The organism is Streptosporangium carneum (genome assembly GCF_027922005.1).
In the GTDB taxonomy this organism is placed as follows: Bacteria; Actinomycetota; Actinomycetes; order Streptosporangiales; family Streptosporangiaceae; genus Streptosporangium; species Streptosporangium carneum.
On the sequence record NZ_BSEV01000027.1, the window covers coordinates 57672 to 110912 of the forward strand.

52 protein-coding genes and 1 pseudogene (1 of these 53 cut by a window edge) are annotated in these 53241 nt (G+C 70.5%); 24 read left to right on the forward strand and 29 right to left on the reverse strand.

Annotation, left to right across the window (positions count from 1 at the left end; all coding sequences use genetic code 11):
• On the forward strand, positions 1-477 hold the 3' portion of the coding sequence (locus PKF00_RS36200; RefSeq protein ID WP_271222236.1) for a response regulator. The gene continues 186 nt to the left of window position 1, outside the view; 477 of the gene's 663 nt are visible here — the last part of the coding sequence; its start codon lies beyond the left edge, outside the window; its stop codon occupies positions 475-477.
• 99 nt (positions 478-576) lie between these two features.
• Here PKF00_RS36200 and PKF00_RS36205 read toward each other — a convergent pair whose 3' ends face one another.
• Positions 577-1446, reverse strand: coding sequence for a TIGR03619 family F420-dependent LLM class oxidoreductase (locus PKF00_RS36205; protein ID WP_271222237.1), 870 nt, complete (start codon positions 1444-1446; stop codon positions 577-579).
• Between the two features lie 220 nt (positions 1447-1666).
• On the opposite strand from PKF00_RS36205, the gene PKF00_RS36210 reads away from it, so the two are divergent.
• Complete coding sequence (locus PKF00_RS36210) at positions 1667-2494, forward strand: MerR family transcriptional regulator (RefSeq protein WP_271222238.1); 828 nt, start codon at positions 1667-1669, stop codon at positions 2492-2494.
• 60 nt (positions 2495-2554) lie between these two features.
• Here the strand turns inward: PKF00_RS36210 and map are convergent, their stop codons facing one another.
• Entirely contained in the window at positions 2555-3322 is a 768-nt protein-coding gene (gene map, locus PKF00_RS36215) for a type I methionyl aminopeptidase (RefSeq protein WP_271222239.1), read from the reverse strand.
• Positions 3323-3387: 65 nt separating this feature from the next.
• Between map and PKF00_RS36220 the strand changes: the two genes are divergently transcribed.
• The gene (locus PKF00_RS36220) at positions 3388-3642 is read left to right on the forward strand and encodes a helix-turn-helix domain-containing protein (protein ID WP_271222240.1); all 255 of its coding nucleotides are present in this window, start codon (positions 3388-3390) and stop codon (positions 3640-3642) included.
• Between the two features lie 270 nt (positions 3643-3912).
• Here the strand turns inward: PKF00_RS36220 and PKF00_RS36225 are convergent, their stop codons facing one another.
• A complete protein-coding gene (locus PKF00_RS36225) occupies positions 3913-4986 on the reverse strand; it encodes a tyrosine-type recombinase/integrase (RefSeq protein ID WP_425582208.1) in 1074 nt (357 codons plus the stop codon).
• 103 nt (positions 4987-5089) lie between these two features.
• The gene (locus PKF00_RS36230; protein ID WP_271222242.1) at positions 5090-5998 is read right to left on the reverse strand and encodes an AraC family transcriptional regulator; all 909 of its coding nucleotides are present in this window, start codon (positions 5996-5998) and stop codon (positions 5090-5092) included.
• An 81-nt stretch (positions 5999-6079) separates the two neighbouring features.
• On the opposite strand from PKF00_RS36230, the gene PKF00_RS36235 reads away from it, so the two are divergent.
• Positions 6080-6883 carry a Rossmann-fold NAD(P)-binding domain-containing protein gene (locus tag PKF00_RS36235; protein WP_271222243.1) on the forward strand — a complete coding sequence of 268 codons (804 nt, stop codon included), beginning with the start codon at positions 6080-6082 and terminating at the stop codon, positions 6881-6883.
• A gap of 117 nt (positions 6884-7000) precedes the next feature.
• Here PKF00_RS36235 and PKF00_RS36240 read toward each other — a convergent pair whose 3' ends face one another.
• A complete protein-coding gene (locus PKF00_RS36240; RefSeq protein ID WP_271222284.1) occupies positions 7001-7471 on the reverse strand; it encodes a hypothetical protein in 471 nt (156 codons plus the stop codon).
• 1301 nt (positions 7472-8772) lie between these two features.
• Between PKF00_RS36240 and PKF00_RS36245 the strand changes: the two genes are divergently transcribed.
• Complete coding sequence (locus PKF00_RS36245; protein WP_271222244.1) at positions 8773-9801, forward strand: tyrosine-type recombinase/integrase; 1029 nt, start codon at positions 8773-8775, stop codon at positions 9799-9801.
• Positions 9802-9824: 23 nt separating this feature from the next.
• Here PKF00_RS36245 and PKF00_RS36250 read toward each other — a convergent pair whose 3' ends face one another.
• On the reverse strand, positions 9825-10103 hold the full coding sequence (locus PKF00_RS36250) for a hypothetical protein (RefSeq protein ID WP_271222245.1): 279 nt from the start codon (positions 10101-10103) through the stop codon (positions 9825-9827).
• Between the two features lie 249 nt (positions 10104-10352).
• On the opposite strand from PKF00_RS36250, the gene PKF00_RS36255 reads away from it, so the two are divergent.
• Genes PKF00_RS36255 through PKF00_RS36265 form a run of 3 tightly spaced genes read left to right on the forward strand, consistent with a single transcriptional unit; the run spans position 10353 to position 12840 of the window.
• Positions 10353-11273, forward strand: a complete 921-nt coding sequence (locus PKF00_RS36255) for an ABC transporter ATP-binding protein (protein WP_271222246.1) — start codon at positions 10353-10355, stop codon at positions 11271-11273.
• A 13-nt stretch (positions 11274-11286) separates the two neighbouring features.
• Positions 11287-12033, forward strand: coding sequence for an ABC transporter permease (locus PKF00_RS36260; protein WP_271222247.1), 747 nt, complete (start codon positions 11287-11289; stop codon positions 12031-12033).
• Between the two features lie 3 nt (positions 12034-12036).
• Positions 12037-12840 (forward strand): ABC transporter permease, encoded by an 804-nt coding sequence (locus PKF00_RS36265; protein WP_271222248.1) that lies wholly within the window; start codon positions 12037-12039, stop codon positions 12838-12840.
• Between the two features lie 42 nt (positions 12841-12882).
• Here PKF00_RS36265 and PKF00_RS36270 read toward each other — a convergent pair whose 3' ends face one another.
• From PKF00_RS36270 to PKF00_RS36280, 3 genes are all read right to left on the reverse strand, one after another.
• Positions 12883-13200 (reverse strand): DUF952 domain-containing protein, encoded by a 318-nt coding sequence (locus PKF00_RS36270; protein ID WP_271222249.1) that lies wholly within the window; start codon positions 13198-13200, stop codon positions 12883-12885.
• A 421-nt stretch (positions 13201-13621) separates the two neighbouring features.
• Positions 13622-14071, reverse strand: a complete 450-nt coding sequence (locus PKF00_RS36275; protein WP_271222250.1) for a hypothetical protein — start codon at positions 14069-14071, stop codon at positions 13622-13624.
• Between the two features lie 42 nt (positions 14072-14113).
• Positions 14114-14911, reverse strand: a complete 798-nt coding sequence (locus PKF00_RS36280) for a DUF6461 domain-containing protein (protein WP_271222251.1) — start codon at positions 14909-14911, stop codon at positions 14114-14116.
• A 463-nt stretch (positions 14912-15374) separates the two neighbouring features.
• On the opposite strand from PKF00_RS36280, the gene PKF00_RS36285 reads away from it, so the two are divergent.
• Entirely contained in the window at positions 15375-16337 is a 963-nt protein-coding gene (locus PKF00_RS36285) for a radical SAM protein (protein WP_271222252.1), read from the forward strand.
• Between the two features lie 99 nt (positions 16338-16436).
• Here the strand turns inward: PKF00_RS36285 and PKF00_RS36290 are convergent, their stop codons facing one another.
• Positions 16437-17630: a L,D-transpeptidase gene (locus tag PKF00_RS36290; RefSeq protein ID WP_271222253.1), complete on the reverse strand. Its 1194-nt coding sequence runs from the start codon at positions 17628-17630 to the stop codon at positions 16437-16439.
• A gap of 421 nt (positions 17631-18051) precedes the next feature.
• Between PKF00_RS36290 and PKF00_RS36295 the strand changes: the two genes are divergently transcribed.
• The 3 genes from PKF00_RS36295 to PKF00_RS36305 are packed head-to-tail and all read left to right on the forward strand — an operon-like array spanning position 18052 to position 21131.
• Entirely contained in the window at positions 18052-19731 is a 1680-nt protein-coding gene (locus tag PKF00_RS36295; RefSeq protein ID WP_271222254.1) for a SpoIIE family protein phosphatase, read from the forward strand.
• The gene (locus PKF00_RS36300; protein WP_271222255.1) at positions 19728-20786 is read left to right on the forward strand and encodes a cobalamin B12-binding domain-containing protein; all 1059 of its coding nucleotides are present in this window, start codon (positions 19728-19730) and stop codon (positions 20784-20786) included. The genes PKF00_RS36295 and PKF00_RS36300 overlap by 4 nt, the downstream gene beginning before the upstream one ends.
• Positions 20787-20792: 6 nt before the next feature.
• Positions 20793-21131: an STAS domain-containing protein gene (locus PKF00_RS36305; RefSeq protein WP_271222256.1), complete on the forward strand. Its 339-nt coding sequence runs from the start codon at positions 20793-20795 to the stop codon at positions 21129-21131.
• 220 nt (positions 21132-21351) lie between these two features.
• On the opposite strand, the gene PKF00_RS36310 is transcribed toward PKF00_RS36305, so the two are convergent.
• Entirely contained in the window at positions 21352-21708 is a 357-nt protein-coding gene (locus PKF00_RS36310) for an ArsR/SmtB family transcription factor (RefSeq protein ID WP_271222257.1), read from the reverse strand.
• A gap of 50 nt (positions 21709-21758) precedes the next feature.
• Between PKF00_RS36310 and PKF00_RS36315 the strand changes: the two genes are divergently transcribed.
• Positions 21759-22817, forward strand: coding sequence for a cation diffusion facilitator family transporter (locus tag PKF00_RS36315; RefSeq protein WP_271222258.1), 1059 nt, complete (start codon positions 21759-21761; stop codon positions 22815-22817).
• A gap of 267 nt (positions 22818-23084) precedes the next feature.
• Here the strand turns inward: PKF00_RS36315 and PKF00_RS36320 are convergent, their stop codons facing one another.
• Together PKF00_RS36320 and PKF00_RS36325 are read right to left on the reverse strand one after the other, a co-directional pair.
• Complete coding sequence (locus PKF00_RS36320; RefSeq protein WP_271222259.1) at positions 23085-23828, reverse strand: hypothetical protein; 744 nt, start codon at positions 23826-23828, stop codon at positions 23085-23087.
• Complete coding sequence (locus PKF00_RS36325) at positions 23825-24709, reverse strand: ABC transporter ATP-binding protein (RefSeq protein ID WP_271222260.1); 885 nt, start codon at positions 24707-24709, stop codon at positions 23825-23827. Before PKF00_RS36325 ends, PKF00_RS36320 begins: the two co-directional genes overlap by 4 nt.
• 172 nt (positions 24710-24881) lie before the next feature.
• Here PKF00_RS36325 and PKF00_RS36330 point away from each other — a divergent pair, with 172 nt between their 5' ends.
• Positions 24882-26459, forward strand: coding sequence for a sensor histidine kinase (locus tag PKF00_RS36330; RefSeq protein ID WP_271222261.1), 1578 nt, complete (start codon positions 24882-24884; stop codon positions 26457-26459).
• Positions 26460-26615: 156 nt separating this feature from the next.
• On the opposite strand, the gene PKF00_RS36335 is transcribed toward PKF00_RS36330, so the two are convergent.
• The 5 genes from PKF00_RS36335 to PKF00_RS36355 all read right to left on the reverse strand — a co-directional run bounded on the left by PKF00_RS36335 (position 26616) and on the right by PKF00_RS36355 (position 29027).
• A complete protein-coding gene (locus PKF00_RS36335; RefSeq protein ID WP_271222262.1) occupies positions 26616-27086 on the reverse strand; it encodes a serine hydrolase in 471 nt (156 codons plus the stop codon).
• 484 nt (positions 27087-27570) lie between these two features.
• Entirely contained in the window at positions 27571-27843 is a 273-nt protein-coding gene (locus tag PKF00_RS36340; protein ID WP_271222263.1) for a DUF1048 domain-containing protein, read from the reverse strand.
• Between the two features lies 1 nt (position 27844).
• Positions 27845-28201 carry a DUF1048 domain-containing protein gene (locus tag PKF00_RS36345; RefSeq protein ID WP_271222264.1) on the reverse strand — a complete coding sequence of 119 codons (357 nt, stop codon included), beginning with the start codon at positions 28199-28201 and terminating at the stop codon, positions 27845-27847.
• Positions 28198-28524 carry a PadR family transcriptional regulator gene (locus tag PKF00_RS36350; RefSeq protein WP_271222265.1) on the reverse strand — a complete coding sequence of 109 codons (327 nt, stop codon included), beginning with the start codon at positions 28522-28524 and terminating at the stop codon, positions 28198-28200. The genes PKF00_RS36345 and PKF00_RS36350 overlap by 4 nt, the downstream gene beginning before the upstream one ends.
• Before the next feature lie 224 nt (positions 28525-28748).
• A complete protein-coding gene (locus tag PKF00_RS36355; RefSeq protein ID WP_271222266.1) occupies positions 28749-29027 on the reverse strand; it encodes a hypothetical protein in 279 nt (92 codons plus the stop codon).
• A gap of 161 nt (positions 29028-29188) precedes the next feature.
• Between PKF00_RS36355 and PKF00_RS36360 the strand changes: the two genes are divergently transcribed.
• A complete protein-coding gene (locus PKF00_RS36360) occupies positions 29189-30166 on the forward strand; it encodes a tyrosine-type recombinase/integrase (RefSeq protein WP_271222267.1) in 978 nt (325 codons plus the stop codon).
• A gap of 3 nt (positions 30167-30169) precedes the next feature.
• Here the strand turns inward: PKF00_RS36360 and PKF00_RS36365 are convergent, their stop codons facing one another.
• The 4 genes from PKF00_RS36365 to PKF00_RS36380 form a co-directional block, all read right to left on the reverse strand.
• A complete protein-coding gene (locus tag PKF00_RS36365; protein ID WP_271222268.1) occupies positions 30170-31522 on the reverse strand; it encodes a serine hydrolase domain-containing protein in 1353 nt (450 codons plus the stop codon).
• A 265-nt stretch (positions 31523-31787) separates the two neighbouring features.
• Entirely contained in the window at positions 31788-32762 is a 975-nt protein-coding gene (locus PKF00_RS36370; protein ID WP_271222269.1) for an aldo/keto reductase, read from the reverse strand.
• Between the two features lie 47 nt (positions 32763-32809).
• A complete protein-coding gene (locus tag PKF00_RS36375) occupies positions 32810-33082 on the reverse strand; it encodes a hypothetical protein (RefSeq protein WP_271222270.1) in 273 nt (90 codons plus the stop codon).
• Positions 33083-33096: 14 nt separating this feature from the next.
• Positions 33097-33900, reverse strand: coding sequence for an alcohol dehydrogenase catalytic domain-containing protein (locus PKF00_RS36380; RefSeq protein WP_309298466.1), 804 nt, complete (start codon positions 33898-33900; stop codon positions 33097-33099).
• Positions 33901-34089: 189 nt separating this feature from the next.
• Here PKF00_RS36380 and PKF00_RS36385 point away from each other — a divergent pair, with 189 nt between their 5' ends.
• Complete coding sequence (locus tag PKF00_RS36385) at positions 34090-34998, forward strand: helix-turn-helix domain-containing protein (RefSeq protein WP_271222271.1); 909 nt, start codon at positions 34090-34092, stop codon at positions 34996-34998.
• Here PKF00_RS36385 and PKF00_RS45265 read toward each other — a convergent pair.
• A pseudogene (locus PKF00_RS45265) lies at positions 34986-35111 on the reverse strand (NADP-dependent oxidoreductase); the annotation flags it as partial. The gene PKF00_RS36385 and the pseudogene PKF00_RS45265 overlap by 13 nt on opposite strands.
• 187 nt (positions 35112-35298) lie before the next feature.
• Between PKF00_RS45265 and PKF00_RS36390 the strand changes: the two are divergent.
• A complete protein-coding gene (locus PKF00_RS36390; protein WP_271222272.1) occupies positions 35299-35760 on the forward strand; it encodes a hypothetical protein in 462 nt (153 codons plus the stop codon).
• Here the strand turns inward: PKF00_RS36390 and PKF00_RS44770 are convergent.
• Positions 35679-36143 carry a Tn3 family transposase gene (locus PKF00_RS44770; protein WP_369011194.1) on the reverse strand — a complete coding sequence of 155 codons (465 nt, stop codon included), beginning with the start codon at positions 36141-36143 and terminating at the stop codon, positions 35679-35681. The two genes, PKF00_RS36390 and PKF00_RS44770, sit on opposite strands and share 82 nt — an antisense overlap.
• 862 nt (positions 36144-37005) lie before the next feature.
• The gene (locus PKF00_RS36395; protein WP_271222273.1) at positions 37006-37566 is read right to left on the reverse strand and encodes a GNAT family N-acetyltransferase; all 561 of its coding nucleotides are present in this window, start codon (positions 37564-37566) and stop codon (positions 37006-37008) included.
• Positions 37567-38057: 491 nt separating this feature from the next.
• On the opposite strand from PKF00_RS36395, the gene PKF00_RS36400 reads away from it, so the two are divergent.
• Positions 38058-38708, forward strand: a complete 651-nt coding sequence (locus tag PKF00_RS36400; protein WP_271222274.1) for a lysophospholipid acyltransferase family protein — start codon at positions 38058-38060, stop codon at positions 38706-38708.
• Between the two features lie 91 nt (positions 38709-38799).
• The gene (locus tag PKF00_RS36405; RefSeq protein WP_271222275.1) at positions 38800-40431 is read left to right on the forward strand and encodes a penicillin-binding transpeptidase domain-containing protein; all 1632 of its coding nucleotides are present in this window, start codon (positions 38800-38802) and stop codon (positions 40429-40431) included.
• A 25-nt stretch (positions 40432-40456) separates the two neighbouring features.
• Here the strand turns inward: PKF00_RS36405 and PKF00_RS36410 are convergent, their stop codons facing one another.
• Positions 40457-40738, reverse strand: a complete 282-nt coding sequence (locus tag PKF00_RS36410; RefSeq protein WP_271222276.1) for a DUF3040 domain-containing protein — start codon at positions 40736-40738, stop codon at positions 40457-40459.
• 296 nt (positions 40739-41034) lie between these two features.
• Here PKF00_RS36410 and PKF00_RS36415 point away from each other — a divergent pair, with 296 nt between their 5' ends.
• From PKF00_RS36415 to PKF00_RS36425, 3 genes are all read left to right on the forward strand, one after another.
• Positions 41035-44199, forward strand: a complete 3165-nt coding sequence (locus PKF00_RS36415; RefSeq protein ID WP_271222285.1) for a S41 family peptidase — start codon at positions 41035-41037, stop codon at positions 44197-44199.
• A gap of 69 nt (positions 44200-44268) precedes the next feature.
• A complete protein-coding gene (locus PKF00_RS36420; RefSeq protein ID WP_271222277.1) occupies positions 44269-44748 on the forward strand; it encodes a MarR family winged helix-turn-helix transcriptional regulator in 480 nt (159 codons plus the stop codon).
• 11 nt (positions 44749-44759) lie between these two features.
• Positions 44760-45989, forward strand: coding sequence for an epoxide hydrolase family protein (locus PKF00_RS36425; protein ID WP_271222278.1), 1230 nt, complete (start codon positions 44760-44762; stop codon positions 45987-45989).
• Between the two features lie 50 nt (positions 45990-46039).
• On the opposite strand, the gene PKF00_RS36430 is transcribed toward PKF00_RS36425, so the two are convergent.
• A complete protein-coding gene (locus PKF00_RS36430) occupies positions 46040-48058 on the reverse strand; it encodes an elongation factor G (RefSeq protein ID WP_271222279.1) in 2019 nt (672 codons plus the stop codon).
• 173 nt (positions 48059-48231) lie between these two features.
• Positions 48232-49188, reverse strand: a complete 957-nt coding sequence (locus PKF00_RS36435; protein ID WP_271222280.1) for a helix-turn-helix transcriptional regulator — start codon at positions 49186-49188, stop codon at positions 48232-48234.
• A gap of 79 nt (positions 49189-49267) precedes the next feature.
• Between PKF00_RS36435 and PKF00_RS36440 the strand changes: the two genes are divergently transcribed.
• Positions 49268-50008: an alpha/beta fold hydrolase gene (locus tag PKF00_RS36440; protein WP_271222281.1), complete on the forward strand. Its 741-nt coding sequence runs from the start codon at positions 49268-49270 to the stop codon at positions 50006-50008.
• A gap of 230 nt (positions 50009-50238) precedes the next feature.
• Positions 50239-50931: an aspartate/glutamate racemase family protein gene (locus PKF00_RS36445; RefSeq protein WP_271222282.1), complete on the forward strand. Its 693-nt coding sequence runs from the start codon at positions 50239-50241 to the stop codon at positions 50929-50931.
• 49 nt (positions 50932-50980) lie between these two features.
• On the opposite strand, the gene PKF00_RS36450 is transcribed toward PKF00_RS36445, so the two are convergent.
• Positions 50981-53029: an ATP-binding protein gene (locus PKF00_RS36450; RefSeq protein ID WP_271222283.1), complete on the reverse strand. Its 2049-nt coding sequence runs from the start codon at positions 53027-53029 to the stop codon at positions 50981-50983.
• Between the last annotated feature and the right edge of the window lie 212 nt (positions 53030-53241).

The following is a 53241-nucleotide window of genomic DNA, read 5'->3' on the forward strand; positions in this document are numbered from 1 at the left end:
GGGATCGAGGCGACCCGGCAGGTCGTCCGGATCTCCCCGCGGAGCAGAGTGCTGATCCTCACCACCTTCGACCTGGATGAATACGCCTTCGCCGGGCTCAACGCCGGAGCCTCGGGCTTCCTGCTGAAGAACACCAGGCCCGAGGAACTGCTCACCGCGATACGCAGCGTGGCCGCGGGCGACGCGGTGGTCTCCCCGCGGATCACCCGCCGCCTGCTGGAGAACCTCCGCCCGCACATCTCCGACGGCGGCGGCGCCGACCACGACGAGCGGCTGAGCCGGCTCAGCGCCCGTGAACGCGAGGTGCTCGTCAAGGTGGGCTGCGGCCTGTCCAACACCGAGATCGCGGCCACCCTGTACCTCGCGGAGGCGACCGTGAAGGCCCATCTGGGGCGAATCCTGCAAAAGCTCGAACTCCGCGACCGGATACAGGCCGTGATCTTCGCCTACGAAAGCCGCCTCATCCACCCGGAATGACGCCGCCCCCCGCTGCCTGTCTTGACCGGCCACCAGGTTCTCCGCGCCGGCGCTGTCACCCACCGGCCACCCGCCCGCCGATCACCGCGCCAGGAGCTTTCAGCGGGGGAGAGCCTCAAGGAGGCCGAATCGCCGGGCGAACGCCGACAGCTCCTCGCGTTGCCGGTCAGGCTCAGCGGCGGCGGCGTTCACGACGACGCGGGTCACCCCCTGCGCGGCGAGTTCCTCCACCCGTCCGGCGGACATGTCGATCGACCCGAAGCGGGTGTACTCCAGAGCCTGCGGGTCCCGGCCGGCCTCGGCGGCGCTGGAGCGCACGAGCTCCCACTGAACGGCCCGCTCGTCCGGCCGGAGCGCGCCGCCGGGGAAGTAGCCGTCGCCGCGCCGCCCGGCCCTGCGCGCGGCCGCCCGGCTCGACCCCCCGATGTGGATCGGCAGCCGCGTGACCCCGTGGGGCTTGGGGAAGCTGCACAGATCGTCGAAGGAGAAGAACTCCCCGGCGAAGCTGACGCCGTCCTCGCCGCCGGCCCACAGCAGCCGCATCACGTCGATCGCCTCGTCGGCGCGGCGGCCGCGGGTGGCGAAGTCGACCCCCACCGCCACGGCCTCGCCCGGCAGCGAGCCGAGCCCCGCGGTCAACAGCCGCATCCTGCCCCTGGACAGCACGTCGACGGTGGCCAGGCGCTTGGCGAGGATCACCGGATGGTGGTACGGCAGCAGCAGCACACCGGTGCCGAGCAGGATCCGCTCCGTGGCCGCGGCGACGAAACTCAGGCAGTCGAGCGGATCGACGTACGGCAGCGACGGCGGCATCTCGTAAGGCCCCACCCTGGCCCCCGGATACAGCACGATGTGCTCGGGCAGGTACAGCGACTCGAAGCCGCACTCCTCCGCAAGCCGCGCAAAGGCCACGATCCTGTCAGGGTCGACCCCGTAATAGGGCGTGCTGTAGCTGATTCCGAACTTCATCGCCATTCCCTCAACCCGCTGACGCCGTACGTCCACGGCGTGGGACGTCCGGACCGCAGAGCCTGTCCCAGCCCGCCGATCGGCTGCCGGCCCACCCGGCGCCGCCATGCTAGAACCTTGTCATCGGCGTCAAGGCAACACGCGTTCGATCACACCGGCAGATGACCCCCGGCGCGGCCCACGGCCCTACGCGAACGCGACGGCGGCCATGCTGGAAGACGTGAAAGACGACCTGCTGCCCATCGGGCAGTTCGCGCGCCTGTGCCGGCTCAGCGTCAAACAGCTGCGCCACTACGCCGACCTGGGACTGCTGCCCCCCGCGTGGGTCGACCCCGCCAGCGGTTACCGCTACTACCGGGCGGACCAGGCACGCCAGGCGCTGTCGATCGGGCTGCTGCGCTCCCTGGACGTGCCGCTCAGCGCGATCGGCGAGGTCCTGTCGGGCACGACCGCCGTTCAGGCGCTGGAGCGGATCCGCGACGAGCTGGAGGCCGAGCTCGCGCGGCGCCGCCGCACCCTGGCCACACTGGAGCGGCTGCTGTCGCAGGGGCTGCCCTCGGCGCGGGTGCGCCTGGCCCGCGAGCGGCCCCAGCGGGTCGTGACGACACGCGAGACGGCCGCCTCCCCGCAGGACATCGGCCGGGCCACCACGGCGTGCGTGGCCCGGCTGCTGGAGCACGCGCACGCCCCCCGCGCGGGCGGCGGCCAAGATGAGGGGCCGCGGACGGCCGACGTCAGGCTGGTCGGGCTGTTCCCGGTCGAGATGGACGAGCCGATCCCCGTCACCGTCGCCCTCCGGACCGACGGCCCCGCACCACGGGGAACCAGGCAGGACGTGCTGCCCGGCGGCCTGTTCGCCCGCGCCACCCACATCGGCCCCTACGACCAGATCAACCTCACCGCCCACGCGCTGCTGGCCTGGTGCGCCGAACGCGGCCACGCACCGCACGGCCCGATCCGGGAGGTCTACCTGTCCGATCCGGCCCGCACCCCGCCGGAGCGGCTGGCCACCCGGCTGATGGTCCGGCTGGGGGAGGCGGCGCCGTGACCGCGCACCCCGCGGTGAGCGCTCCGTGCCCTTCGCCGCGCACCGGCCACAGGGCGGAACTCACGGCAGGGTGAGCACGCGCGGCCCGTCCTCGGTGATCGCCACGGTGTGCTCGACGTGAACCGCGCGGCTGCCGTCGGCGCTCGACAGGGCCCATCCGTCCGGCGCGGTCAGATAGGCGTCCCGGCCTCCGGCGAGGAACATCGGCTCGATCGCCAGCACCAGGCCGGGACGCAGTGCCAGTCCCCGCCCGGGACGTCCCTGGTTGGCGACGTGCGGGTCCTCGTGCATGGCGCGGCCGATGCCGTGCCCGCCGAAGTCCGCGGGGATGCCGTACCCCGCCCCCCGGCCCACCCGCGCCACCGCGTGACCGACGTCGCCCAGTCTCCCGCCCGGCACGCACGCGGCGACGGCCGCCTCGAGCGCGGCCTCACCCGTGGCGATCAGCTCCAGGTCCCGGGGGTCGGCCGGGCCGACGACGAAGCTGACCGCCGAGTCCCCGGCCCAGCCGTCCAGATAGGCGCCGCAGTCGACGCTCAGCAGGTCGCCCGGGCGCAGCCGGTAGCCGTCGGGGATGCCGTGCACGATCACGTCGTTCACCGAGGCGCAGATCACCGCGGGAAACGGCGTCGGCGCGAAGTGCGGCTTGTAGTGGAGGAACGCCGACTTCGCGCCGGCCTCGGAGATCACCGACGCCGCGACCTCGTCCAGCTCGAGCAGGCTGACCCCCACGGCCGCGTGCGCGCGCACCGCCTCCAGCGCCCGCGCCACAACCCGCCCCGCCTCGCGCATCGCCTCCAGCTCCGCAGCCGTCTTGATCTCGACCATGTGCCACCCTCCCGGGATCCAATACTTATACCGGTATTGTTATCACGTTTGCTAGGCTCCTGCGCATGGTGCGTCCTCCACTGACCGAACTCGACCACGAACGCGGCCACCGCCTGGGCGCGCTCCTGCGCCAGGCACGCGGCGAGCGCAGCATGACCGAGGTGGCCGCCGCCGCGGGACTGTCCGCCGAGACCCTCCGCAAGATAGAGACCGGCAGGATCCCCACCCCCGCCTTCTTCACCATCGCCGCCCTCGCCCACGCACTGGGCATCTCCCTGGACGTCCTGGCGGAGGTCTGCGCCGCCGAACGCGCCGCCTGACCCCCACAGCCCCCACGAACGAGCGACGCCGCCGCCGCGGTCGTCCACCCGGAGGGCGGGACGGGCGACGACCGCCTGAAGACGCCGGGAGACTCAGCCCAGCCACCTGAGAAGCAGGCCGACCGGTTCCTGGGCCGCGATGCCGCCGGTCTCGGCCGCGGCGGAGGGGCCTTCGCGGTGTGCGGGACGGCGGCGACGGTCAGGTTCTGGACCACGCTCTACCAGGCCGTCGACGACTGACACCGAACCCACACCCGGCAGGCCCGCCCCTCACCCCCCGGCGGGCCTGCGCAGCAACGGATGAGCCCGCATCGCCACCTCCAGCTCACCCGGCAACTCATCCCGGTAACGCCCCAACGTCGCCAGATCACTGTGCCCCAGCACCCGCCGCACCGCGTCCATGTCCACCGCGTCGGCCAGCAGATGCGTCGCAGTGGTGTGACGCAGACCATGCGGAGTGACAGAACGCCGCCGATCAGGATCCACCCCCCGCTGCACCCGGTCGATCACCGCCTGCACATCCCCCCGCGCCAGACGCCTGCCCCGCCACGACAACAACAACGCCCTGTCCGGCGGCACCTCCGTCCCCCCGGCCCGCCCCTGCGACAGATACGCCTCCAGCACCCGCGCCACATCACCCGGCAACGGCACGTCACGCGTCTTGCCGCCCTTGCCGAAAATCCGCCAGTAACGCACCCCGTCATTGGTGTAGAAATCCTCTACATCGGCCCGCACCAACTCGGAAACCCTCGGCCCCACCGTCGACAACAACAACACGATCAGCGCATCCCGCAACTCCATCCGCTGATCACGCCTACGCGCCCTCCCCGCCGCAGCCCCCTCCACCGCGGCCCCGCCCTCCGCCGCGACCTCACCACGGCCACCGCTCAGATCACGCGCCGCCCCGATCAACCCCTGAGCCTGCTCACGGGTCAGCGCCCGCCGCTGCGCACGCAGCCCCCCACGCTCCTTGGCCGTCACCGTCGCCAACGCCATCGGATTGACCTGCACCCACCCCGTCAACGTCGCATGCTTGAACAACGCCGAGACCGACCGGCGAAACCGCGCCTGCGACGACGCCGACTGCACCCCGCCGTCAGGCTCCGAACGCCGCCCGTCAGGCTTGCGCGCGAACGCCAGCAAGATCGCGTCAACATCCTCCCCGGTCAGGTCGTCGAGAACCGTCTCCTCACCCGCCAGCCCCACGAACGTGGCCACATCCCGCGCGTAGACCTCCGCCGTCGCCGGGGACAACGCCCCCGTCAGAGTCTTCGCCCGCACCAACTCCACGTAACGATCGGCCGACTCCCGCACGCTGAGACGATTCAGATCCGCTGGCCGCATGATTGCTCAGGACACCCTTCCTCGAAGATCAACCCGACCGTACCGGCAGGCACCGACACCCCGAAACCACACCCAACGACAGCCCGCCCGGCGACACCCCGCCTCACCCGCCTGCCCGCACCGCGCTCGGACTCACCCCCCGCACCCGCTTGAACGCCGCACTGAACCCGAACGCGTCGGCATACCCCACATGCCGTGCCACCGCCGCCACCGTCGTCTCCGGCCGCGCCAGCAGATCCGCCGCCAACGCCATCCGCCACTCCGTCAGATACGCCAAAGGCGGCTGCCCCACCAACGCGGCGAACCTGCGCGCGAACGCCGCCCGCGACATCCCCACCTCCCCGGCCAGCGACACCACCGTCCACCCCCGCGCCGGAGCGTCGTGGATCAACCGCAACGCCCGCCCGACCTGCGGATCGGCAAGCGCCGCATACCACCGCGGCGCATCCGCCTCCTCCCGGGCGAACCACGCCCGCAGCGCCACCACCAGCAGCACATCCAGCAACCGGTCGACCACCACCTGCCGTCCAGGCGCCAGACCTGCGATCTCCGCCCTGATCAACTCCAGCGTCGGCCCCAGCCGGGCGTCGTCACCCGGCACCACCAGCAACTCCGGCAACACCGTGAACAACCGCCTGCACAGATCCCCGCCCACCTGATAACTGCCGGTGACCGCCACCGAATCACCGTCTGGCCGGCCATAGGTCCCCGGCCCCAGCTCGTCGACCTCGCCCACGCACTCCTCACCGTAGACGAACACCATCGGCGAGGTCCCCGGCGAATCAGCGATCACGAACGGCCGCTCACCATGCGTCAACGCCACATCACCCGGACGCAACAGACGCGCCCGCCCGCCGTCCGGCACCACCCACGCCTCACCACGCACCATCGTCACCAAAACCAGGGGAGGGGGCACCACAAACCGGATCGACCACGGGGGAGACGACAGCGCCTGACAGAACATCCCGCCCCGGGCCCGCACACCGTGCAACAGATCACCGATCACGTCCACGCACCCAAGGTAGACGATCACACATGCCCGCAGGCGTAACACCTATAGAACAGTCTCAGTCACCTTGATTGGCTAACCCCCATGACCACCGACAAGCACACCCTCGTCATCGGCGGCACCGGCAAGACCGGCCGCCGGATCGTCACCCGCCTGCGCGCCCTCGGCCACCACGTCCGCCCCGCCTCCCGGACGACCCCCACCCCCTTCGACTGGGAGAACCCCGCAACCTGGGACACCGCCCTCCACGGCGCCCACGCGATCTACCTCACCCCGCACCCGTACAACCTCAACCCCGCCCCACAGATCACCAACCTGCTCTCACGCACCACCGCCCGCGTCGTCCTGCTCTCAGCACGAGACGTCCCCGACGACTTCGGCGCCGAAAAAGCCGTCAAAGCCACCACCGACGACTGGACCATCCTGCGCCCGACCTGGTTCAACCAGAACTTCAGCGAGGACTACTTCAAGGACTCCATCACCGCCGGAAACCTCACCCTGCCCGCAGGCCACGGCCTGCAACCCTTCATCGACGCCGACGACATCGCCGACGTCGCCGTCACCGCCCTCACCACCGACGGCCACACCGGCCGAACCTACGACCTGTCCGGCCCCGAACTCCTCACCTTCGCCGACGCCGTCACCCACATCTCCACCGCCACCGCACGACCCATCACCTACACCCCCGTCCCCGCGGCCGACTACCTCACCACCCTCACCGCAGCCGGCATAAACCACGACTACGCCACCCTGATCACCGGCCTGCTCCACCGCATCGCCGAAGGCGGCGACGCCTACCTCAGTGACGGCGTCCAACACGTCCTCGGCCGCCCCGCACGCACCTTCGCCGACTACGTCGCCACCACCTGGCCGCAGAAAACCCCATAACCCCGCGAACCCCAACCGCCAGCACGGCCGATCCGCCGGACCCACCTCACGAACGCAAAACCGCGGGCCGACCCCCCACGGCCCCCAGCCCCACCAGCGCCGAAACCCCAGAAACCCTCACATATAAGGACGAGTGACCGTCACCAACTCCGGAACAGCATCAGCCGTCCTGACGAAAACCGCCGACGGGGGAGTGCGCTCCCGCACATCCTCAGTCCGAATGGCCATCACCGCAGGAGGACTGCCCAGATCGCCATACCGAGCACCGACCGCCTCCGTGATCACCCTGCCCACATCACCCACCACGTCCTTGACCGAACCGTGCGCCCCGCACACGGACAGATAACCGATCAACGCCGCGAACCGCAGCTCCTCACCCGCCCCCGAACGCCCCTCGGAACCCACCAGCGGGGGAGTGCGCGGCGAATCCAACCAGAACACCCCGCCATACAGAAACCCCGCATACGACACCTCGCCCCGCCCCGGCGCCCGCACCGCGTCGGCCAGCACCCGCCCGAACCCGGCCAGGTCGGCATCCGGCGGCAGATCAGTGGTCACCAGCAACGGCACTATGAGCGAATCCAGCATCGGCAAGCACCCCTCCATGAGTCGGCTCATCGTAGGGCCCGCCACCGACAATCCCAGGAGTTCACCACCACCCGGCGCGTCGAACACACCACAGAACCGGGGGAGAGGAGAACAACACCACCCCAAAACCCCGGACACCCGCACCCCAGGAAACGCCCCCCTCCGCCGTGCCGTACCCCCGAAAGCGAAACCCCCGACCCCGCAGACGCACCCCGAGCACCCCACCCCGAACCAGCCCGCAACCAGCGCCCCTGGACGACGACCAGCCGCAACACACCACCAGCGGCACGGGGAACGAACATCCGGCGCCCATCGCCACACCGGACCGTTCACCGGCGCCGGCGACCTTCACGCCTCACGACGCCAATCGGCGACAGCATCGGAAGACCCTTCCGAAAACACCAGGACGCGGCTTTTCGGAAATTCGTCCTCGAGACCACATGAATGAGGACGCCGTCGCGCCCAGCGGGAAACCCCGCCAGAGGAAACCCCGCCGGTCAGGTCCTCGCCGTGAACCTCTCGACTGTTTTCCGTCGCGCGATTTCCCGTCGGCGCCGAGCCTCCAGAACGCGTCACAGCCGAGAGGACAGACAGATAAAGCACCCTTTCAGCTCACTTGCAGTGTTAAATCCTATACCGGACAGAATGAGGTTTCTGTCCGGTATAGGATTTAAAGGGATAAATCGACAGCCGTCGTCCCGCGAATCACATGGATCCTCGTAGGGCCCCCAACGACATCCGGCGGCACAGGAGGCGAGCGGCCGGGCACACCGGCCCGCCTGGACCCCACAGGACGACTCCGCCGCGATCACGACCCGCCCCGGACGGAGCCGGTCCCGGGTGCACCGGTCGCGCCAGCCATGATCGCTTGAGTCGGTCACGTCAGCCGGTCACGTCCTCGCCGTCCGTCCGTGTCCGGGCCGAGGACGCGGACAGCCGGACCGACGCCTACGGGAGTTCTCTGCTGGCCGGCGGCGCGGCGGTTCCCGGACGGGCGCCTGTCGTGTGGCCGCGTGGCGGGTGTCTGCAGCGTGGCGGTTCGTCTTGGGGCACCTGTGTGCTGCGGCGGTCCGGCTTCTGGGGCGTTCGGGTTTTTCCGTGATCGGCGGGGTGCGGTGCGGGTGGTGTCGCGGACTGGTCGCGGGTGCGGTGCGGGTTTTGGGTGTGGCGGGTTCGCCGGAGCCGGGCGTCTGGCCCCTTCTTCCCGGTGTTTGATGCATAATTTTACTTATGCATCATTTGGGGTCCGCTCCTCCGTCGCGTGGGTTCACGGGTTTTTCCTCCGGGTACGGGAGATCGTGATGGACGATCGTGAGCCGCTGGTTCTCATGCGGGTGCCGGAGGCGGCCGCGGAGTTCCTGTCGTCGCTGCGCACCAAGAAGCTCTCCCCCAACACGGTGGCCGGATACGACAGTGATCTGCGGATCGTCGCGGAGCTCGCCGCGGGGCGGGACGGGGTGGCGGTGGCCGACCTTGAGGTGCGGCGGCTGACGGGGCGTCTGATCAGGGGGGCGTTCGCCGAGTTCGCCGACGCTCGTTCGGCGGCCAGTGTCAATCGGGCGTGGAGCGCGTGGAATCAGTTCCTCACTTTCTGTGTGGCTGAGGGGTTGCTGGAGGGTAATCCGATGGCGGCGGTCCCCCGGCCGCGGCAGCCGGCCAAGGCGCCCAAGCCGTTGCTGGGTGACGGGACGGCGTCGGCGACGTTGCTGGAGCGGGTGGCGGCGGGGGCTCGCAGGGCGCGTGATCCGTGGGTGGAGCGTGACCTGGTGGTCCTGGCGCTCGCGTTGGTCACGGGTATGCGTTCGGCGGAGTTGCTGGGGTTGACGCTGGGTTCGATCGGCGGCTCCCCCGGTGATCGGCGGGTGCAGGTGGTCGGCAAGGGGGGCAAGACGCGGTCGTTGCCGATCGAGCCGCCTGTCGAGCGGTTGGTGGAGCGGTATTTGGAGAGTCGTCTTGCCCGTTTCGGGTTGGCGGTGCTCCCCCGTTCGGCGGCGTTGCTCGTCGACACCGGTAACGAGCCGTTGCGCCGGGGTGGGCTGCAGTATTTGGTGCGGCAGTGTTATCGCTACGCGGGGGTTCATGATCGGGTGCAGAAGGGCACTTTGGTGCATGCGTTGCGGCATGAGTTCGCGACGAGGCTGGCTGAGCGGGGGGCTTCGGCGCATGAGCTGATGGAGTTGCTGGGGCACTCCTCCATCGTGACGGGGCAGGCGTATGTGGCTTCGACGGCGCGTGAGGTGCGTCAGGCCGCGCGGGGTAATCCGGCTTATGGGGTGCTTGACCGGTTGCTGGGGGGTGAGGAGTCGTCGGCGTCCGGCGGGGTGTTGTGAGGCGGGTTTCGCCGGTGGGGGTTTCAGGCGGGGGGTTGTGGCGGGGGTGTGCGGAGTTTTCTGACCAGGCGTGAGGCGGCGCGGTGGCTCATGCCTGTTTCGCCGCGGACCAGGAAGACGGCTTGGTCGAACTGGTTGTCGGCTTTGAGGGCGAGGACTTGTTCGATGAGTTCGGGGCCGAGGCCGCCGCCGATGAGGGCGTTGCGGGGGCGTTGGGTGAGTCGTACGGCGAGCAGGATCAGGCCGACGACCGCCACCACGAGGATCGCCGTCAGGAGGATGGTGACGATCAGGTTGGGCATGGGGTGAGCGTACCCCGGTGAGGGTGTGGCCGCTCCCCCTCTTGGCCCGCTCCCCCTCTTGGCCCGCTCCCCCGGGCGGGCCGGGTGTGGGGGGCGGGGTTCGCTGGTTTGCCGGGTTCGGGCGGTCTTTGGGGCGCGGCAGAGGTGGCGCCGGGGCGTGCGGCGGCTGGGTCGGCCGAGCCCGCGCCGGTGGCGGTGGCGGTGGCGGTGGTTCGTGGAAGTGTCGTAGGTCTCTGTTACGGTCCGGGCGTGTCTGAACAACCTCTCGTCCGTGCGCGTGGTCTGGTCAAGCGGTTCGGCGATTTCGTCGCGGTCGACGGGATCGACCTGGAGGTGGCGCGGGGCGAGGCTTTCGGGTTCCTGGGGCCGAACGGCGCGGGCAAGTCCTCCACGATGCGCATGATCGGTTGTGTGTCGATGCCGACCTCGGGTGAGTTGCGCGTTCTGGGGATGGATCCGGTGCGTGAGGGGCCGAGGATCAGGGCGCGGCTGGGGGTGTGCCCGCAGTTGGACAACCTTGACCCGGATCTGAACGTGCGGGAGAACCTGACGACCTACGCCAGGTATTTCGGGTTGTCGAGGGCGCGGGCGCGGGCGCGGGCCGAGGAGTTGCTGGAGTTCGCGCAGTTGCAGGACAGGGCCGCCAGCAGGGTGGAGCCGTTGTCGGGTGGTATGAAGCGGCGGCTGACGATCGCGCGGGCGATGGTGAACGAGCCTGATCTGGTGTTGCTGGACGAGCCGACGACGGGGTTGGATCCGCAGGCGCGGCATCTGTTGTGGGAGCGGTTGTTCCGGTTGAAACAGGGGGGCACGACGCTGGTCTTGACGACTCATTACATGGACGAGGCCGAGCAGTTGTGTGATCGGCTGGTGGTGATGGACGGCGGGCGGATCGTGGCGGAGGGGTCGCCGCGTTCGCTGATCGAGACGTATTCCACTCCTGAGGTGGTGGAGTTGCGTTTCGCGGACGAGGCGGATCACAGTGGCAAGCTGGCGGGGATCGGGCGGGTCGATCCGTTGCCCGACCGGGTTCTGCTGTATGCCGATGACGGGGACGCGGCGGTCGCGGAGGTGCATCGGCGTGGGTTGGCGCCTTCGAGTGTGCTGGTGCGTCGTTCGTCGCTGGAGGATGTGTTCTTGCAGCTGACGGGCCGGACGTTGGTGGACTGAGATGGTTCGTCCGGTGGTGGCGGTGCTGGAGCGGCATCTTTTGCTGTATCGGAGGTTGTGGCGGGCGTCGGTGTTCTCCGCCGTGGTGCTGCCGGTGTTGTTCCTGGTCAGCATCGGGGTCGGGGTGGGCCGGCATGTGGGTGAGGTCGGCGGGGTGGGTTATCTGGCGTGGATCGCGCCGGGGGTGATGGCGTCGACGGCGTTTCAGGTGGCGGTCGGTGAGTCGACGTACACGGTGCTGGGGGGTTTCAAGTGGGGGCGTGGTTATCACGCGATGCGGGCGGCTCCGGTCGAGGTGCGGGACATGGTGGCCGGGTGGCTGCTGTACGTCTTGTTCCGGGTGGAGGTCGCGGTGGTGGTGTTCCTGGGGGTGACGGGGGCGTTCGGCGCGTTGCGCTCGCCGTGGGCGGTGGCGGCGCCGGTGGTCGCGGCGCTGGTCGCGTTGGCGGCCGCGGCTCCGGTGACGGCGTTCGCGGCGAGCATTGATCACGACAGTTATTTCGCGTTGTTGTTTCGGTTCGTGATGATTCCCTCGACGTTGTTCGCGGGGGTGTTCTTCCCGGTGGAGCAGTTGCCTCAGGTGGTGCGGCCGCTGGCTTACGCGTCGCCGTTGTGGCATGGGGTCGAGTTGAGCAGGGCGGCGACGCTGGGGGTGGCTCCGCCGTGGCCGGTGTGGGCGCATGTGGGGTGCCTGCTGGTGTTCTTCGTGGCCGGTGTGGTGTGGGCGGTTGCCGCCTTCGGTAAGCGACTTCAGGACTGAGGCATGGTTTCTGCGATGTTGGCCGCCCGGTTGTCTCCTTCGCGGGTGGGGGCGGTGGTCGGCCGTAACGTGGGGGCGTTGCGGTCGGGGCCGTCGTACTGGCTGGTGCTGGTTTCGGGTTTCTTCGAGCCGGTGCTGTATTTGCTGTCGATCGGTGTGGGTGTGGGGGCGCTGGTCGGTGATCTGAGGTTGCCGGGTGGCCGGGTGGTGGAGTACGCCGTGTTCGTCGCTCCGGCGATGCTCGCGGTCTCGGCGATGTCGGGGGCGTTGGCGGAGACCACGTTCAATCTGTTCTTCAAGATGCGCTATGCCAAGACTTTCGAGGCGGTTCTGGCGACGCCGGTGCGGCCGTTGGAGATCGCGGTGGGTGAGCTGGTGTGGGCGATGGTGCGTGGTTCGCTCTACACGGCTGCGTTCTTGGTGGTGATGGTGGCGTTGGGGCTGACGCGGGTGGGGTGGGCGCTGGCGGCTTTTCCCGCGACGTTGCTGGTGGGGTTGGCGTTCGGCGGGGCCGGGATGGCGGTCAGCACGTTGATGCGGGGCTGGCAGGATTTCGATCTGCTGAGCACGGGGCAGTTCGCGTTGTTCCTGTTTTCCGGGACGTTCTCTCCGGTGGGCGAGTATCCGCCGATGGTGGAGGTGCTGGTGGGGTTGACTCCGCTGTATCACGCGGTGGAGCTGGTGCGGGGGCTGGCGATCGGTGAGCTGGGGTGGGGGTTGCTGGGCGATGTGGCCTATCTGCTGGTGATGACGGTCGCGGGGCTGGCGTTCGCGGCGCGGCGCATCCATCGGACGCTGTGCGTGTAGGTCGTCGGGCGGGTCGTTCTCGCGGGTTCTTCTCGCCGGGGGTCAGGGGGTGGTGTAGGGGGTGGCGGTGATGACGGCGGTGACGGGGAGCGGGCCGTAGATGTGGGGGAAGGCCTCGTCGGAGTCTGCGGGGGTTTCCAGGCGGACGTCGAGGTCCCGGGGGTCGATGGTGAGGAGCACCAGTGGTTCGGTGACGTCGCGGTAGAAACGCTGGACGACTCCGTTGAGCTGGGTGTGGTCGGCGCAGGCGTGGATGAATCCTTCCTGTTCCAGGGTGCGGCCGAGGGTGGAGACGCGGTACTCCCCCGCTTGCCGGGCGGCGTCCCAGTCGGCGCTGAGCGCCAGGTGCAGGATGGTCATGGGGCGGGTTTCTCCTCGGGAGGGGGTTGCGCGGTCCGAGGCCAAGCTACTGAAACGGTGTGAGAGGCGTCCAGATCATGGTGGTGCGCAGGGGTGGGGTTCGGCCGCGCTGAGTGCCGAACGGCCGGTCAGCCGGTTTCAGGGGTGCCGGGGGCCGTTCGCATCGCCGTGAGGCCGAGGCGCGCGTGGGCGGGCTGTTCGGTCATGACCATCGTGGTGCTCGCCGAGGACGAGGTCCTTCTTCGTGGGGCGTCGGCGCCGCCGCTCCCCCTGGAGGGTGAGACGGCCGTGCTCGCCGAACCCGTGTCCGGACGCGGCGAAGATGGCATCGGGATCTGTTCCCGACGTGGGCGCTGCCGCTTCGGTGGGTGTTGAGATGCCGGTGCTCGCGTCATCGAAGTCGGCGGTACCCGGTCGGAGATCAAGTTTCGTCGGGTGGAGGGTATGACTCCCACGTTCGAGGTTGTTTCGGCCCAGGGTTGCCGGCGGAGCCTTCGGGGGGTCGGACACCGTGCGCTTGGAGCCGGGAGAGGATCAGCTTTCGGAGCTCGCGTTCTTGCGTGGCTGTGTCGTGACACCCTGTGCGGTCGGCGGCCGCGGCCCAGCGGTCGAGGACGTCGATCGCGAGAAGCCATTGAGTGATCGTAAGTTTGGGTTTGACGATCTCGTCCGGTGGCGGCCATGAGCCGGAGCCGGGAACGCCGGGCGTCCAGTGGGCGATCTGATCCCAACCGGCCCTGCGGACGCTGCGCGCGAGATCGGCTCGCCGGCGATTGCCGTCCACTGTCTCGACGCCGGCGTCATTGTCCATGCACGCGTCGATGAGCCCCCACTGGCGGAGAGACATCGTGATGATCAGGCCGACACTCATGTCGGGCATGGTGCCGAGATCGCGAAGGGTGGTCAAGGCGGATCAGAAGGAGGCGCCGGGTATGGCGGCCCCGAGGATGGGGCGGCGAAGGTGTTCTGGGGTGATCATGACGCCGGTGATCCTGCCGGCAAGCGTCAGGGCCGCCGGGATGGGATTGTCGATGTGGTCGTCGGCGGCCGGATCGATGCCCAGCTCGCGGAGGTGACGATTGAGCCGGTCGGGATCCGCGCCATGCCTGTCGACGGGAAACCGCGGGTTGATGCCGGTGACGAGTTCGCCGTCGACGGCATAGGCGACGAGGTGCTGGGCGTAGTCATGCCGCTGCACCGCCACGGCCTCTCCGCCGTCGCGCGACAGGGCGTCCAGAGCCTCTCGTTGCGCGCCGCGCCAGCCGCAGTCCTCGATCGCGACAGTCCAGTCCCCGACCCGTCTCACGGTGATGATCTCTGGTCCTTCCGGATAGGAGTACTCCCCGTCCTCGATCAGCCGGATGTCCTCGTCCGCGGCGCCGAGCCGGCGCAGCACCTCGTGCTCGTCGAGCCCGCGAACGAAAACGACCGTGTAGATGTCCCCGAGCTGGCCCTCCCGCAGCCACCGGTAGTCCTCCGGCGACGCGCCGGGGGTTCTCGCGGTGGCGTGGACCATCTCGGACTCCGTCTGCTCGTAAGCCTCGGGATGGGCGGCGAAGAAGGCGTCGGCGATCTCCGGTGCGATGCCACCGCGCTCGCTGATGGCGTAGCCCTTCGCCTTCGCCCATGTGCGGATGCGGCGGGAGGTGTCACGGGAGATCGTTGCCTGGCGGTAGGTGACGCGGAGGGGGGTGAAGTCGGCATCGGACATGATCGGAAACCTACCGACAGGAAGGCCTCCCCCGGTGCGGCGGTTCGACCACCAGGGCCAGGCGCCGAAGCAGGCCCGCCGCCACTTCTCAGCCACCGCTGTCACATTCGTCATCGCTTGCGGCGACCGGCTAACGGGTTGAGAGACGCCGGGCAATGGCGGCCGGTCTGGTCCAGGCCGGCCGCCTATCTGGAAAGGATCATGACCTCATCTTGGTGACAATGATCACAAGCGGTCCTTCGCAGGCGACAGTCGTCCCTGGGGACAAAGGACAGTCGTCGCTGGGCGAGGGGTGCCGAGGCCCTGGAGGCGACGGACGTTCAGTGACACTTGTGTCTGGGAGTCACGCGCAAGCGCTGCCAGGTGATTTGCCGAACTGCCGGCTTCAGGGCAGCCGGACAGCCCGTGTCGTTCCCGTGGTTCCACTTGCGAGGGGTGTCGAAAGCGTGTTCCACTGATCGGCATGCGATGGGACGCGCCTGCCCTGCTCGCCGAGCCCGCCGAGACCAGGCCGCGGATCGAGCGCACCGCGGTGATCCGGGTTCACGGCGCGCTGACCTGTTATGAGGTGCAGGCTCGCGCCGCGCTCGAGCGCACCGCGGACGGCTGGTCGGTCAGTCCCTACCGGGGGTGCGCCCAGGGGTGCCGCTACTGCTCGGTGCGGCGCGGTCACCGTCATCTCGGCCTGGACTCCGGCGCCGACTTCGACTCCCGGATCGTGGTGCGCACCAATGTCGTGCGGCGGCTGCGCGCCGATCTGGCGTCCCGGTGGGACGGTGAGCACGTCACCGTCGGCGTGGCGGGTGACTGCTATCAGGGGGCCGAGGAGATCTACCGGCTGATGCCCGGTGTCATCGCCGCGCTGCGTGAGGCCGGGGCGCCTTTCACGGTGTACACCAAGAGCACGCTGATCCTGCGTGATGCGGATCTGCTGGCTGCGGCCCCCGGCGCGGGCGTGGTGGTCTCGATCGCGTTCGTCGACGACCGGGTGCGCCGCAGTGTGGAGCCGGGCGCGCCGGGGGCGCAGAAACGGCTGGAGCTGGTGGCCGAGCTCAATGAGCGCGGGGTGCCCAGCGGGGTGGCGATGGCGCCCATCCTGCCGTTGCTCACCGACTCCCCCGACCAGCTGGCCGCCACCGTGCGGCGTGTCGCCGCGGCGGGGGCGGTCAGTGTCGCCCCGCAGGTGCTGCGTCTGCCGCCCGGCGCGCGGGAGTGGTATCTCGCCTGGGTCGAGGAGCATCATCCGGCGCTGGCCGCCCGGTACGAGGAGCTGTACGGCGGGGGGCCGGACGCCGAGCCCGGCTATGTGCGGGGTGTCACCGGTCAGGTGCTGCAGCTGGCCGCCCGGTACGGCATGGGGCCGACCAGGCCGGAGCAGCCTCTGCCGCTGGCGTTGCCCGCCCACCCTCAGCTCACCCTGTTGTGAGCCGGGTCGCATGGTGGTCGGCGCCGCCCCCCTTCCGGCACGCCTTCCCCGTCCGCGGCAGGAGCGGCGGGGAAGGGTGCCGGAAGGGGGGCGGCGCGCTCACGCCTTGATGGCGCTGCCCTTCTTCCACTCCTTGAACGGCATCTGCCAGAAGCCCCAGCCGTTGTTCCACTCCAGTTCCCGGTCGGTGCCGGTGATGTTGATCACGTCGCCGCGCTGGACCTGGTCGTAGAACCACTTGGCCTGGTCGGGGCGGGCGTTGATGCAGCCGTGGCTGACGTTCTGGCGGCCCTGGGCCCAGACGTTGTTCAGGGCGTGGACGTACTCGCCGCTGTTGGAGAAGCGCACGGCGTGGCCGATCATCAGGTCGTAGTAGCCCGGGTCGCCCTTCTTGCGGCCCGGGGAGATCATGCGTTCGGGGTTGGCCTTGCCCATGGTCAGGTGCACGCCGCTGGTGGTGGTGTACTCCCGGGTGTCGGCCTTGCCGGCGCTGATCAGCATGGTCTGCACGACCTTGCCGTCCCGCTTGACGATCATCTTGTGCTTGCGGGTGTCGACGGTGGAGATCTGGGCGGCGCCGATGCGGATGACCTTGCTCAGGTCCTTGACGCCGTACATGTCCTTGCCGCCCTGGACGCCCTTGATGCGGGCGGTGAAGGTCACCTTCTGGTGGGCGGGCCAGAGCTTGGCGGTGCGGTAGATGACGGTGCTGTCGTTGACCCACCGCCAGGCTCCGGGGACCGGCTTCTCCGCCTTGACCTCCAGTGCCTTCTCCACGGCGGCCTTGTTGACGACCTGCTGGTTGAAGGTGACGATGATCGGCGCCCCCACGCCGACCTTCTCCCCCTTGATCGACGGGGTCACGTCGGCCACCATCAGCTCGACCTTCGGCTTGAGCGTCTTGAAGGAGCTGTTGGCGGTCGTGCCGTCCACCGCGCGCACCGAGACGGTGTAGGTGGTGGAAGGTTCCATCGGGACGGTGGAGACCCACTTGGTGCGGCGGGCGTCGAAGTCGCCCTCCAGCCGGTGGCCGCGGCTTTCGACGGTGACCTCCTCCAGCGCGCCGCCCGCGGCGGTGACGACGACCTTCTTGTCCGGCCGTACGGGCGCGCCGCCTTCGGCGGGGCTGATCTTGATGATCGGGGCGGCCGGTTTGTCCGGGGCCTGGGAGGCGCCGGAGCTGGGGCCGTCCGCCGCGGGGGTCTCCGATGAGCCGCTCGAGCAGGAGGTGACGAGCATGCCGGCGGCCAGGGCGAGCCCGATCAGCGGTGTTCTGAGGCCACGACGTTCCACGTTTAGCACAACTTTCTCCCCCACAGCCGCAAAGTGCGTCTAAAAACTTTAATAGGTGATGCGCGGGAGCTGTGCACGGTTCGTGAGAGTTAGATCACATTTAGGTCAATTCTCGTGGGGTGATACATGCTGACCGCCGACCAGGGGAAACCATGCCGATCACGCCCGCCCGCACCCCCGGGCCGCCGGCTCCGCGACGATGCGGCGCCGCAGGGCGCCGACCGCCCCGAACAGCGCCGATGCCGCCCCGTCCGGGGAAGGACGGCGATCGCCCGGGTCTCGGAGGCGTCAAACGCTCCGCCCTGGGCATGGGCAGGCGCGGGACCGCCTGCCCGAGGTCCGGGCGGGACGTGATCGCATCGCCGTGGCGCGCGCCGAAAGATAGGCTCGGTTGAGCATCTCGAAACGGAGGGTGGGGACGATGACCGCAGCACGACCCACCGATGACGCCACTCGCGTCGGAGGCGAGAGCCTCGCCTCGTCCACGCGGGCGCCAAGCCAGGAACCGAGCCGCGAGCCGGGCGGAGAACCCGGCCCGGAGCTGCTGCGCGCCCTCGTCGAGGCCAGCGGCGAAGGCGTGGTGCTCTGCGACCCCGCCGGCGTCGTCGTCATGCTCAACGCCGCCGCGGCCCGGATGGCGCCGGAGGTCACTGTCGGCCGGCCGGCCGCCTCGGGCGGGGCCGGGGCGCTGTTCGACCGTGGCTGCCCCGAAGGCGACAGCCGCGAGGCCGCCCACGGCCCTCGCCGGCTGCGGGTGCGCCGCGAGGCCTTCGGCGTCTCCCATCACGCCTGGTACCTGCGCGACGTCACCGCCGAGTCCGCCAGAACCGACGCGCTGCTGGCCGAACGCGGGCGCACCCGCTTCCTGGCGGAGGCGGGCCCCCGCCTTTCCGCCTCGCTCAACACACGCCGCTGCGCCCGCGCCACGGTCGAGCTCGCCGTCCCCTTCCTGGCCGACACCGCCATGGTCGTGCTGCCTCCCGCGGGACGTCGCCAGGCGGCCTGGCTGCGCGCCAGCGCCGCCAACCGCTTCCTGGAGGAAGGCGCCATCAGCACGGCCACGACCGTGCAGGTGCCCGGCCTGGCCGAGGCGCTGGCGGGCTTCCCGCCGGTGCCCAGCCGCTGGCTGGATCCGGGCCAGGTGCCCCAGTGGCTGCTGCCGGAGGGGTTCGGCCGGGCCGGGCACCTGCTGGTCACCCCGCTGCCCGGCAACGGGGTCGCGGCCGGGGCGCTGGTGCTGGCCCGCCGTGAGGACGGCGAACCCTTCGACGAGGAGGCCGAGACCCTGGTGCGGGTGTTCGCGGCCAGAGCGGGCACGGCCATCTCCGCCGCCGCCCTGTACCAGGAGCAGAGCGCGACCAACGCGATCCTGACCAGCGGCCTGCTCCCCCCCGAGCTGCCCGAGCTGCCCGGCGTGCGGCTGGCGGGCTCGCTGCGCGCCGCCCAGCAGGCCGGGCTGATCGGCGGCGACTTCTACGACGTCTACCTTCCCGGCTCCCACCCGGGCGAGGAGGCGCTGGTTGTCCTGGGCGACGTCTGCGGCAAGGGAGCCCGCGCCGCGGTGCTGGCCGGGCAGGTCCGCCAGTCCCTGCGCACGCTGCTGCTGCTGGAGGAACGCCCGGAACGGCTCGTGCCGCTGCTCAACCGCTCCCTGCTGGCCTCCTCCTCCCCCAACCCCTACGTCACCCTCGCGCTGGGCGCCCTGCGCACCGCCCCGGACGGCCACGTCCGCCTGGAGCTGGCCGTCGCCGGGCACCCCTCGCCCCTGATCCTGCGCCGTGACGGCACCGTGCAGGAGGTCTCCGCCCGCGGTTCGCTGCTGGGCGCGCTGAAGACCACCGTCCTGACCCCCGCCACCGTCGACCTGGCCCCCGGCGAGGTGTGCCTGTTCTACAGCGACGGCATCACCGAGGCGTTCGGCGGCCCCAGCGGCAAGGAGATGTACGGCACGCAACGGCTGAAGAACGCCCTGTCGACCTGCCTGGGCATGCCGGTCTCCGCCGTGGTCGAACGACTGGAGCAGATCAGCACCGACTGGCTGGCCGGCACCACCCAGGACGACCGGGCGCTGCTGGCCGTACAGGCGGAGCCCGCCCGATGAGCCGCCTCGCCACCGCCCCCGGCGACCTGCTCGCCGCCGGAGAACAGTACCTGGAACGCATCGGCCAGGCCGACGAGTTCGGCGCCGTCGACCTGGTGCTCGGCCTGCTCGGCGACGGCGTGCCCGCCGAGAGCCTGCTGCTGGAGCTCATCGCGCCCGCCCAGCGCCGCGTCGGCGAGCTGTGGGCGGCCAACCGGTGGTCGGTGGCCCGCGAGCACGGCGCCACGGCCGTCAGCGAACGCGCCATCGCCGCGATCGCGGCCAAGGCCAGGCCCGAACCCGCCCTCGGCAGGATCACGGTGGCCTGCACCGACGGCGAATACCACGCGCTGCCGACCCGGCTGCTGGCAGAGGTGCTGCGCCTGCGCGGCTGGCGGGTCGACTTCCTGGGCGCCAGCGTGCCCGGCCCCCACCTGATCACCCACCTGCACCAGACCGGCCCCGACGCCGTCGCGCTGGGCTGTGCCCTGCCCACCCGGCTGCCTCGCGCGCACGCCACGCTCACCGCCTGCCAGGCCGTCGGGGTGCCGGTCATCGTCGGCGGGTCGGGCTTCGGGGCCGACGGCCGTTTCGCCAGGCTGCTGGGCGCCGACGGCTGGGCCGCGACCGCCGACGCCGCCGCCGACCGTCTGGCCGACACCGGGCTGCCCGCCTTCCCCTCCCCCCGCGACACGCTGGCCCACCTGTCGGACGAGGAGTACACCCTCCTGACACGCCGCCGCGGCGACCTGCTCACCGGCGCGATGGCCACCCTGACCGCCGCCTACCCGCCGATGGCGGCCTACACCGCCCAGCAGCTGGAGTCCACCGCCGAAGACCTCGGCCACATCCTCGACTTCCTGTCCGCGGCCCTGTACGTCGACGACACCGGGCTGTTCACCGACTTCATCGCCTGGACCACCGGCGTGCTGCTGGCACGCGCGGTGCCCGCCAACGCGGTCAAGGCGGGCCTTCGGATTTTCCACGACGAGCTGCGAGACTTTCCCCGCGCCCGTCTCATGCTCATCCAGGCGATCGAGGCGGCGCACGGCGCCGACGTCGAGTTGGAGATCTGACAGTAGATGCTCGAGAAGACCCCCTTTCGCACAGAGGTGCACAGCACCGCTTCGGACACCATGCTGCTGGTTCTCACCGGCGACCTGGACTACGACACGGCCGCCGACCTCTTCACCCTGGCCGAGGGCCTGTTCCCCGGGCAGGCGCGCCACCTGGAGCTGGACCTGTCCGGCCTGAACTTCGTCGACTCCTCGGGGGTGGCGGCCCTGATCAACGTCTACAACGCCGCCCACGACCACGACGCCACCATGCGCATCGTCGCCCTGACCTCCTACCTGCGCCACCTGTTCCGGGTGACCGCCCTGGACCAGGTGTTCGAACTGCCCGCCGAAACCCACCCCTGAGGGACCCGCCCGGGCCGGGTCGGCGCGATCGGCCCCGAGGCGGCCGCCTGGCATCAGAGTCCGCTCCGCGTTCACGAAGAGTCACGGAGCGGACCTGGCGGTGGCGGTCTGGACGGGCGGCCTGACCGAAGGCGCAACATGGTGACCCTCACCGAGGCGGATGAGCGGGCCGCCCGAGCCCGGTGACCCGCCGAGGCCGGCGCGACGGCTGTCATACGTCTCAGTCGTGGCGGGGCAGGCCGGACACCTCGTGATCGGCGTGGAACAGCGCCTCGGCGATCAGCGCGCGCACATGGGCGTCACGGGCCTGGTACAGCACCCGGCGCCCGGCGCGGCGGGTGCGCACCAATCCGGCCAGGCGGAGCTTGGCCAGGTGCTGGGAGACCGACGGCCGGGCCACGCCGAGCGCCGCCGCCAGGGAGCCGACGTCGTACTCCCCCGCCGACAGCAGCCACATCAGCCGCAGCCGGGTGGCGTCGCTGAGCATGCGAAAAGCCGCGGTGGCGGCGTCCACCTGCGCGCGGGTGGGTTGCTCCTGCGCGAGAGTCGCACCTGATCCGTTGTCGCGTACGTACATGAATACCTATTATCCGGGCACAGGGACCGCTCTCACGGCGAGGTGCACCGATGACGGATCCGAACCCCCCGCGGCACGAGCACGAGCATGGACACGAGCATGGGCATGGGCATGGTCGTCAGAGCCGGATCAGGCGGTTGCCGGCCGTACTCGCCCATGCCTTCGCCCCGCACAGTCACGACAGCGCCACCAAGACCGACGCGGCGCTGGAGTCCAGCCGCCACGGCCTGCGAGCGCTGGTCATCTCGTTCGCCGCGCTGATGGCCACCGCCGCCCTCCAGGCGGTCATCGTGGCCCGCTCCGGGTCGGTGGCACTGCTGGGCGACACCCTGCACAACCTCGCCGACGCGCTGACCGCGCTGCCGCTGGGCGTCGCGTTCTGGCTCGGGCGGCGGGCGGCCACCCGCCGCTTCACCTACGGCTACGGCCGCGCCGAGGATCTGGCCGGCATCGTCATCGTGGCGCTCATCGCCGCATCGGCCGCCCTGGCCGGATACCAGGCCGTCAAGCGCCTCATCGACCCCGCCGAGGTGCGGCTTCTGGGGCTCGTGGCCGCGGCCGGCGTGGTGGGTTTCGCCGGCAACGAACTGGTCGCCCGCTACCGGATCCGGGTCGGCCGGCGGATCGGCTCGGCCGCGCTGGTGGCCGACGGCCTGCACGCGCGCACCGACGGCCTCACCTCCCTGGCCGTCGTGCTGAGCGCCGCCGGAGCCGCGCTCGGCCTCCCGCTCGCCGACCCGATCATCGGGCTGCTGATCACGATCGCGATCTGCCTCGTGCTCAAGGACGCGGCCCGGCAGATCTGCCACCGGCTCATGGACGCCGTCGACCCCGCCCTGGTCGAGACGGCCGAACGCATCCTGGCCGGCGTGCCCGGCGTCGAGAACGTCGGGGCGGTACGGCTGCGCTGGATCGGTCATGCGCTGCGCGCCGAGGTCGAGATCGCCGTCCGCCACGACGCGACGCTCCTGCAGGCGCACGCGGTGGCGGTGGCGGCCGAGCACCGGCTGATCCACGAGTTGCCGCACCTGCGCGCCGCCACGGTGCACGCCGACCCCGACGGCCCGCCCGGCGCCGACCACCACGCGATTCTGTCCGCCCACCGGTGAGACGGCACCCCACCCGCGGCGATCACACGCGCACGGCCAGACCGGACTTTGCCGCCGATATCGCTCGGGCCCACCGTCGCCCTCGGCCGGACCGCCCGGACGCCGCCGGCCGCCACGGTACTCTCCAGGAGTGATCAAGGTGCTGCTCGCCGGCGAGGAGACCCTGATCCGGGCGGGTGTGCGGGCTGAAGGTGAGAGACCGCGTCCAGGCGGCCGTGCCGGCGGGCGAGGCAGCGCTGATCCCGCGCGGCCGAAGGGACGATTCGCTCAGGCGTCGCGCCTGCGCATCACCCACACTCCCGCGACGACCGCCGCGACGGCCCACGCGGTGAGCACGAGGCCGAAAGCCGGCTCGCCGGCCATGAAGCGCTCACCGGCGGGGCCGGGGGTGAAGCCCGCGACCGTGACGAGGAGCTCGACGTCCAGCGACCCGGCGACCCCCTGCAACCCGAGAGGGAGCACGTACAGCAGGACGAACAGCACCGTGACGGTCCCGGCCGACCGCCGGATCAGCGTGCCGAGTCCGAGGGCCAGCGCGGCGACGAGCGCCATGTAGGCAGCCATGGCCAGGATCCGCCCCGCCACCTGCCCGGCGTCGAATTCCCAGTATCTCTGCAGCAGTGGCGCGCTGGCCGCCACGCCGAGCACGGCGGTGAGCCCTCCGGCCACGAACACCGCGGCGCCCACCACTGCCGTCTTGGCCAGCAGCAGCCGGGTCCGGGACGGCGTGCAGGCCAGCGTCACCACGATGCCACGGGTGGCGTACTCACTGGTCACCGCCAGCATGCCGAACGATCCGAAAACGAGCTGCACCCACTCGACACCCTCCAGGACCGACGACACCGGCTCGACCGGCCGGCCCTGCCCCCGCAGGAAACCTGCCGTGTCCTCCGCCTCCAGCACCGCCACCAGCAGCATCGTCAGCAGAGCGCCACCGGCGAACCACCAGGTGGAGCGGACAGAACGAAGTTTCAGCCACTCGGCGGAGACCGCGCGAGCCAGGGCGTTCACCTCTGAGCCCCGTACTCGGCGCTGTTCGCGGTCAGCCGCATGTACGACTCCTCCAGCGAGGACTCGACGGGCCGCAGCTCGTACAGCACCAGCCCCAGCTCATGCGCCCGCCGGCCGATCTGCTCACTGGTGTGGCCGGTGACGGTCAGCTCTTCGGGGCCGGTCCAGCGTGCGGCGGGCAGCACGCCGGCCAGCGGCAGCAGCCGCGGTCCGCGCACCCGAACCCCGGCGCCGGCGGCCAACCTCTCCATCGACTCGTCGGCGAGCAGCCGGCCCCGGCCGAGAACGATCAACCGGTCGGCGGTGCGCTCCATCTCGCTCATCAGATGGGAGGAGACGAAGACCGTGCGGCCCTCGGCGGCAAGCGATCGAAGCAGGGTGCGGATCCAGCGCACCCCGTCGGGGTCGAGGCCGTTGACCGGCTCGTCCAGCATCAGCACCTGAGGATCGCCGAGCAGGGCGCCCGCGATGCCGAGCCGCTGGCTCATGCCCAGGGAGTACGTGCCGGCCCGGCGGCGGGCCGCGTCGGTCATCCCGGTGAGAGCGAGGACCTCCTCGACCCGGGAGAAGGAGATGTCCTGGCTCAGCGCCATGGCGCGCAGATGGTCCCGTCCGCTGCGGGCCGGGTGGACCGCCCTGGCGTCCAGCAGAGCGCCGACGGTCCGCAGCGGACGATCGAGGTCCGCGTAGCGGCGGCCGCCGATCAGGGCGGTGCCGCAAGTGGGGGCGTCCAGCCCCAGGATCACACGCATGGCGGTGGACTTCCCTGCACCGTTCGGGCCGAGGAAACCGGTGACCGTGCCGGGGGTGAGCTCCAGGGTGAGGTCGTCCACGGCGGTCTTGCCGCCGTAGCGTTTGGTCAGTCCGTCCAAGGTGATCATCAGGTTCCTTCCCGTGGGCTGGCCGCCACGACTTCGACGGCCCGAAGGATCGCATCGCTCATGGACCTCGACCGTAGGAATCCAGAGGGTCCGCGGTCATGGACGATCGGCAGCGGGCGCCCCTGACTTTCGTCAGGTGCCGCCAACGGTGGCGCCGCGTAGCGTGACCGCCATGAATCGGTTGCGGGACATCGTCGTGAAGGCGTTCCCAGGCGGCGAACAAGGCGCCGATCTGCTGCTGTGGCTGGCCGTCACCGTGCCGGTGTTCACGGCGAACGAATCCCCCGAAGTGGAGCAGCACCCCTGGCTCCCGCTGCCCTGGATGAAGATCGCCGCCGTGCCGCTGCTGGCGCTGGCCGTGGCCGTGGGACGGCGGCGGCCGGTCCTGGCGGCGGCCGTGCCTGCGGCGCTGGCAATGACGGTGACCCCGGAGCTGTACACCGACAACTTCATGATCGCCCAACTGCTGCTGGCGTTCCTGCTGGGACGGCGGGCCGCCGGCATGCGTCCAGGACTGCTGCTCTTCACCGGGGTGTGCCTGGCCGGGCTGGCGGAGGTCAATCTCATCCCCGGCGTCACACTGTCGAACTGGCTGTCGCTGATCACCACCGCGGTCACGACCATCATGCTGCCCTGGCTGGCCGGACGGTACGTCCGCCAGCACGACGACCTCGTCCGTACCGGATGGGAGCTCGCCGAGCGGCTGGAGCGGGAGCAGGACCTGATCGGCGAGCGGATGCGCCTGGTGGAGCGGTCCCGGATCGCCGGCGACATGCACGACTCGCTGGGGCACGAGCTGAGCCTGGTCGCACTGCGCGCCGCCGTACTTCAGATGCACCCGGGAATGGACGAGTCCGCCCACAAGGCCGCCGCCGAACTGCGCGTGTCCGCCGCCAAGGCCACCGAACGACTGCGCGAGATCATCGGAGTGCTGCGAGAGGACGGCGAGCCCGCCCCCGTCCTGCCGTCCGGCGACACCGTGGCCGCACTGGTCGAGCGGGCCGCCGCCGCGGGGATGACGGTGCGGCTGGACGGCGAACTGGGGCCGCTGCCGCCGATGACCGACCGGGCGGCGTACCGGGTGGTGCAGGAGGCCCTGACCAATGCCACCAAGCACGCGCCGGGCGCCGCGGTCACCGTGCGGCTGAGCACGGACCCCACAGCCGGGGAGGCGGAGGTCACCGTGGTCAACACGGCGCCCCCCACCCGGCCGCTACCCGGTGCGGGATCCGGCGGCTACGGGCTGGTAAGCCTGGACGAGCGGGTCCGGCTGGCCGGAGGCACACTGCGGACACGACCCGCCGACGGCGGCTTCGCCGTCACCGCCCGGCTGCCGCTCACCCCCGGGGCCGCGGCCACGCCGCCCGACTCCCGGGGGGAGCTCGCCCTGGCCCGCCGCAAGGTACGGCGCAGCGTGATCGACGCGATCTGGATGCCGGTCGCGGCGGCCGCCGCCCTGATGCCGCTGACCTCCGGCTACGACCTCTACATCGCGCACCGCTCGGTGCTGGACGCCGAGGTGTACACACAGTTACGCCTCGGACAGCCCCTGCCGTCACTGGAGCCGCGACTGCCGACGCACCAGGCTAACGACGACAGACGGCCGACAGGCACGCCCGCGGATCCGCAAGGCGCCGACGAGTGCCGCTTCTACCGGATCACGGCGAACTCGCCGACGTCGGCGTACCGGCTGTGCTTCACCGGCGGACGGCTGTCGCACAAGGACGCGGTGTCGACCGTACGGCGCTGACGGCCACGGCCCGGCGGCACGGGGCGGGACGCCGCCTGAGTTCCTTGGCTCCTACGCCCCGGAGAAGCGAGACAGACCGCGCTGGCTCGCGCCGCTCGGACACCGACGGCGAAATCATCCCCACCGGCAAACGCAAAAGGCACGACTCCTCCCTCGTCAGCGTCCGGTCAGGCACTCCCGCACCGCCGCGACGAGCCGACCGGCCCGCCCGTCGCCATGGCCGATCATCCGGTTGGCGACATAGCCGAAGCCGACCCCGAACTCGTCGTCTCCGAAGGCGAACTGGCCGCCCGCGCCGTCGTTGCCGAAACTGCGCCCGCCGAGCATGGGCCGAAACCGGGGCGCGTCGAGCAGGAAACCCGCCCCCCACCGGGCTCCCACGTCCGGCAACCCCGACCACGACGCCCCTGCGGACAACTCCCGCACCGCGTCCGTGACGGTGTCCCGGGCGAGCAGCCGCGCCGAACCGCCGACCCCGGTCGCAGCCGCCGCGTACAGCGTCGCCAGGCCTCTCGCCGACGAGACGGCGCCCGCCCCGGGAAGCTCCGCCGCGAGCAGCGCGGGGTCGTTCCAGCCGTGGGGCTCCCGCAGGCCGGGAAAGACGAGCGCCCCGTTCATCGTCACCATGCGTATGATCAGCGACTCGGGGCCCGGCATCGAAGGCCGCCCCTCGGCCTCGACGAGCCGGGCCAGCCGTCCGGCCTCACTGCCCGGCAGGCCGAATCGCCCGGAACGCTACATTGCCTAGATATATTAGGCAAACAGCTACAGGCATCAGGAAAAGAGAGGCGGCGAACGGACTCACCCAACCACCCCTCCCCCAGAAACCCCCTGCGGCGACAGAGCAGACGCCGATACCTCACCGTCGGCCACCCGCTGAAAGCACGGGCGGGCATCCACCAGCCGAGCGCCGCAGGCGACCGCGACGGAGGCTTCAGCGAAAGTCAACGGCGCGACTCGGCACACACGGCGGCAACCAGGCTGTCGACGGCCAGGAGACCGATGCCCTCCTCAGGCCCACCCGGCGAAGAACTCCGCCGGCACCGGTCGACGGGCGTCACCTCTCGGCCGTGCCGGTCTTCCCGCCGACGGACTCCTGACAGATGTCCGCCTAGGTGCGCGAATCCTTGATCAGGCCGTCGCAGAAGGCGGCGACATCATCGCCGACGAGCTCCAGGACCCCCCTGCCGGCCGCGACACCCTCCTCGAAGAAATCGATGATCCCCGAGAGCAGGGACCCGTCAAGCAAGTCGACCGGTCCGACCTTGAAGACGTACCTCTGAATCTCCTTGTAGACGATCCGATAGTCCGGCGGAAGCGCCTTGACCCGCGCCATGTGCGCCCGCCACTGCCTCTTGCCCTCGACGATGTCCTGGACGCCCACGTCAGCCTCCCAGCCGGCCCAATTTCCTTGCGACATTCCTGTTCAACCGCGCACGCCACCGGTCGCGATGACTCCGGGCCCCCTCTCCGCCGGCCAGCGCCGCGCAGAAGCCCCCGATGTCGCCACCCAGCACCTCGTGAACGCTCCACCCATCGAACGCCGTCTCTTCGAGCAGCCCCAGAGCACCGTCGAGAATCGGCGTCAGGTTTCTACCCGTGAAGTCCGAGTAGAGAGAAAGATGACCCTTGATCTGTTCCCACGCCGCCCGACAGTCGGCCGGCAACGCCTCGGCCCGGGCTTCGAACGCCTTCCATTCCCTGGTGAGATCACTGCCTGTCACGGTCTCCCAGAAGTTCATCTCCCGCCCTCCTTGAGCTTGTCGAGCCGTGACGTGATGTACTCCCACTTCGCCCAGAACGTTGCGAGTTCTTCGCGCCCCGCCTCGTTGAGCGCATAGAACTTGCGCGGCGGGCCCAGCCCGGACGGTCGCTTCGTCACCTGGACGAGCCCCTTCTTCTCCAGCCGCAGCAGGATGGTGTAAACCGTCCCCTCGACGACGTCGGCGAAGCCGAGTTCGTTCAGCCGACGCGTGATGGCGTACCCGTAGGTCTCCTCGCCGCCGATGATTTCGAGCACGCAGCCCTCAAGCGTGCCCTTCAACATCTCCGTCAGGTCGTCCATCGTGGGTCCTCTTCGATTCTCCTGGTACTTGGTGGTACCGAGTACCACTATACGGTACCACCGAGTAGTGGACCAATGCCCAGCAAGAGGCGAGCGCAGACCACGGAAGCGATTCGAACCACCGGCGCCGCACCCGGTGCACGGCAAGGGAAAGGACTGGAGGTTCGCCGGACTTCCGCCCCCACCGGGACCCCGCCTCCGGAGAAGCCCGACGAGAGCCTGACTCAGAGATCGCCGAGCTCCCCGAGCGGCCTCGTCCAGTACTCCTCGCTCACACACTCGCCGTTGAGAAGAGCCAGCGTGTCGGAGACGGCACGGCCGGAGTCAATGGCGGCATGCATGATCCGGGTGAAAGTCCTGTACGCCTCGTCCTCACCGACACGCAACGTCCCGCTGTCCATGAGCCGATACCAGTACCTCTGCTCGACCTCGATGCGGTCGAGGAGCTGGTCGCGGCTGAGCGTGCGGGCTTCTTCGATGGTGAGCCGTTCGAAGCGTGGCATGTGGTGATTGTCGCATCAAGCGCCGCAAATCCACCGACTCCCCCGCCCGGCCCTGTTTTCAGGTGATGAGCCTTCAGGCCTTGTTATGTTTTCAAGATCGTTTTCGAACCGACCCGGCGCCTTTACAATGTAGATTCATAAGGGTCGGTAGAGTCTGCCGGGTGAGCGCGCCAGCCGTACCCGAACCGTCCCTGACCGCCGCGGTCGAGCCCGCCCGCGATCCCTACCGGGTCTACCTCGACTCCCTGTCCAGCCCCGAGTCGCGCCGCGCCATGCGCGGCTGCCTGGACCGGCTGGCCGCCCTCGTCTCCGGCGACGAGGTCTCCTCCGGCGCGGGCCAGCCCTGGCACCTGCTGCGCTACGAGCACACCGTGCGCATCCGCGCCCTGATGACCGAACGCGGCTGGTCCCCCGCCTACGTCAACAAACACCTGGTCGCACTGCGCAGAGTCCTGCGCGAGGCCTGGCGGCTCGGGCAGATGACCGCCGAGGAATACCGGCGCGCTGCCGACCTGCCGACCGTAGAACACACCCGCCTGCCGACGGGCCAGCACGTCCCACCGGAGGTCGTCGGCGCGGCCCTGGCCGCGTGCGACCGCGACGACTCCCCCGCGGGAGCCCGTGACGCCGCCCTGCTGGCCGTGCTCTACTCCACCGGCTGCAGACGGGCCGAGATCGCCGGGATGACCCTGGGCGACTACGATCCCGCGTCGCGCTCGCTACGGGTACGCGGCAAGCGCGACAAGGAACGCATGGTCTACCTCACCGCCGAAGCCGTGGGACGGCTGGAACGCTGGCTGGCCGTGCGGGGCCGCCCCGCGGGAGCGCTGTTCTGCCCGATCAGCCGGTACGGCTCACTGCGGGTCGCCGGAACCGGACCCGCCGCCATGACCGGCCAGGCCGTCGCCGACGTACTGGCCAGACGGCTCGCGCAGGCGGGGGCGGCCCCCCGCACCCCGCACGACTTCCGGCGCACCTTCATCGGAGAGCTGCTCGACGCAGGCGTGGACCTGGCCACCGCGCAGGCGCTGCTCGGCCACTCCTCCCCCGCCACCACGGCCCGCTACGACAGACGTCCTGAGCGCCGCCGCCGCGAGGCCGTCGACAGGATCGCCATGCCCCCGGCCAAGCCGCTGTGAGCCCTAGTCCGTGACACGCGGCACGGCGCGCAGGTTGTAGAGGAAGCGCCCGTCCTGGAGGAAGGCGATCAGTGGGTGCAGCCCCTCGTCCGGCTCGACGCCGACGAAGCGGTTGTCGCCGGCGTGGACGTAGCGGGCGGTCGTGACACTCTCCCCGAACTGCGCCGCGAGGCCGTGCGGGATGTCGGTGATCTCCAGCCCGTCGGCGTCGGCCTTCACCTCGTAGGTGACCGACGGTACGGAGTAGCTCCCGGCGTAGGTCTCCGGGCGGAACGGTACCGGGGTGTGCGGCGGCAGTACCCGCGACGGCAGGCGGATCCCGGCCGCGGACGAGAGGATCTCCGCCAGCACCTCGTCGATGAAGGCCGAGGCGTGGCCGCCGTTCGCGTGGACGGCGAGCACCAGGCCGTGGTCGGGCACGATGCGCCAGGTCGTGCTCTGGCCCGGGGTGCTGCCGTCGTGGCCGACCACGGGCCTGCCGTCCCAGTCGAAGAGCATCAGCCCGAGACCCCAGGCGGCCGTGTATCGCTCCCCCAGCCGCGGCAGCGTGACCTGCGGCCGGCACATCTCGGTGAAGGTTCCCGCGGGCAGCACCCGCGTCCCGTCGGCCGCCACGCCATCGGCCAGCAGCATCCGTCCGAACCGCACGAGGTCACGCGGCGCGGCGCTCGGCGTGGACCCAGCCGGCGCGTTCGCCTGCGGCAGCTGCCGCCGGGGCGACACCCTCAGCGGCTCGCCGACGTGCCCGACCGCGGCCCGGAACATGATCGCCTCCTCGGCGTAGAGCGCCATGTGCCGCGCCCCGAGAGGCTCGATCAACAGCTCCCGCATGGCGGCCTCCCACGTGCGCCCGCGTAGCTCGGCGACGAGGGCGCCGAGCGCGCAATAGCCGGCATTGCAGTACGAGAACAGCTCCCCCGGCCCGCTGACCTGCCGGGCGTTGCCACGCGTGAACGCAACAAACTTGGCCACCGCGTCGTCCCCGCGTCCGGTGTCCTCGAACAGATCCCCGTCGAACCCACCGGTGTGCGACAGCAGCTGCCGCACGGTGATGCTCTCCGAGGCGGCGGCGTCCAGCACCCCGAACTCGGGAAGATACTTCCGGACCGGCTCATCGAGATCGACCGCCCCTTCCCCGACAAGCTGCATCACCAGGGCGGCCGTCCAGACTTTGGTAACCGACCCGATCTGGAACAGGCTGTCGGCGGTGGCCTCCACCCCGGTGTCCAGATTGATCACCCCGGTGGCCGCCTCAGCCAGCTGACCCCCCATCCCGACCGCCACCGCAGCCCCCGGCACCCCGTGCCGCCCAGCGGCCCGATCGATCCATCCCTGAAGATCCGGAAGAAGTGTCATATCGAGGACCGTACCTGCGAACCTCCGCGGCGCAGCGCCCCGTACTCCTTGATCGCGCTGATCGGCGCATTCTGATGCCGCTTCGAGGAGCACAGCCTGCCGACCACCAGCGCGGCGGTGGCGTGGCCGCCCTGCACGCTCGCGGCGACCCGCTACGCGGGGAGAGCCGCTTGCCGACCAGGTCGAACAGGGGGCCGTTGGCGTCGTGGCGGACAACCCACATGGTGACGGGGGGTCGGGCCTGTGAGCATGGCGGGCGCCGTGGTCACAGCCCGATCATCTTCATCTGAGCTTCGTTGTGGTGGTCGCCTGCGGCGTCGGCGAGGGCGTCGAGGCGGGCGGTCTGCTCCGGGGTGAGGGTGAGGGCGTCGGCGGCGGTGTTCTCCTCCAGGCGGGTGACGCGCTTTGTGCCGGGGATGGGGACGACGTCGTCGCCGCGAGACAGCAGCCAGGCGAGCGCGACCTGCGCCGGGGTGGCGCCGGCGTCGGCGGCGATGGCCTTGACCTGGTCGGCGAGGTGGAGGTTGTGGTCGAAGTTGGCACCGGTGAAGCGCGGGTTGGAGGCCCGGAAGTCGTCTGCTTCAAAGCGGGTGTCGGCGGTGATGGCACCGGTGAGGAAGCCGCGGCCCAGTGGGGAGTAGGCGACCAGGCCGATGCCGAGCTCGCGCAGGAGCGGGAGGATCACGGGTTCGGGGTCGCGGGTCCACAGCGAGTACTCGGTCTGCAAGGCGGCGATCGGGTGGATCGCGTGGGCGCGGCGGATGGTCGCGGCTCCGGCCTCGGACAGCCCGATGTGGGTGATCTTGCCTTCGGTGACGAGGTCGGCCAGGGCGCCGACGGTGTCCTCGATCGGCGTGTCGGGGTCGACGCGGTGCTGGTAGTACAGGTCGATGTGGTCGACGCCCAGGCGGCGCAACGATCCTTCGACGGCTATGCGGACGTTGGCGGGGCTGCTGTCGAGGCCGTCCCCTCCGGTGTGGGAGATCATCCCGAACTTGGTGGCGATCACGACCCGGTCGCGGTGGATGCCCTTCAGCGCCTGTCCGAGGAGTTCCTCGTTGGTGTAGGGGCCGTACACCTCAGCGGTGTCGATCATGGTGACGCCGAGGTCGACGGCGCGGTGGAGGGTGCGGATGGACTCGGTGTCGTCGCTGCCCGCGCCGCCGTAGGCGAAGGACATGCCCATCATGCCCAGGCCGATGCGGCCGACGGTCAGGTCGCCGAGCGTTACGTGCTTCATGGTCGTTTCTCCTCGTCAAGGCTGGAGGACGTCTGGATTTCCGATGGTCAGTGGCCGGGCGGGAAGTCGGTGGAGGCCGCCCTTGTCGGGGTCGAGCATCTCCTGGAAGGCGTGGGCGGGTTGCCCTCATATTCGGGCATCAGGGCAGCGACCCGGCCGCCGTAGGAGGAGATCCGGGGGTAGGTGCCGGTCAGGTCGGCGACTTTGCCGCTGTCGCGGACGGTGCCGAGCACGCGGTCGCCGCGCTCGAGGGGCCGTTCGGTGAGCTCACGGCCAAAACCGCCGCTCACCCCGGTGATCAACCAGGTACGGGAAGTCATCGACAGTGCTCCTTTCATGCGGGTGGCGGCCGGTCTACCCGGCCGGGCCGCGACGGCGCGCCGCGGCCGCAGAGTGCCGTCGCGGGGTCACTCGAACAGGCCGTGTTCGTGCCGGGAACAGGGGTCAGGGGCGGATGAGGACCTTGAGGGCCTCGCGGCGGTCCATGGCGGCGTAGCCGCCGGGGGTCTGCTCGAGGCCGATGGCGCGGTCGAAGGCCCTGCCCGGCTGGGATGATCCGCTCGGCACCGAGCCGGCGGGCCGCAAGGACGGCCAGCAGCCCGACCGCGCCATCGCCGATCACCACCACGGTGTCGCCGGGGCCGACCTCGGCACGCCTGGCCGCGTGATGGCCGGTCCCGTACACATCCGACAGGGTGAGCAGGCCCGGCAGCAGCTGCGAATCCTCCCCGACCGGCGCCTTGACCAGGGTGCCGTCGGCCAGCGGAACCCGCACGGCCTCGGCCTGTCCACCGCCGACCCCGTCCCGCGCCCAGAACCCACCGTGCAGGCAGGAGGTCTGCAACCCCTCGCGGCAGAACTCACACGTCCCGTCCGACCAGGCGAACGGCGCGATCACCAGATCACCCCGCCGCACCGTGAAGACCTCCGCGCCGGTCTCCTCGACCACACCGACGAACTCGTGCCCCATCGGGACGGCCTCGCCCGTGGCGGGCATCGAGTGGTAGGGGTGCAGGTCCGAGCCGCACACACACGCCGCCACCACCCGGACCAGAGCGTCGGTCGGCTGCTTGATCACCGGGTCCGGGACGGTCTCGACCCGCACGTCCCCGGCCCCGTACATGAACGTCGCCCGCATAACAGCCACATCCCCCTTGAAATATGTATCCGCTGGAGCCCTACCCGGCCGGTCAGACAGCCGAGCGGACGAAGCCGTCAAAGCGGCTCATCTCCAGGTAACGCCTCTTTGCCGGGCGGCGGCAGTGCCTGTCGTTCCAGGTAACGCCAGTACCCCCCTCCCACACGCGGGCTCGCCTACGGTGGAGACATGGACGACCGCACCGAGATCAAGGAGTTCCTCACCTCCCGCCGCGCCCGCATCACCCCCGAGCAGGCCGGGCTGCCCGCCTACGGCGGCAACCGGCGCGTCAAGGGACTGCGTCGCGAAGAGGTCGCCATGCTGGCCGGAGTCTCGGTCGACTACTACGTCCGCCTGGAGCGCGGGCACCTGTCAGGCGCCTCCGACAGCGTCCTGGACAACCTCGCCCGCGCCCTGCACCTGGACGACGCCGAACGCGAGCACCTGTTCGACCTCGCCCGGCGGGAGGCCGGACCCGCCCCCACCGCCCGCCGCCGCACCCCGGTCAAACCGGTCAGGCCCATCCTGCAGCACATGCTGGATGCGATCGTCGACGCGCCCGCCTGGATCCGCAACGACCGCCACGACGTCCTGGCGACCAACCGGCTCGCCGCGGCCCTGTACGCGCCCGTCCTGGCCCAGCGGCAGGCCGACCCGCGCCGTCCGGCCAACACCGCCCGGTTCATCTACCTCGACCCCGCCGCCCGCGAGTTCTTCACCGACTGGGACAAGGCCGCCGACGACATCGCCGCCATGCTCCGGGCCGAGGCCGGCCGCAACCCCTACGACCGCAACCTCACCGGCCTCATCGGCGAGCTGTCCACCCGCAGCGAGGTCTTCCGCAAACGCTGGGCCGACCACAACGTCCGCCACCACCGCACCGGCATCAAGAAGATCCATCACCCCGCCGTCGGTGACCTCGAACTCCACTTCGAGGCCATGACCCTGGCCTCCGACCCCGGCCTCACCCTTCTGATGTACACCGCCCCACCCGGCACCCCCAGCGCCGACGGCCTGCGCCTTTTGGCCACCTGGGCCGCCACCGGCGACCAGCGGACCACCCCGATCCCGCGTGAGGACCAGCTGCCCGGTGCCTGACCGCCCACGGGGAGACCAGGGCGGATCTCACCCGGTCCGGCGTGCGGCTCCACCACCTCGGCGACGTGCACGACGCCGGGCGGGCCGTACTCGATGATCTGAACCGCTCTCATGCGGCCGACCGTAACGGAGCATCTCGTCCGTTCAGCCAACCGAGGCCTTCGCCGAGCAGTTGGCCTTCCGCTCGGCGGTCATGGCAAAACGGTCGAACGCATCCAGGAATAGAACTCCTCCAGGTCGAGTGAACCGGCGGCGCCAGGCCGCCTGAACCAGGGCACCGGCGCGAACGTCTGTCTGAACATGAAACGCTTCGCCATCGCCCTGACCGTCGCCGCCCTCCTGCTCTCCGCGGCCTGTGGCACGGGAACGCCGCCGCCTGCGCCCGGCGCGACGCCCAGGACCGCACCTGCCGGCGCGGAGCGGCTCACGGTCGACGACTGGTCGGCCGACAGCGCACGAGCGGAGTTCCGCGGGACCGTACGAGAGCCCGCGCACTATGAGCAGATCTACGCGTTGCGCAAGGCCCCGCCGGGCGACCCGTACCCCTGGGAGGTCTCCCCTAACGCCGCGACGATCGTGGGCAGCGCCTGGACGCTCCACTGGGACGTCGGCGCCGCCGCGCCGGGGACCAAGTGGGTGGTGGTGCTCGCCAGCCTTCCCATAGCGTCGTGCGAGCCTGGTTACCGGTGCGATCCGCTCGACGTGCTGCGGCGGGACGGACCCGCCGGGGAGGGCGTCAAGGCGGCGGTGACGCTGAACTGAGCCGCCCGCGGGTGTGCGCGCCCGGGAGACGACCCTTCACCGCCGCTACTTCGATCTGGTCGCCGACGGCCGCAAGAGCATCGAGGTGCAGGCGCACTACCCCAACCTGCGCACTCGGGGACGTCGCGGCCCTGAGCGCGCTGCGCGGCGATCGCCTTGGAGTAGCACTCGGTCGTCCAGCAGATCACCGAGTCGGTCAGCAGGGTCAGGCACCAGGCCTGCTCGGTCTGGTCTTGCAGGTGGGGGCGGACGATGGCGCCCTGCTGGGCGTAGTGCAGGTCCCGGCGCAGCGCGTGCAGGGACTCGCCCTTGTTGAGCTGCCGGGTGATCTTCCGCTGATACGGCGGGTCGGACAGGTAGCGGGCGGTGTGGGCCGTGAACAACCATGTCCCTGCCGGTCAGCGACTTGCCGCGTACCGGGAATCGCTGCCCGTCCGAGGACGACATCGTGCCGCCGCCGAACTTCTTGGCCAGCTCCAGTGTGTGGTGATGGTCCGGTCGTTTCGGGCCGCCCTCGCCCCGGCGCCGCTCCCGCCGCCCGTCCGGCTGCCTCTTTAGTTGGACCAGGTGTAACCGTTGGTGGAAGCCTGGCCTCCGGTGGGCGGCTCGTCCACGGCGTGAGCCGGGCTCGCGAGCGCGATACCCGCAGCGACAGCTGCCGCGGTGATGAGTATTTTCGTTGCCCAGTTCCTTGAAACCATGGTTTACCTCCGATTATGAAATCCCAGGTACGGAAGTGATCGTACATATGGCATTGAACCCCGACAAGAGCGCAATCTAGGCATATCCCATTACGCGAATTACGGCTTTAGTGAATTCCGGTGGACGGCAGGATAGGCAGACTCGCTTCGGGCTCGGGAAGCCAGGCGACGTCGGGGGCGGCGGGGGCGGCGGGTTGCGCGGTCATGGTGAGAATCCGCTCCGGCTCCGCCTGCGAAGGAGCATCGGGGGACCGGTCGCATGAGGCCGCCTCGGCATCACTTGAGAACTCGACTGGCATAGGCCTAGAAAGTAGGGCGAATCCGCCGTCTGGTTCAGCTCGAAGAGCCAACCGGTTCAGTCCTGAGCGTTGTCTTGGGCCGGAAAGTACCGGCTTCCCCGCTTGTCCGAACAGACGGAGATCACGATCAGGGGGAGCCAGGACGTTCCACGCCGGTTTGATCTACGTGCGATCACTACGCGATGAACCCGCGAGACGGCTCACCGCCCCTCCGCCCCTCGCCGTAGCTCCGGGCCGTGACCCCGTCAGCGCGTGACCGCCCCCCGGCCACGCCGCCAGGCGTCGCGGCCGAGACGGTACAGCACGTGCGGCCGCAGCCGATGCCCCTCGGGGAGCAGCGGGTGGTCGAAGTCGTCCGCAGGGTCCCTGACCATGCCCAGGCGCTCCATCACCGCCCTGGAGCGCAGGTTGGAGACCGCCGTCAGGGAGACGATCTCCTCCAGACCCCCCACGCCGAACCCGTGCTCGAACGCCGCAGCGGCCGCCTCGCCGGCGTAGCCGTGCCCCCAGGCCGCGCGGGCCAGCCGCCAGCCGATCTCGAGCGCCGGGGTGAAACGCGCCTCGAAGGTCTGCCAGGCCAGCCCGGTGAAGCCGACGAACTCCCCCGTGGCGCGCACCTGCAGCGCCCACAACCCGTAACCGTGTTCCTCGAAGGCCGACTCGATCCGGTCGACCATGGCGTCGGACTGCTCGCGGCTGAGCGTGGCCGGGAACTGCTCCATCACCTCGGGGTCGGCGTTCATCGCCGCGAACGGCTCCCGGTCCTCGCTGCGCCACCTGCGCATGATCAGACGTTCGGTCTCCACGAAACTGACTCCTGTCATCCGGCGTGGTCTCGGAAACCGTACGGCACGGGAGCGTGGGACCCCGTCGGCCAAAGCGGGTAAGGGCCCACGCCTCGGGCTCCTGACCTGCGGAGACGCACCGATGCCGGTACCGCCTGACACGCCGGGGAGGCGGATGCGGAATAACCATCGGCGGACGTCCGTTAGAGTGATCGTGCCGATGTGGTTTGTGTCCCCCGGGCCGCAAATTACCGCCTTCACGGAATACCGTTCGGCTGGAGCCGTGTTGTGCCTCTCGCCGAGGAGGCGACCGCCACATCGGCACTAAACGTTCACGCCCCGCGAGAGCTCCCGCTCTCGCGGGGCGTTTGTTTTTGAGGTTTCGTCCTGGAAAACCCCTCTCCTTTTGGAGGATTGCTACAAACATAAAGGGGCCGCTTGTGCGGGTGCGCACACCCGTGGGCTGTCGGCTCACCACTTAGTGTGGTGAGCCCGTCCTCTGAGGAGAGCCCGTGCTCTATCGCCTGACCAAGGTCGTCAGCGCCCCCTTCCTGCATCTGCTGTGGCCGACCTCGGTCATCGGAGCCGAGCACGTGCCGGGTTCCGGACCGGCCATCATGGCCTCCAACCACCTGTCGGTGCTGGACTCCACCTTCCTGCCGCTTGTGCTCCCCCGTCAGGTGCGCTTCGTCGCCAAGGCCGAGTACTTCACCGGCAACCCCGTCACCGCGACGTGGATGCGGGCCACCGGGCAGATCCCCATCGACAGGCAGAGCCCCACCGCGGCCCAGGACATGCTGGACGCGGCGGCCCAGGTGCTCAAGGACGGCGAGTTGTTCGGCATCTACCCCGAGGGCACCCGCTCCCCCGACGGCCGCCTCTACCGGGGCAAGATCGGCGTCGCCTGGCTGGCCCTGGCGACCGGGGCCCCGGTCATCCCGGTGGCGATGCGCGGCACCGACAAGGTGCTGCCGATCGGCTCCTCGGTGCCCAGGCTCGGCCGCGTCGGGGTGCGGATCGGCAAGCCCGTGACGTTCACCGGCTCCCACACCGACGCCCGTGACCGCCGCCGGGTGACCGACGAGATCATGGCGGCGATCCGGGAGCTGTCAGGGCAGGAGTACGTGGCGAGTTACGCTCCCAGCCGCAGCAAGGACGCCTAAACTAACTAGACAACTGACTATCTGTCGACGCATATCAGGTCGGTCACGCTAGGCTGCGGCCTTTGGGGCATCGAGGACTGGGGGCAAATCAGTGCCGCGTGGCAAGACGATCGCGATCACTTCGACAGCCGTCGTGCTGGTGGCGGGGGCCGCGGGCGGAGGCGCATGGTGGTTCCTGCACACCAGGGGCACTCCCCAGGAGACCGCGCAGCGATTCGTCGCGGCCTGGCAGGCCGGTGACCTGAACGCCATGCGCGCCGAGCTCGGCGCGCAGAACCCGGCGTTCGACAAGACCTATCAGGACATGCGCAAGAACCTGGCCGTCGAGACGGCCGAGATGCGGCTGAACTCGGTCAAGGAGACCGGGGACGGCACCGGCCAGGCCGCGTACACCGCCGCCCTGAGACTGCGCGACATCGGCGAGTGGAGCTACTCTGGCACCCTCGACCTGGCGGTCGTCGACCACCACTGGCGGGTCAAGTGGTCGCCCTCCGCCGTGCACCCCCGCCTGACCGACGGCGCCTCGTTCGCGCTGAAGACCAAGTGGCCGGAGCGGGCACGGATCACCGCCGCGGGCGGTGAGCGCATCGACGGCGGCACCGCGGGCGGTTCGGTCCAGCAGCTCGTCGGCTATCTCGACAAGGCCACGGAAAAGGACGTCAAAACCCTCGGCGCCCCCTACAAGGCGGGTGACGCGATCGGCAGAGGCGGGCTGCAGCAGACCTTCCAGCAGCACCTGGCGGGCGCCCCCGCCACCGAGATCCAGATCGTCGGCGCCGACCGCAAGACGATCAAGTCCGTGGGCGAGATCGACGGCAAGGACGGCAAGGACCTCAAGACCAGCCTGGACCTGCGGGTTCAGCGCGCCGCCGCCGACGCGGTCCGCGACCTGAAGCAGACCGCCTCACTGGTGGCGATCAGGCCGTCCACCGGTGAGATCCTCGCCGTGGCGAACAACCAGGGCGGGTTCAACCGCGCTCTGGACGGCAACTACCCTCCCGGATCGACGTTCAAGGCGATCACCGCGATCGGGCTGCTGGCGAGCGGGATGACCCCCGGCGAGCAGGTCACCTGCCCCAAGGACGTCACCGTCGGCGGCCTGCCGATCCGCAACTCCCACCACGCGGGCTACGGCGCGGTGACCTTCTCCGACGCCTTCGCCTACTCCTGCAACACCACCTTCGCCCCGCTGGCCCAGGAACGCCTCGGCGCCGACAAGCTGGTGCGCGCCGCGGAGCTTTTCGGCTTCAACAAACCGCTCAACATCGGCGTCCCCGCCGCGAAGGGGAGCTTCCCCAAGGCCCAGAGCGGCGCCGAACTCGCCGCGGAGTCCTTCGGCCAGGGCCGGATCACCGCCAGCCCGCTGCTCATGGCCTCGGTCGGCGCGGCGCTGGCCGACGGCACCTGGCGTCCTCCGACGCTGGTGCCGTCCATCGAGCAGAAGGCCGAGCCGCAGGAGCTTCCCTCCGGCGTCCTGCCCAAGATCCACCAGATGATGTCCGCGGTGGTCACCAAGGGCACCGCCAAGGACGCGCGCCTGCCCTCCGGCACCCGAGGCAAGACCGGCACGGCCGAGTTCGGCCCGCAGGACGACCTCAAGACCCACGCCTGGTTCATGGGCTTCCGCGGCGACCTGGCCTTCGCGGTGATCGTCGAGGAGGGCTCGGGCGGCGGCGCGGTCGCCGCGCCGGTGGCCGCGAGCTTCCTGCGCACCCTGGGCTGACTCGCGAAAGGGCCGCCCGGAAAGCTCAGAGCGGAAGGGCCGCGGCGGCCTCGTGGCGCAGGACCAGGACGAGCAGCGTGGCGATCAGGGTCGCGATCAGCATCCAGCTGACCATGATGATGATCGTCGTCCGGCGCGGCCCTCTGGAGACACGACCGTCCCGCGAGCGGCGTTTGCGGCGGCCCTGCTCCTTGCGCTGGACACGCTCGTTGAACGACTCGAGTCGCGCCGCCAGCCGCGGATCCTCATCGGTGAGGTGACGCTCGATCTGCAGCAGCATTCGCTCCTCGTCTTGCGACCAGGCCATGCCGTACCTCCCCGGGACGCAAGGCGTGTGCCGATTTCCTGCCCAATCATAAAGATCGTTATCCATTTCCATGGTGGCGATTTACCGCTTCTTTCCAAGCCCGCCACCCTCGGAACGCAGGCCCCCGCCTGCGGTGCGGGCACCGGGCGGGCGGACGGGACGGACCGGCCCCACCTCCGGGCCGCGGCGGCGCGTACGGACGGCGGGACCGGCGCGCCCGCGTCCGCGACGGGCGTGAAATCATGATCGGAAGGCTGGGACGAGCCCCACGGTCGACCGATGACGGAGTGAGCACGATGTCCGCCTACCTGCGATTCCCGACGATCTTCGGCGACACGGTCGTCTTCGCCGCCGAGGACGACCTGTGGATGGTGCCCGCCGACGGCGGGCGGGCCTTCCGGCTGACCGCCGGGGTGGCCGAGGCGGCCTACCCCCGTTTCTCCCCGCGAGGCGACCAGCTCGCCTTCGTCGGCGGGGAGGAGGGCCCCGAGGAGGTCTACGTGATGCCCGCCGACGGCGGAGCCACCCGGCGGATCACCTTCCACGGCGCCCGTTCGATCGTCGCCGGCTGGGACCCCGAAGGCGCCGTCGTGTACGCCAGCGACGAGTCCCAGCCCTTCGAAGGGCACCGGTGGCTGCACCGGGTCACGCCCGACGGCGTCCCCGAGCGCCTGCCGTACGGTCCGGCGAACTCCATCTCCTACGGCCCGCAGATCGTGCTGGGCCGCAACACCGCCGACCCGGCCCGCTGGAAGCGATACCGGGGCGGGACGGCGGGCGAGCTGTGGATCGGGTCCGAACGCTTCCGGCGGCTCATCACCCTGCCCGGCAACCTGGCCTCCCCCTGCTGGATCGGCGACCGCGTCTACTTCATCTCCGACCACGAGGGCGTCGGCAACGTCTACTCCTGCGCCGCGGACGGCGCGGGCCTGCGCAGGCACTCCGACCACGGCGACTACTACGCCCGCAACCTGTCCGGCGACGGCCGCAGGCTGGTCTACCACGCCGGCGCCGAGCTCTATCTGGTCGAGGACGGCGAAGCCCGCCACGTCGAGGTCCGTCTGCACAGCTCCCGCACCCAGCGCAACCGCCGCTTCGCCCCCGCCGAGGACTTCCTCGAAAGCGCCACCCTCAGTCCCGACGGCAGCGGGCTGGCCGTCACCACCCGCGGCAAGGCCTTCTCCTTCGCCGCCTGGGAGGGGCCGGTGCGCCAGCACGGCGCGCCGTACGGCGTTCGCTACCGGCTGCTGAGCTGGCTGAACGACGGCGAACGGCTGGTGGCGGCGGCCAGCGACGACGGCGACCGGGAGGTGCTGGTCGTGCTCACCGCCGACGGCGGCGCCGAACCGGTGCGGCTCGACCATCTCGACACCGGGCGCGTCACCGCGCTGGAGGTCTGCCCCAAGGGCGACCGGGTCGCCGTCGCCAACCACCGCAACGAGCTGATCATGGTCGACCTGCCCGAGGACCGGGCCGCCCTGGCGCGGGGCGCCGTGGTCGACGGCAGCCGGTTCGGCGCGATCGAGGACCTCGCCTGGTCGCCCGACGGCCGCTGGCTCGCCTACGCCTGCCGCGACAGCGCGCAGACCACGGCGGTCAAGCTGTGCCGCGCCGAGACCGGCGAGACGTTCTTCGCCACCCGCCCCGTGCTGTGGGACTCCAGCCCCAGCTTCGACCCCGGCGGCGACTACCTCTACTTCGTCGGCCAGCGCGTCTTCAACCCGGTCTACGACGAGCTCCAGTTCGCCCTGGGCTTCCCTCTCGGCTCACGCCCGTACGCCATCGGGTTGCGCGCGGACGTCGGCTCCCCCTTCGTCCCCGAACCCCGCCCCCTCGGCGACGACGATGACGAGGAGGAGGAAGGCGAGGAGGAGACCGAGATCGTCATCGACCTCGACGGCATCGAGAACCGCGTCGTCACCTTCCCCGTCCCCGAGGGCCGCTACGACCGCGTCGCCGGGATCAAGGGCAAGGTCGTCTACCTGACCTTCCCCGTCGAGGGCAGCCTCGGCGACGACTACGCCGACTCCTCCGACGGCACGCTGCACGTCTACGACTTCGCCACGCAGAAACAGGAGACGCTGGCCGGGGACGTCTCGGAGTTCCAGCTCGGCCGTGACGGCGCCACCCTGCTCTACCAGTCGGGAAGACGCCTGCGCGTGATCAAGGCGGGCGAGACGCCCGAGGACGACGACACGCCGGGCCGGACGAGCGGCTGGGTCGACCTGTCACGCGTCAAGGTGTCGATCCGCCCTGAGGCCGAGTGGCGGCAGATGTTCCGCGAGACGTGGCGGCTGCAACGGGAGAACTTCTGGGCCCAGGACATGGCGGGTGTCGACTGGGACGGCGTCTACGAGCGCTACCTGCCGCTGGTCGACCGGGTCACCACCCGCGGGGAGTTCTCCGACCTGCTGTGGGAGGTCCTCGGCGAGCTGGGCACCTCCCACGCCTACGAGAGCGGCGGCGCCTACCGGTCCAGGCCGCACTACCGGCAGGGCAAGCTCGGCGTCGACTGGTCCTACGAGGACGGCCGCTACCGCATCGCCGCGATCGTCGGCGGCGACCGCTGGGACCCCGAGGCGACCTCGCCGCTCAACCGCCTGGGAGTGGACGTACGGCCCGGCGACGTGGTGGTCGCCGTCAACGGCCAGCCCGTCGGCGAGTCGGCGAGCCCGGACGAACGGCTGGTCAACCAGGCCGACCAGGAGGTCCAGCTCACCGTCATGCGCGGCGACGACAGGCGGACCGTCACCGTCAGGGCCGTCGGCGACGAGCAGCCGGGCCGCTACCGCGACTGGGTCGAGGCCAACCGGGCGCACTGCCACGAACGCAGCGGGGGACGCGTCGGCTACCTGCACATCCCCGACATGGGGCCGGACGGCTACGCGGAGTTCCACCGCGGTTTCCTCACCGAGCACGACCGCGAGGGCCTGGTCGTGGACGTGCGGTTCAACGGCGGCGGGCACGTGTCGGCGCTGCTGCTGGAGAAGCTCGCCCGCCGCCGCCTCGGCTACAACTTCCCCCGCTGGGGCGTGCCCGAGCCCTACCCCGACGAGTCGCCGCGCGGCCCCATGGTCGCGGTCACCAACGAGTGGGCGGGCTCCGACGGCGACATCTTCAGCCACACCTTCAAGCTGCTCGGCCTGGGCCCGCTGATCGGCAAGCGCACCTGGGGCGGGGTGATCGGCATCTGGCCCCGGCACCAGCTGGCCGACGGCACGGTCACCACCCAGCCCGAGTTCTCCTTCGCCTTCGACGACGTGGGCTGGCGCGTGGAGAACTACGGGACCGACCCCGACATCGAGGTCGACATCACCCCGCAGGACTACGCGCGAGGCGTGGACACCCAGCTCGACAAGGCGATCGAGGTCGCACTGGAACGCCTGATCATGTATCCGCCGCACACGCCGAACCCCGCCGACCGGCCCCGTCTCTCGATCCCCCGCCTGCCGCCACGCTGACGGGCGAGCGCCGGGACGCCCCGCCAGATTAGATAAGCAACTTAAATAAGTTACTGATATATTTGGATCATGTCGCCGCATGAGCCGCCTGACGGCCTCGACACGGAGGACCTCGCCCTCGCCCTGGAGAAGTTCACGGGAATCTTCATCCGCCTGGCGTCGGTGGAGAAGATGAGCTTCACCACGCTGGGGGTGCTGCACACCCTGGCCGGCAGGGGCCCGCTGCGCCTGTCGGAGCTGAAGGCGAGCGAGCAGGTCACCCAGCCGGCGATCACCCAGCTCGTCACCCGCCTCGAACGCGACGGCCTGGTCCGGCGACGCCCCGACCCCACGGACGGCCGGGCGGTGCTGGTGCACCTCACTCCCGCGGGCGCCCAGGTGGTCGACAAACGCCGCAGGGACCGCGTCGACCGCCTGACCGCTCTGACCCGGCGCCTGAGCACACCTCAGCGGCAGGCGGTCGCCGCGGCGCTGCCCGCGCTGCTGGAGATGGCCGAGCTCGGCGCCCAGGTCCTGGACGAGCCGCCCGCCTCCTCCCCTCCCCGGTAAGGAACCACGCCATGGCCACCGATGCCTTCCCTCTGGAACCCGACCCGATCCACGTGCCCGACCAGGTCCTGGACGACCTGCGGACACGGCTGAGCCTGACCCGTCCGCCGCTGGACGAGGCCAACGAGGACTGGTCCTACGGCGTTCCCAGCGCCTACCTGCACGAACTGGTCACCTACTGGCGCCAGGAGTACGACTGGCGCAGGGCCGAGGCCGCGATCAACGCCTACGAGCACTACCGGGTGACCGTCGACGGCACACCTGTGCACTTCATGCGCAAAGCCGGTGTGGGCCCCCGCCCTGTCCCGCTGATCCTCACCCACGGCTGGCCGTGGACGTTCTGGCACTGGTCGAAGGTGATCGACCCGCTCGCCGACCCCGCCGCCTTCGGCGGCGACCCCGCGGACGCCTTCGACGTCATCGTCCCCTCCCTGCCCGGTTTCGGATTCCCCGGACCGCTCACCGGCCACCCGGACATCAACTTCTGGAAAGTCGCCGACCTGTGGCACACCCTCATGACCGACACCCTCGGCTACCCCGAGTACGCCGCGGGCGGATGCGACATCGGCGCCCTGATCTGCGGGCAGCTCGGCCACAAGTACGCCGGTGAACTGCACGCCATCCACATCGGCTCCGGCCAGAAGCTCACCATGTTCAACGGCGAGCGCGCCTGGGACTTCGCCCAGGGCCGCCCCATCCCCGACGACCTGCCCGCACCCGTCCGCGGGCAGGCCGTCGCCCTGGACCGGCGCTTCGCGGTGCACCTGGCCGCGCACGTCCTGGCCCCCTCCACGCTCGCCCACGCGCTGAGCGACTCCCCCGCCGGGCTGCTGGCCTGGCTTCTGGAGCGCTGGGACGCCTGGAGCGACAACGGCGGTGACGTCGAGACCGTCTTCACCAAGGACGACCTGATCACCCACACGATGATCTACTGGGTCAACAACGCCGTCGGCACCTCGATGCGTTACTACGCCAACGCCAACCGTCACCCCTGGACCCCCTCCCACGACCGCAGGCCCGTCGTCGAGGCGCCCACCGGCATCACCTTCGTCGGCTACGAGAACCCCCCTGGCGTGACCACCGACCAGCGCGTGCGGAGCTTCCTCGACAGCGACCGGGCCGGCTGGTACAACCACGTCAACCTCACCGCCCATGACCGCGGCGGTCACTTCATCCCCTGGGAGACGCCCGGCGCCTGGGTCGACGACCTCCGCCGGACCTTCCGCGACCGCCGGCCCTGAGCCCCGCCGGACGGAACGATCCGCCGCCCGTCCCCCGGCCCGGACAGACCCTAAACCCGGCGCACCACGTGCAGCAGGTACTCCTTGCGGTCGAGCGGGTTGTGGTCGGTCCTCCGCCTGGCCGGGGGCGTGCCGCGAACCGGCTCGTAGTGATCGAAGACGGACTCGAGCACTCCTTCACCGCGGGTCAGCCCCGGCAGCCGCCGGCTCAGCTCGTGCACCCCGGCCGCCGGGATCTCCCCCTCCACCAGGCAGGACGCCCCCCGCGTCACCGGCGTCCGCGGAACGGCGCGCAGCCGCGCCAGGACGGGCAGCAGCAGCCCGAAGGCGTCCGCGGGCACGTCGAGGCGGAAACGATGCATCGGCTCGCACACCACGGTGCCCGCCCGTTGCAGCGCGCTCATCACGACCAGCGGCGTCAGGTTGCGGAAGTCACCGGCGGTGCTCGACATGCTCTTGTCGAAGACGCCGCCCGAGTGGCTCTGCCGCGCCCAGTACCCCGAACGCGTCATCGTGACCGCGCAGTCGACGACCTGCCAGCCCCGGATCCCCTGTCCCAGGGTCTCCCGCACGCTCTCCTCGACGGCGTTGAAGAACGTCGGCGGCATCGACCCGGGCTCGACCTCGAGCCGGAACGTCACGCCGCCGCCGACCGCGGCCGGTTCGACGCGCAGCCCGACGGTCGCCAGGAACGGATTGGGCTCCTTGTCGATCGTCTCGGCGGCCGTGCCGACGCCGACGGGCCGTTCGACGCAGACCGTCGTCGTCTCGCGGAATGAGACGTCGAGGCCGTACTCCTCCGCCAGCGTCGCCTGGATGACCTCTTTCTGCACCTCGCCGTAGAGCGAGACGGAGATCTCCTGCCGGATCCGGTCCCGCCGCAGGTTGATCAGCGGGTCCTGCTCGGCGAGCCGGGCGAGCGCGACGTGCAGCGCGCCCCTGTCGGCGGCACGGCGGGCGACGACGACCGTCTCGAGGGTGGGAGGGGCGAAGTGACGGCGTCCGGAGGCCGCCCCTCGTGGCAGGCCGACCTCGTCGCCGATCCGGACGTCGCCGAGCCCCCGGAGCCTGCCGATCCGCCCTGCCTCGACCGAGGCGCGCGGGACCGCGGAGCCGTGCTCGAAGACGCTGATCGCGGTGACCTTCCCCTCGCCCTCGCCCTTCCCCTCCCCGTCTGCCCCGCCGTCCCGGCGGAACCGCAGCCGATCCCGCGTTCGCACCGTTCCCGAGAACATGCGGACGTAGGCGATCTTCTCCCCGTCCTGGCCGCGTTCGACCTTGAAGACGGCGCCGGAGACCGGCCCCGCGGCGTCGCCCTCGGTCGCGGGCAGCAACTCCACGATGCCGCCGACCAGCGCGTCCACCCCCGCTCCCGTGATCGCCGAGCCGAAGAACACCGGGTGCACCAGTGCCTGCCCGGTCTGCGCCACGAGCCCCTCACGCAGCCTGCGGTAGGAAAGCGCCCTCTCGTCGTCGAGGTAGGCGGCCACGAGCCCGTCGTCGTGCTCGGCGAGCGCGTCGGCCAGCCTGGTCGCGAAGGCGGCGTCGCCCGCGCCGTACGGTGTGAACTCGCAGCCGCGTGTGCCGAGGCCGCGCGTCGATCCCATCGCGACGATCTGCGGCGCCAGCTTCTCGGAGATGTCCCGCAGCACGGGCTCGTACCTCGCGCCACCACGGTCGATCTTGTTCACGAAGACGAGGGTGGGGATGCGCAGCCGCCGCAGCGTCCGCATCAGAACGCGGGTCTGCGCCTGCACGCCCTCGACGGCGGAGACGACCAGCACGGCGCCGTCGAGCACGCTCAGCGCCCGCTCCACCTCGGCGATGAAGTCCGGGTGGCCCGGCGTGTCGATCAGGTTGACGGTGACGTCGTCGACGACGAACGACACGACCGCGGACTTGATCGTGATTCCGCGCCGCCGTTCCATTTCCAGGGAATCGGTCTGGGTGCTGCCGTCGTCGACGCTGCCGATCTCGTCGATGACGCCCGCGGCGTGGAGCAGCCGCTCGGTCAGGCTCGTCTTACCGGCGTCTACGTGCGCCAGGATCCCCAGATTCAACGTTCTCACCGAGCGTCATGTCCTTTGGATAGGTGGAAACTACCTTCGGGGTGGACATGAAGACCCCTCGCATGTGTGCCTCCTCGGTCGATCGGCTTCTGTGAGCAGTCCAGCAGACGCCCGCGCCGGGCGGCAACCGGTTTGTCGGCGGCCCGGCGGCGCGTGACGGCCGCCGGGAAGGCTCAGTCCGCGGTACGGCCCGCGGCCTCGACCAGCCGTGCGGCCAGTGCCCTGACCTCGGCGCGCAGCTCGTCCGGCGTGACCACGGTGAACGGCCAGCCGAGCCCGGCCAGCAGCTGCGCCATCCCCTCCAGCCGCTCGGCCCTGGTCTCCAGCAGCACCCCCTGCGGCGTCTGGGCCAGCGTCGCCGTCGAGGCGGGGATCCGCCTGGCCGCCTCCTCCACCGTCGTCTCCAGCAGCACCCTCACCTCGTGCCGGTACGGCACCGCCGCCAGCGACCTGACCACGTGCGCCACCGGGTCGAACCCCTCGGGCGGCTCGAATCCCCGATCGGTGGAGGCCGCGTCCGCCACCCGGTCGACCCGGAAGGTCCTCCTCTCGCCGCTGGCGTGGTCGAGCCCGGCGACGTACCAGCGCCCCGCGTGGAACACGATCCCGTAGGGGTCCAGGTCGCGCTCGGAGACCTCGCCCCGCCACGACCGGTAGGCCAGCCGCACCGTGTGACGCCTGCGGGCGGCGTCTGCCAGCGCCAGCAGCGGCCCGGCCTTCGGCGCGTTCACCGGCGCCGGGGTCCCGGTGTGCTCCAGCGTCGCGGAAACCGCCTCGACGCGTTCGCGCAGCGCCCGGGGAAGCACCCGCTGGATCTTGGCCAGCGCGCTCTCCGTCGCCGCCTGCCCCACCGCCAGGCCGGTGCGCCGCCCGGCCAGCAGGCCGAGCGTCACGGCGGTGGCCTCGTCGTCGGTGAGCATCAGCGGCGGCAGCCGGTAACCGGGCAACAGCCGGTAACCGCCGTAACGGCCCCTTTCCGCCTCCACCGGCACCCCGAGCTCCGACAGCCGCACCGCGTAACGACGCACCGTGCGCTCGTCGACCTCCAGCCGCGCGGCCAGTTCGGGACCGGTCAGCCCCGGGCTGGCCTGCAACATCTCCAGCAGGGCGAGTACCCGGGTGACCGTCATGAAAAACCCCCAAAAATCAGGACTGAATCTGTCCGGATTCGATCCTAGGGTGAAACCACACGACGAAGGAGAACACGAAATGAGCACCTACGTTCTGGTTCCCGGCTTCTGGCTCGGCGGCTGGGCATGGGAGAAGGTCGCCGCGCACCTGCGCGAGGCGGGCCACGACGTCCACCCGGTCACCCTCACCGGCCTCGGCGACCGGGCGCACCTGGCGGGCCCGGACGTCGACCTCGACACCCACATCCAGGACATCGTCAACGTCATCGTCTACGCCGACCTGCGCGAGGTGATCCTCGTCGCGCACAGCGGCGCGGGCGCCCCCGTCACCGGCGCCGCCGACCGCGTCCCCGAACGCGTCTCCCGCGTCGTCTACCTCGAAAGCGGCCCGCAGGCCGACGGCACGAGCCACATGGACCTCCACGAGCCCGAGTGGAGGGCCTTCATCGAAAAGCGGGTCGCCGAGCACGGCGACGGAACCGGCTACCCCCTCCCGGCCTGGGAGGAGCAGGAGAAGGCCGGAGCCAGCCTGGAAGGCCTGGGCCCCCGCGAACGGGAGTGGTTCGCCTCCCGCGCGACCGCGCAGCCGTACGCGGCCATGACCCAGCCGCTGAAGCTCACCGGCGGCGCGGCGGGACTGCGGAAGACGCTCATCACCTGCTCCTTCCCGCTGGAACAGGTTCACGCGATGATCGCGGCGGGACACCCCTTCTTCGCCGCGCTCGCCGGCCCCGAGTGGAGCTTCGCGGCCCTGCCCACCGGCCACTGGCCCATGTTCTCCAAGCCCGAGGAGACCGCCGCCGTGCTCGCCGCCCTGTAGGGGCTCGGCGGAGCGGCACACCGCGGGTGCGCTTCGGTCAGGAACCGGACAGCCAATGGCCTGGAAACCGGTCAGGCGAAGAGCCGACACGCGGCAGGCTGGTCCTGTGGCGGCGAACACCGTGTGGCCGACGGTGCGGCCGGTCGCCGAACGGCTGAACAGCTTTTGGTCTGCCAAATGAGCAGGCGCTCCGTCTAGCCTGCCGGCACAGGCTGGCGAAACGGAGTTCCATGCGCACTATCGGTCTCATCGGCGGGTTGAGCTGGGAATCGACGATGATCTACTACCAGGTCATCAACCAGCGGGTACGCGAACGACTCGGCGGCAGCCATTCCGCCAACAGCCTCATCTGGTCGGTCGACTACACGACCGTCGAGGATCTCATCTTCGCCGACCGCTGGGACGAGGTGAGTACGCTGCTGGCCGGTGCGGGCAGGAAACTGGAGGATCTCGGCGCCGACCTCCTGCTCATCTGCAGCAACACCTTCAACCGGGTGAACGACGACGTGGAGCGGACCGTGAGCGTGCCCGTGCTGCACATCGCCGACGCCCTGGGCGCCGAGGTCCGCGCCAGGGGCATGCGCAAGGTCGGTCTGCTGGGCACCCGCTTCACCATGGAGCAGCCCTTCTACCGGGAGCGGCTGGCCGCCCACGGCTTCGACGTGGTCGTCCCGCGGCGTGAGCAGCGGGAACTGGTCCATCACGTGATCTTCGACGAACTGGTGCGCGGGGTGCTCCGGACATCGTCCAGGGACGCGTACGCCCAGATCATCGGTGATTTCGCAGACGACGGCGCTGAAGGCGTCATCCTCGGCTGCACGGAGATCGAGCTGCTGATCAGTGAGAAGGACAGCGTCATCCCGGTGCTGCCGAGCGCTCGGCTGCACGCGGAGGCGGCGGCCGGCCTCGCGCTTGCCGACTGACACGCCCTCGGTCGCGTTCGTCCCCGCCGCGCCGGCACGATGTGGCGGCTCAGCTGGATCGGTACGCCGGTGTGCCGGCGCCGTACAGTTCCCGGCGCCACAGGTCGGCGCAGACATGTTCGACACCGGCCGTCAGATGGCGGCGGTAGGTGGTGAAAGGGAGGCCGAGTCGTTCCGCGGCCAGCTCCTGGGTGGGCGTGCCGCGGAGGAAGGTGACCGACAGCGCCCGGTGGAACTTGACCGAGCGCGGATCCTCACGCAGGTCGTCGATCGCCTGGCGGAGCAGGTCACCCAGTGCCGTGGCCGGATCCTGCCCGGCCCGCTCGGCGATCAGCCTGGTGCGCGTCAGCGGGGAAGCGGCCAGCGCGTCCCGCCGCGGCAACCGGCGCAACGCCTTGCGAACCGCCTCGGCGAACTCCGCCTGCGACAGCACCGCCAGTTTCGCCGGCGCGGCACCCGGGCCACCGGCAGGCCCCGCGACGAGCAGTCGGCTCATCCGCTCCAGCCACGCCTGCGCCGGCACCGCACGCCAGTCATGAACGAACAGGCTGTACGCGTCATCCCCCGGCCGCGGCCGCTCGGAGATGTCACGCATCCCGTAATGCCGTAAACGCTCCACCCACGCTTGGTTCGGCTGCCATATCTCGACATATGACCATGCCATCCGCTCGGACCGCAGACAATTGCCGATCACTCGCCACTGGATCACATCCATCACCGGCGAGTTCCCGCGATACGGCGGCAGCGCCCACAGCCTGCTGACCGTCAAATGCTCACCGGCGCGCAACGGCGTGGTGGCACGCGCGTGCGCCCACGCCATGGCCACGATGGGATCGGCCCTCAGCTCCTCCTCGTCGAGTTCCGTCAACCGCAACCACGCGGAGAAGGCCACGGGCTCGCCGGTTTCGGTCCGCCGATACAGCCGGAACGCCTCCGGCCGGCGTTCCGCCCAGAAGGCGGCGCAGGCCGCGTCTTTCGCCGCCACCCGGAGCAGCGTCCCGAGGTCCTCCTCCCGCAGCGGCTCCTCCTGGAACCCGCCCTCGTCGTGGCGGCCGTGGGAGCCGGGCGGCGCGTCGGTGTCGCGGTGCAGGTAGGACAGTGCCGCCACCGCGCCGAGCACGTCCGCGTCGCTCGCCGTGCGCACCCTCTTCGCCAGATGCGCGTGGATGCGGTCGTGCATCACCGCGTACCCCTCGGGGTCCCGCCACCGCAGGTCCGCCTCCAGCGCCTCCCGCACCACGTCATGCGGAAACAGCCCGAGGCTGCTCGACTCCACGAACGGCAACCGCCGCAACCACCGGAACAACGTCCCGGCGTCCTCCGGAAAGGCCACGCGCAGCAGGTCCTCCGTCGTCGTGTACGCGTGCGCGCAGATCTCCAGGGCATGCCGATGCGCCGCCGAAGGCAACTCGCCCACCAGATGATCCAGCAACGTGGCCACCACGTCCTGATTCGGCGTCCACCGCCGGCCGGCCCCGCCGTTCTTCACCGCCGCGGCCGCCCCCAGCAGCAGCGCCAGTGGATGACCACCGGCGAAGGCCAGCAGCGGCTCGCGCGACTCGGCCGGCACCCCGGAGAAATCCATCAGTGCCTGCGCGTCCGCGGTCCGCAGGTCGCGCAGCGGCAGCACCTCCAGCGCCCCCGCCCATCCCGGATCCGCCTGCCACCGCATATCCGGCGGGTTTCGCCCCGCGATCACCACCAGCGCCCCCATGGGCGCCCGCGGCAGGAACCGCTCGCGCAGCCATCCCTCCAAGCCCTGAACTCGTTCGAAGTCGTCGATCAGCAGCACCGCGTCCGCATCGCGAAACACCAGCTCGGTCTCAGCCTCGGACGCCGCAGGCGACGGCTCCAACACGCGCCCGTCCACCATGGACACCGGCCGCCCCGCCACCGCGGCCTCATGAGCGAACCGCCGCAACAAGGCCGACTTCCCGATGCCGCCGGGACCGTGCACGTACAGAACGCTGCAGCCGCCGCCGTACAACGCCGCGTTGAAGACCGCGACCTCCTCCTCCCGCCCCACGAACGCCGTCTCGCGCGCTGCCTGCAGACGCCATCCCAGCAATCCGGACTTGTCGATACTCCTCGACGACATGCCTCTAACCCCTCTCCGAACGCCCGGTCGATCATGAGTGGACCCGGACCTGGGCTATATCTGGTCCCTGTTCTCGATCACGTGGCCCACGCCGGGGTGGGGTCGTCGTGCCGGTGGCGTGCCGCCGCTGTCCGGGCGGTGCTCGAAGTGCCACCACTCGTTGTCGTAGATGCGGTAGAGGTCGTAGCGGGCGCCGTGTTCCTCGAGCCAGC

What these genes read in the sequence shown, in the direction of transcription:
- PKF00_RS36205 (WP_271222237.1), bottom strand. Translation starts at nt 1,446, where the DNA reads ATGAAGTTCGGAATCAGCTACAGCACGCCCTATTACGGGGTCGACCCT.
- map (WP_271222239.1), bottom strand. Translation starts at nt 3,322, where the DNA reads ATGGTCGAGATCAAGACGGCTGCGGAGCTGGAGGCGATGCGCGAGGCG.
- PKF00_RS36220 (WP_271222240.1), top strand. Translation starts at nt 3,388, where the DNA reads ATGGTGCGTCCTCCACTGACCGAACTCGACCACGAACGCGGCCACCGC.
- PKF00_RS36225 (WP_425582208.1), bottom strand. Translation starts at nt 4,986, where the DNA reads ATGCGGCCAGCGGATCTGAATCGTCTCAGCGTGCGGGAGTCGGCCGAT.
- PKF00_RS36235 (WP_271222243.1), top strand. Translation starts at nt 6,080, where the DNA reads ATGACCACCGACAAGCACACCCTCGTCATCGGCGGCACCGGCAAGACC.
- PKF00_RS36240 (WP_271222284.1), bottom strand. Translation starts at nt 7,471, where the DNA reads ATGCTGGATTCGCTCATAGTGCCGTTGCTGGTGACCACTGATCTGCCG.
- PKF00_RS36245 (WP_271222244.1), top strand. Translation starts at nt 8,773, where the DNA reads ATGGACGATCGTGAGCCGCTGGTTCTCATGCGGGTGCCGGAGGCGGCC.
- PKF00_RS36250 (WP_271222245.1), bottom strand. Translation starts at nt 10,103, where the DNA reads ATGCCCAACCTGATCGTCACCATCCTCCTGACGGCGATCCTCGTGGTG.
- PKF00_RS36265 (WP_271222248.1), top strand. Translation starts at nt 12,037, where the DNA reads ATGGTTTCTGCGATGTTGGCCGCCCGGTTGTCTCCTTCGCGGGTGGGG.
- PKF00_RS36270 (WP_271222249.1), bottom strand. Translation starts at nt 13,200, where the DNA reads ATGACCATCCTGCACCTGGCGCTCAGCGCCGACTGGGACGCCGCCCGG.
- PKF00_RS36275 (WP_271222250.1), bottom strand. Translation starts at nt 14,071, where the DNA reads ATGAGTGTCGGCCTGATCATCACGATGTCTCTCCGCCAGTGGGGGCTC.
- PKF00_RS36280 (WP_271222251.1), bottom strand. Translation starts at nt 14,911, where the DNA reads ATGTCCGATGCCGACTTCACCCCCCTCCGCGTCACCTACCGCCAGGCA.
- PKF00_RS36285 (WP_271222252.1), top strand. Translation starts at nt 15,375, where the DNA reads ATGCGATGGGACGCGCCTGCCCTGCTCGCCGAGCCCGCCGAGACCAGG.
- PKF00_RS36295 (WP_271222254.1), top strand. Translation starts at nt 18,052, where the DNA reads ATGACCGCAGCACGACCCACCGATGACGCCACTCGCGTCGGAGGCGAG.
- PKF00_RS36300 (WP_271222255.1), top strand. Translation starts at nt 19,728, where the DNA reads ATGAGCCGCCTCGCCACCGCCCCCGGCGACCTGCTCGCCGCCGGAGAA.
- PKF00_RS36305 (WP_271222256.1), top strand. Translation starts at nt 20,793, where the DNA reads ATGCTCGAGAAGACCCCCTTTCGCACAGAGGTGCACAGCACCGCTTCG.
- PKF00_RS36310 (WP_271222257.1), bottom strand. Translation starts at nt 21,708, where the DNA reads ATGTACGTACGCGACAACGGATCAGGTGCGACTCTCGCGCAGGAGCAA.
- PKF00_RS36315 (WP_271222258.1), top strand. Translation starts at nt 21,759, where the DNA reads ATGACGGATCCGAACCCCCCGCGGCACGAGCACGAGCATGGACACGAG.
- PKF00_RS36325 (WP_271222260.1), bottom strand. Translation starts at nt 24,709, where the DNA reads ATGATCACCTTGGACGGACTGACCAAACGCTACGGCGGCAAGACCGCC.
- PKF00_RS36330 (WP_271222261.1), top strand. Translation starts at nt 24,882, where the DNA reads ATGAATCGGTTGCGGGACATCGTCGTGAAGGCGTTCCCAGGCGGCGAA.
- PKF00_RS36335 (WP_271222262.1), bottom strand. Translation starts at nt 27,086, where the DNA reads ATGGTGACGATGAACGGGGCGCTCGTCTTTCCCGGCCTGCGGGAGCCC.
- PKF00_RS36345 (WP_271222264.1), bottom strand. Translation starts at nt 28,201, where the DNA reads ATGAACTTCTGGGAGACCGTGACAGGCAGTGATCTCACCAGGGAATGG.
- PKF00_RS36350 (WP_271222265.1), bottom strand. Translation starts at nt 28,524, where the DNA reads ATGGACGACCTGACGGAGATGTTGAAGGGCACGCTTGAGGGCTGCGTG.
- PKF00_RS36355 (WP_271222266.1), bottom strand. Translation starts at nt 29,027, where the DNA reads ATGCCACGCTTCGAACGGCTCACCATCGAAGAAGCCCGCACGCTCAGC.
- PKF00_RS36365 (WP_271222268.1), bottom strand. Translation starts at nt 31,522, where the DNA reads ATGACACTTCTTCCGGATCTTCAGGGATGGATCGATCGGGCCGCTGGG.
- PKF00_RS36370 (WP_271222269.1), bottom strand. Translation starts at nt 32,762, where the DNA reads ATGAAGCACGTAACGCTCGGCGACCTGACCGTCGGCCGCATCGGCCTG.
- PKF00_RS36375 (WP_271222270.1), bottom strand. Translation starts at nt 33,082, where the DNA reads ATGACTTCCCGTACCTGGTTGATCACCGGGGTGAGCGGCGGTTTTGGC.
- PKF00_RS36380 (WP_309298466.1), bottom strand. Translation starts at nt 33,900, where the DNA reads ATGCGGGCGACGTTCATGTACGGGGCCGGGGACGTGCGGGTCGAGACC.
- PKF00_RS36385 (WP_271222271.1), top strand. Translation starts at nt 34,090, where the DNA reads ATGGACGACCGCACCGAGATCAAGGAGTTCCTCACCTCCCGCCGCGCC.
- PKF00_RS36390 (WP_271222272.1), top strand. Translation starts at nt 35,299, where the DNA reads ATGAAACGCTTCGCCATCGCCCTGACCGTCGCCGCCCTCCTGCTCTCC.
- PKF00_RS36410 (WP_271222276.1), bottom strand. Translation starts at nt 40,738, where the DNA reads ATGGCCTGGTCGCAAGACGAGGAGCGAATGCTGCTGCAGATCGAGCGT.
- PKF00_RS36415 (WP_271222285.1), top strand. Translation starts at nt 41,035, where the DNA reads ATGTCCGCCTACCTGCGATTCCCGACGATCTTCGGCGACACGGTCGTC.
- PKF00_RS36420 (WP_271222277.1), top strand. Translation starts at nt 44,269, where the DNA reads ATGTCGCCGCATGAGCCGCCTGACGGCCTCGACACGGAGGACCTCGCC.
- PKF00_RS36425 (WP_271222278.1), top strand. Translation starts at nt 44,760, where the DNA reads ATGGCCACCGATGCCTTCCCTCTGGAACCCGACCCGATCCACGTGCCC.
- PKF00_RS36435 (WP_271222280.1), bottom strand. Translation starts at nt 49,188, where the DNA reads ATGACGGTCACCCGGGTACTCGCCCTGCTGGAGATGTTGCAGGCCAGC.
- PKF00_RS36440 (WP_271222281.1), top strand. Translation starts at nt 49,268, where the DNA reads ATGAGCACCTACGTTCTGGTTCCCGGCTTCTGGCTCGGCGGCTGGGCA.
- PKF00_RS36445 (WP_271222282.1), top strand. Translation starts at nt 50,239, where the DNA reads ATGCGCACTATCGGTCTCATCGGCGGGTTGAGCTGGGAATCGACGATG.
- PKF00_RS36450 (WP_271222283.1), bottom strand. Translation starts at nt 53,029, where the DNA reads ATGTCGTCGAGGAGTATCGACAAGTCCGGATTGCTGGGATGGCGTCTG.